The organism is Streptosporangium sp. NPDC023825 (assembly GCF_040639575.1).
Classification (GTDB): domain Bacteria; phylum Actinomycetota; class Actinomycetes; order Streptosporangiales; family Streptosporangiaceae; genus Streptosporangium.
On the sequence record NZ_JBFAAE010000044.1, the window covers coordinates 1 to 55664 of the forward strand.

The window sequence follows — 55664 nt, forward strand, 5'->3', positions numbered from 1 at the left end:
GAACTGCAGCAGCGTGCTGTGATCCCCGGCCACGCCCAGCGCACCATAGGTGGCGTCCACCAGCCGGGTGGCGGTCTCCACGATCCGGCGCAGCATGGTCTCCAGGTCCAGGTCGCTGCCCACCGCGATCACCGCGTCCAGCAGCGCGTGCACCCGGTCACGGGTGGCCAGCACCGCCTCCAGGCGTTCTCGCAGCTCCTCCAGCAGCTCGTCCAGCCTCATGTGCGGGACCAACGGCCCTGACCCACCCTTTGCCATACCTCCGAGTCTGCACCCTCGGACGTACCCCCGCCCGCCGGGGGATCGGCGCGTTACCGCCGATGCCGTGCCCGGATACGCGAGAACCCACCCGGGTCCGGGTGGGTTCTCGCGCGTTCGCCCGTCGCTCACCTCAGGATCGGCGGACGCCGCACCGGCGGGGTGCGGGCCCGCCGGGCGCCGGCGCCGAGGGTGTCACCGGCGCCGGCCGGGGCCGGCCCGGCCAGGACGACGGCGTGGACGAGCCGATCGTCGACGAACGGGCCGGTGTCCATCGGGACGGGCGGAGGACAGGAGGCATCGGGGAGAGGACGTCAGCCGGCCCTCGACTCGTGCGAGACACCGAGGTGCGCCGGAATCGCCGGGACGACGACCTCACGCCACCTCGAGCCGACCCCGACGGTTTCGAGCGCGCTGCGGTAGGCGTTCGTCTGCCTCTCCGGCGCCCCGGCCCGGCCCCAGAGGTCGCCGATCTCGCGCCAGAGCCTGGCCGAGTCCCGGTCGACGAAGGAGGCCACCGAGGCGACCGGGTCGGCGAGCAGTTCCTGTGCCCTCTCCAGCGCCGGGCCGCCGTCTTTGGAGCGTGCCAGAGCGAGTTCGGCCAGAACCACGTACGCCATCGCCGGCACCGTCCCGCGCACGCCGGCGAGCAGGCCGAGGGCCTGTTCGGCCGGCTCCGCCGCGGCCTCCGCGTCGCCGGAACGCAGCCGCACGCGGGAGAGCACGACCAGGGCCCGGGCGTGCTCGATCGTCCCTGGCGACAGGCGAGAGAGGATCTCGACCGCGGAGGCGGCGAACTCCCCCGCCCGGTCGAGGCCGGCGTCCTCGGGACGCACGGTGGCGATCCACGCCCAGCGCATCGCGCTCCGGACGTATCGGACGGCCATCCTCGCGGGCCTGCCGGCGGCGACGGCGTCCGCCGCGAGCCGGGCGGCGAGCGCGGAGTCCTCCTCCGCCGCCGCGGCCTTGCCGGCCCGCCACAGGCCGAGGACCTCCGAGTCGCGGTCAACGGTGTCGGGCAGGTGGGAGGCGGTCAGCACGCGCTCGACGTACGCGAGCGCGATCTCCATCTCGGCGAGCACGGCGGCGAGCTCGAGGGCGAGGTCGCCCTGGTCGAGCCCGAGCCGGTCGGCCTGGGCCAGAGCATCCATCCCGAGATCCCGGGCGCGCAGCGTGTCACCCGCACGGTAGTAGCAGCGGCAGAGCGCCACGGCGAGCGGGAGGTCGGCGAGGCGCTCGGGATGCGCCGCGGCCTCGCGGCGAAGCAGCTCGTAGGCCTCGACCGCCTGCCCCGTCTCCCCCTGGGCCTCCAGCGCGCGAGCCTGGCCGAAGCGCGCCCGCGCGGCGAGGGCGGCGTTGTCGTCACCCGCGGCCCTGGCCGTGTCCGCGAAGAGCCCGGCCGCGACGGCCGGGTCCCCGTGGCACAGTTCGAGTTCGGCCTGCCGCAGGGCGAGCGCGGTGTCGACGCGCTGGTGCGGCTCGATCCCGTGGAGCAGGAACTCCACGCCGCAGCCGAGCCGCTCGGCGAGCAGGCGCATGACGACCGGGGTGGGGGTCCGCTTCCCGGACTCGATGAGCGAAACGTAACTGTCAGACAGGTCTGGCCCGGCCAACTGCGCCTGGGACATGTGCCTGCTCAACCGCAATCCACGGATGCGGTCACCGATGGTCGTCTGGCCTGCCATCACCGGAGCCGTTCCGTCGGCGGCACGATGAGATCCACGTCCCACTCCTTACGCACGGTTTACTGTCAATTACAGTAGATCGTACTGCTCTTCGTGGCCAGCGGGGCGGTGGCGACATACCGTTTCACCCGGGTTTCGTGGTGGATGCCACCGAAGGATGGGCGGTGCACCAGGCGGCCAGGGCCGCGCGTAGGGCGACTTCGAGGGAGACGGGGTTCCTCTCGTCGATGGCGCAGGCGATGTACCCGTCCGGACGGATCAGCAGGACGGGGAGGCCCGCGCTCGCGGGAACGGCATGGACCACCCGCTCCCCGTACGGCGCGCCCGCCGCCTCCGCCGGATCGCCCGTGGGGGCCAGGAGCACGAAGTGCCCGGCCCGCAGCGCCTCGTACAGCCGGACCGGCTCCCCGGTCAGGTGGATGTCCGGCGCCCTCTGGCCGGCCAGCCGGTGCGCTCCCGGGAGGGCGGGGTAGGAGATGCCCAGGCCCGACATGGCCCCGGCCAGCCGGCGGCCGAGGGGACGGATCCGGCCGGCGACGACCGGGAGCATGGAGCGGGCGGCCCGCGACCTCCGGGTCGAGCCCATGGCGACGGCGAGCAGGATGCCGTTGAGCCGCAGGGCCCTCCTGCCGACCGGATAACGCTCGGTGTGGTAGGTGTCGAGCAGGCCGTCCGGGGCCCAGCCCTGGACCCCGGCACCGATTTTCCAGCCGAGGTTGGCCGCGTCCTGCAGGCCGGTGTTCATGCCCTGCCCGCATGCCAGCGAGTGCACGTAGGCGGTCTCGGCGGCCAGGAACACCCGGCCGACGCGGTAGCGGAGCACCTGCCGCTCGTCGCTGTGGGACCTCGACAGATGGCGGGCGTCGTGCATGCCGAAGTCACTGCCCATGACGCGCCGGGTGGCCTCGCTCACCTCGTGGATGCTGAGCCGGGCGCTGTCGGGAAGCTGGCGCCGCCGGTCCCAGGTGATGACCTGGTACCAGCCGTCGCCGTGGGAGGAGACGAAGGAGAAGCCCTCGTCGTTGGCGACGAGGCTCAGTTCCCGCTCCGGCCGCTCCTCCAGGCGGACGTCGGCCTGCATGACCGACTGCACGGTGGAGCGCCCCGGAAACGGAACGCCCAGCGCGTCCCTCACGACGCTGCGCAGGTCGTCGGCGCCCACGACGAACCGCGCGCGCCAGGTGCGCACCGTGCCGTCTACGCACACGTCGACGTCCACCCCGGCCGCGTCCTGGGACAGCCCGACCGTCTCGGCGCCGCGCACGATCTCCGCTCCGAGCCGGGTGGCACGCTCCTCGAGCACGCGCTCGGCGTTGTGCCGCGGGGTGCACAGCAGGAACGGGAACCGCGACGGCAGGTGGGACAGATCGAGGTCCAGGCCCTCGAACAGCCGGATCCTCTCGACGATCGTGCCGGTGTCGATCAGCTCGTCGGCGACGTCCCGGGCGTCGAGCTGCTCCAGCGTGCGAGCGTGCAGGGGGAAGGCCTGGTTGAGCGTCGAACGCCAGGGGTCCCGCTCCACGATCGTGCAGGCGACACCTCTCGCGGCGAGGTCACCCGCGATCAACAGACCCGCCGGACCGGCACCGACAACCAGCACGTCCGTGTCGAACGGCACCATCAGCGTCTCCAATCCCACGCGAGGCGGCTCCCCGACGCGACCACCGGGATGAAAACCAGCGCCGATCCACTCCTGCCTTCCCCGCACGCTGAGATCCGGCCCCCGGGCCTGACGAGTCGCCGCTCCGGCACCGTCCGTCCTTCGCCGCCGCCCCGTCCGGCCGATCTCGTACGACGACCACCGGCGGCCATTTCATGCTACGACCAGGCTTTTCCCGGCGTGTCGGCGCCTGCCCCACCCGCGGCACCACGGCGGGAGGACCGTCGGCCTGGATCATGACGCGTTCCCCGGTTCCCGGCCCGCGCGGGCTTCCCCGCAGGCCTCACGGGTCTCACCGGTCCCACGAGCCGATCCGGAGAAGCCCCTCCGCGCACGTCTCCCGTGCGCGTTCCCCGGCGAGTGCGAGACCGGACGGGGGCGGGCGGCGCCGACCAGTCCGGCAGCGGCTGCCGTTCCAGGGTCGCCCGGTCGAGCGCGCGCCGGGTCAGGACCTCAGGAACGGGTGAGGATCACCACCGGGATGTCGCGCGCGGTCTTTCGCCGGTAGTCGGCGTACTCGCCATGGATCCCCACCATCTGCTCCCACAGGGCGGGCTTCTCCTCCTCCGTCGCGGTCCGCGCGACGGCGGTGAACACCTCGTCCCGCACCTGCGCCTCGACCCGCGGCAGGGCCAGCAGGTTGTGGTACCACAGCGGGTGGTCGTCGGCCCCGCCGTTGGAGGCGACCACCACGTAGGCGTCGCCGTCACGACCGTAGATCAGCGGGGTCCGCCGCTTCAGGCCGGACCTGCGGCCGACGGTGGTCAGCAGCAGGGTGGGCCTGCCGTGGTAGAGGTGGCCCTCCGCGCCGTTCGACTCGACGTACTTGCGAAGGTGCTTGGAGACCCAGGCGGTGGGGGAATCGATGATCTCGTCGCTCATGCGGCTCACGCTATAGGTCTCCGGCGACATTTCTTGATCCGGTTCTTCCGGCCGCGCGGCGATCCGGCCTTCTCGCCTCGTCCGGCCGCGGCCCCGTCCGCGTCGGCATCCGGACGGGCCTATGTCATCCGGTGGTCGCCCCTGGCCTGGTCGTGGCGTGCGCGGGCCTCCATGACCGCGGGCATCTCGCCCTCCAGCCATTCGATGAGGTCGAGCAGGCGCCGGGCGGCCTGATCGCCGAGCGGCGTGAGGCTGTACTCGACCTTCGGGGGGATGGTCGGCTCGGCCTCACGGTGGACCAGGCCGTCGCGCTCCAGAGCCTGCAGGGTCTGGGCGAGCATCTTCTCGCTCACCCCGTCGACCCGGCGGCGCAGGGCGTTGAAGCGGTAGGTCCCCTCGTGGAGCGCGACCATGACCAGGATGCCCCAGCGGCCGGTGATGTGCTCCATCGTCTCGCGCGAGACGCATCCGCGCATGAAGACGTCGAAGGTGAGCTGGCTGAACCCGTCCAGCGGGATCGCGGCCTGGTCGTCCATCCGTCCACTTTACTTTCTCGCTGCACCGCACAGCAGAAAGCACTAACTTTCAGTTGGCACTGTGGATTAGTTAGTACTAACCTGACGGCGACCCTTTGAGCGAGGAGAAGCGAAATGATCGTTGTCACCGGTGCCACCGGCCAGCTCGGCCGCCTGGTGGTGGACGGCCTGCTGGAGAGCGTGCCCGCCGGCCAGGTCGTGGCGGCCGTGCGGGATCCCGGCAAGGCCGCCGACCTGGCCGCGCGCGGCGTCGAGATCAGGGAGGCCGACTACGATCGGCCGGAGACGCTCGAGCGGGCCTTCGGCCCTGGCGACACGGTCCTGCTCATCTCGAGCGACGCCGTCGGGCGGCGTCTCGGCCAGCACCAGGCCGTGGTGGACGCGGCCAGGGCGGCCGGGGTCGCCCGCATCGTCTACACCAGCGTGCTGCACGCCGACACCACGCCCCTGACGCTGGCCATCGACCACCGGGGCACCGAGGAGCACATCCGCGCCTCCGGGGTCCCGTTCACCTTCCTGCGCAACAGCTGGTACACCGAGATCTACGCGACGTCCGTCCTCCAGGGCGTCGAGCACGGCGCGATCCTCGGCGCCGCCGGTGACGGCCGGGTCGCCAGCGCGTCCCGCGCCGACTACGCGGCCGCGGCCGTCGCCGTGCTCACCGGCGAGGAGGGCGGCGACAGGATCTACGAGCTCTCCGGCGACACCGCGTGGAGCCTGCCGGAGCTGGCCGCCGAGACGGCCACGCTCTCCGGCAGGCCGGTCGTCTACCGGGACCTTCCGCACGCCGACTACCTCCGGACCCTGATCGACGCGGGCCTGCCGGAGCCGGTGGCGGCCATGTACGCCGACATCGACCTCGGTATCGCCCAGGGTGTCCTCTCCCACACGCCGGGCGAGCTCAGCGCTCTGATCGGCCGTCCCACCACGCCGCTGCGCGAGTCGGTGACCGCCCTCCTCAAGGAGGCGTGAACTCCGGTGACGAAGCCGCCGCCGGGAAGCGGGCGCGCACCGTCATGACGAAGCCGCCACTCCGAAGCGGGCCTGGACTTTCTTGGCGGAACGGCACCGGCCGGCCGGGTCCCCGCGGCGGCTCAACGGCGGCTCAGCGGCGGCTCAGCCGCCCCGCAGCAGGTCCGCGACGGCGGCGATGCCGTCGGAGACGGTGTCCGGAGTCAGGTTGCCGAATCCGAGAACGAGCCGTGCGGGAGACGCCCGTCGTTCCGGCGGATCGAGGAAATAGCCGCTGATCCCGTACAGCGCGACGGACCGGCGACGGGCGGCCTCGACCACGGCACGCTCGTCCGTGCCCGGCGGTAGCTGGGCGACGGCGTGGAAACCTGCTGCCAGCCCGCGTACCTCGACCTCGGGCGCGTACCGCCCCAGCGCGTCCACGAGGGCCGCCCGCCGGGCGGCGTAGCGCGTCCGCATGTGGCGCAGGTGGCGGTCGTAGTGACCCGACCGCAACAGGTCGGCGAGCGCGAACTGGTCGAGGACCGGCGAGCCTCGGTCGGCGAGCCGCTTCTGGCGCGCGACGTCGGCGGACAGCCGGGGCGGGCAGAGGATCCATCCGAGACGCAGAGCCGGGGCGAGCGACTTGCTGACCGAGCCGAGGAGCACCACCCGGTCCGGAGCGAGACCCTGCAGCGCCCCGACCGGTTCGCGGTCGTAGCGGAACTCGGCGTCGTAGTCGTCCTCGATGATCGTCGCGTCGCGGGCGACGGTCCAGGCGATCAGTGCCTGCCTCCGGCCGGGAGCCAGTACGACCCCGGTGGGCGACTGATGGGCGGGGGTGAGCAGCACGGCACGCGCGCCGGTGGCCGCGAGCGCGGCGGTGTCGACACCGTGCTCGTCGACGGGTACCGCGACGACGTCAAGGCCCGCCGTCGCCGCGGCGGCGCGGTGGTCGGGGTCGCCGGGATCCTCCACGGCCACGACACGCACGCCCTCCCCCGCCAGCGTACGCAGGACGAGCTGCAGCCCTTGCGCGTACCCCGCGCACACGACGGTGTGAGCCGCGTCGGCGGCCGCCCCGCGAACCCGTCGCAGGTAGGCGGCGAGCACGTCGCGCAACATCGGGTCACCGTACGGGTCGCCGTAGCCGAGCAGGTCGCTGGGCACGTCGCGGCAGGCGCGCCGAAGGGCGCGGCTCCATCGCTCGCGGGGGAAACTCGACAGGTCGGGCACACCGGGCCGGAAGTCGATCCCGACGGGCGCGGTGGACCCGACGGGCGCGGTGAGCGGCGACGGCGCGTCCACCGGCGGGCGGGCGGCGGCGGCCACCCGTGTGGCCGAACCGCCGCGCGTGACGAGGTAGCCCTCGGCCTGCAGCTGCGCGTAGCACTCGGTCACCAGGCCGCGCGAGACGCCGAGGTCACGGGCCAGGGCGCGTGAGGACGGGAGCCGCTCACCGGTGGCCAGCCGACCGGCGCGGATGCTCTCGCGCAGCGCGCCCTCCAGCTGCTCACGCAAGGGTTCCGGCCGGTGCCTGTCGACTCGCAACAGGAGCTCCGGCCCCGAACCGGTCCACTCGATCGACATGAAACCGGACCTTATCGCCGAGCCGGTTCCCGCTCTAGGGTCGGCCCATGACTCACCGGAAGAGCGCCGCCGACGAAGCCGGGAAGGACGCCGGGGAGCCCCGGGAGGACCGCGGAGAGCGTCAGGGGGACGCCGCGGAGACCCGAGGAGAGGACGGGGAGGCACAGGGGAACGGCACCCGCGTTCCGGATCTTCGTATTCTGAACCGCCCGGTGGTCCTGCTGCTGGCCGCCTCGCTCGGCGCCCTCGGCGGCTTCTACCTGCTGGCGCCCGTCGTGCCCCTGTACGCGGCCACGTCCGGTTCGGGCGGGGTGGGCGCGGGCCTGGCGACCGGCACCATGATGCTGGGAACCGTGCTGACGGAGTTCGCGGCGCCCGGCCTGCTGCGCTCGTACGGCTACCGGGCGGTCATGGGACTGGGCCTGCTCCTGCTCGGGACACCTGCCCTCCTGCTGCCGGCGTCGGCGTCGATGCCCCCGGTGCTGGGGATCTGCCTGGCGCGGGGTGCCGGGCTCGGACTCGTGGTGGTGGCCGGTGCGGCCCTGATGGCCGAACTGGTGCCGGCCGGCCGTCGCGGCGAGGGGCTGGGACTGTACGGGGTGGCCGTCGGGATTCCCTCCATCGCGTGCCTGCCGCTGGGGCTCTGGCTGAGCGAGCACGTCGGCTACGGGCCCGTCTTCGTCGCCGGGGCGGCGTCGGCGCTGCTCGGGCTGGCCGCCGTACTCGGCCTGCCCTCCCTGCGCGCGCGGACCGAACGGCACGGCGGGCCCCGGGGCGGAACCCGGAGCGGGACCCACGACGGAATCCGGAGCGGGACCCGAGGCGGAATCCGGAGCGGAATCCGGAGCGGGATCCTCGACGTCCTCCGCGACGGCGGCGTCGCCAGGCCCGCGATCGTCTTCGCCATGATGACACCGGCGGCCGGTGTCCTGCTGACCTTCCTCCCGCTGGCCGCGCCGGAGCGGTCACGCGATCTGGTCGCGCTGGCCCTGCTCACGCAGTCCTGTGTCACGCCGCTCGCGCGCTGGGCTGCGGGCCGGTACGGCGACCGTCACGGCCCCGCTCGCCTGCTGGTCCCCGCCGTCCTGGCCGCCGCTCTCGGCACGGCCGGGCTCTTCTGGGTGGACGTCCCCCTCGCGATGATCGCCGGCATGGGGCTGTTCGGGGTGGGCTTCGGCATGGCCCAGAACGCGACCCTGGCGCTGATGTTCGAGCGCGCCCCCGAATCCGCCTTCGGCCAGGTGAGCGCGGCATGGAACCTCGCCTACGACACCGGGCTCGGCGTCGGCGCGGTCGGGTTCGGACTCCTGGCCGGGTCGGTGGGCTACCCGGCGGGATTCGCCGTCACCGCCGCCGTGCTGTTCACCGCACTCGCTCCCGCCCTGTACGACCGGGCGGCGGGCAGCCCGGCGAGCGGGGCAGAGAACGCCGCGACATGACCGGCGACGCGAGGGAGCGGCGAGCCTCCCGCCGAACACGCAAGCCGCACGGAGACGCACGGAGACACACGCCGAGCGGCGGGGTTCCGGCGGCCAGGGTCCTGACGACCAGGATTTCGACCACCACGGTTTTGACAACGAGGGCTTCGGCGACGAGGTCCCTGGCAACGAGGGAAAATCTCATGGGAACGGTTCTTCTGAACATCACGGTGTCGCTTGACGGCTTCGTCGCCGGCCCCGGCGTCGGCATCGAGCGCCCCATGGGCGAGGGCGGTGAGCGGCTCCACGAGTGGCTGTTCAACGACGACGCCGACCGGGACGTGGACGCCGGGGTGCATCGGGAGCTGTCCGCCTCGACGGGGGCGGTGGTGGTGGGCAGGCGGACCTTCGACGTGGGGGTGGGCCTGTGGAAGGACACCCCGTTCCCCGTGCCGTGCTTCGTGCTCACCCATGAGGACCGGGAGGAACTACCCATGAAAAGCGGGACCTTCACCTTCGTCTCCGACAGCCTCGAGAGCGCGATCCGGCAGGCACGGAAGGCGGCGAAGGAGAAGGACGTCCTCGTGATGGGCGGGGCGGACATCGCCGGGCAGCTCGTGAGAGCCGGGCTCGTGGACGAGATACAGCTCCAGCTGGCACCGGTGCTGCTCGGGGCCGGAACCCGGCTCTTCGACCACCCGGGAGGCGACCGCGTCGAACTGGAAAGGACCGGCCTGGCCGGGTCCGCGCGCGTCACGCATTTGCGGTTCCGCGTGGTGAGACAGGGGGTGGGCGCAGCGCCGACCGGCGTCCCGCACGTGTTCGGGTTCTGAAGGCGTTGAGACGTCCGGGCACGGCACTCACATACTGATTCGATGGGACATCGCGCGAATTACGTGATCGTAGAGTCGGGTCGTGCCTCGATTCACCACTCCCAGTTCGGCGCGCTCAACATCGCCGTTGACGCGCTGCTCGGGCCGCAGGAGCTGGCGGACTACGCCGGTGAGCTGGAGACCCGCGACAAGCTCACCGATGACACGTGGTGCGAGGGCGCGCTCCTGGCCGACTATGACGTCAGACTGCTGCTTCTGCACACCGACCACGGCCCCGCTCGTGAGAGCATCGGATTCCGGCGCGCGTACCTGGCCGTGTTGCGGGAACGCTGGCCCGGCTGGCAAGTGCGTTGGGCGACCCGCGACCAGGCGGACATCGTCGATCACCTCGGGATGAATCCGGAGAACGTGATCGAAGACCGGTCCCCACAGTGGCCTGCGATGACCGTCGCCGACGTCGTCGCAGGACTCGGCGTGGCCTACACCGTTTTCAACAAGCCGGTGACCACCGAGGACTACCGGCGCTCGGTGGATCTCACCGAGTCACCGCCCGGCCTCGGCGGGCCCCACGCCGAAACGGTCCTGACCGTACGCTTTGCCGACGGCGCCATCCGCGACTTCAGCTGCGGCTGGGACATTCCCGTCGGCGCTGCACTCGACACGGGTCCCGGCCTCCTTGCGGCACTGGCCGACCAGGCCGGTCACCGGCTCCCCAACGAGCTGTGCGCAGGGGAAGGTGCCTTCGTCGATGCCCGCACCCGGCGGATCTGGGCTTGGCCCACCCCGCGACGCAGGGGCCTGGAACGCTCTGCTCAACGGTGGCCTGGCTGGACCGTAGGGTGGCACGACGAGGGACTACCCGAGCAAGCCGCCCGGTCGGGCCGACCGCCCGCACCATACCGGCTGACCGCCGACCGCCTGCTCCGCCTCGGTGCCCGGTTACTCGGCGCCGGCCAGGAACAGGTCTGGAGCTGCCTGGAGGAACACGCCGCCGCCCTGCGGCAGCAGGGCGGCCAGATCCTCCACCAGAGCCGGCGTCCACCCGCACGAGCGGACCTTCCCGATGAGCGTGCCCAGGCCTTCCTTGCCCGCATCCTCGCTCACGCTTGACGCGCTCCCCGGCCGGCACGGACGCCGTGTTCCCGTGCTTTCCCGCCTTCGTGGACGAGCCCGCCCCAGTGAACGGCGGCCGGTCTCACCCGTTCGGGACCCGCTCCGCGCCGGCGGTGGCATCCTGGTCGTCCGCTGGAGCCTCCGGGAAGTTCAGCCCCCACCAGGCGGTCCAGCGGGATTCGAAGTCGGCGTGCGCGGCGTCGTCGAGGCCGTACGTGGTGAGCACCATCATGGCGGTGCCGCCCGGATTGGCGGGCGAGGGCGGGTTCTGGGCCGTGATCAGCAGGCCGTCGCCCCAGCCGTCGACGGTGAGACCGACCTGGTTGGCCGAACGGAACCAGACCTGGCCGCGCAGCGTCTCCCCGGTGGGCCCCTCCAGCTCGTACGGGCTCGCCGGGGACAGTCCGGCCACCGCCGCGAGGCCGGCGGCCTCCAGCACCGGCGTGACCGCCGCGCCGGAGAGGAAGACCGTGCGCCGGTCGGCTCCCGGGTGCCGTTCCAGGGCGAACGCGAGCTGGTGGACGAAGGTGATCCAGCCCTCGGTGATGTCGTCGTAGTAGGCGTCCCACTCGGGGTCGCCGCCGCGCGGGGCACGGGTCATCCGCAGGCGCGTACGGTCGCCGAGGCCGGTCAGCTCGAACAGGTCGCCGCCCTGGACCTCCAGCCGGTGCTCGGCGGCCGACTCCACGACGTTCTGGTGGTAGATGACCTCGATCTCCTTGTCGAGGCCGTCGAAGTGCCAGCCGTGCCAGCGTCGGATCAGCTCGGGATCGCGCAGCGCGCCCCACACTTCGTCGACGGGTGCGGCGATGGTGACCTCGAAGGAGAACGGCTCGTCTGTCATCGGATGCCTCTCAACGTGGGGCCCCGGACCTTGGTCCCGGGACGGATGTCAACTGCGGGTTTCCGGCGTGCCGGGGGCGGGCTGTCCGCCGGTTTCCGGCGTGCCGGGAACCGGACGTCCGGCGGTTTCCGGTGTGCCCTGGACCGGACGTCCGGCGGTCTCTCGCGGGCCGGGGGCCGGATGTCCACCGGCGACGAGGCGGTAGGGCCGCCCTCCGGGGGTGTCGAAGCGGGCCGCGACCTGCGAGAAGGCTTCGGCGAGCGCGTCGGTGAAGTCGTGCACGTCGCCGGGCTCGGCGAAGCGCACCCGCGCCTCCAGGGTGAACGTCAGCAGCCGGACGCCCCGCCGGTCGGCGGCGGCGGCCATGCGGGTGACGTCGCGCACGGTGCCGGCGGCCACCTCGACGAGATGCTCGGCGGCGTACTGGTCGGCGACACGGCGGAAAACCCCGGCCACCTCGGCGGTCGCGGTGGCCCTGTCACCGTCCCCGTCGCCGTCGCCACCGGCTTCGCCGGTCTCGTCGCCTCCAGCCGCCTCGCCGGCCTCGTTGGCTTCGCCGGCCTCGTTGGCTTCGTCGGGTGAGGTGAGCACGCCGGGATCGACGAGGAAGGCGTTCGCGGTGACGCCCATGACGCGCTCGACGAAACCGCGTCGCGGGCGCTCCTCCACCAGCTCGATCAGCCCCGCCTCCTCCAGCACCCTGAGGTGGTATCCGACCCGCTGGCGCGGCAGGTCGAACTCGGCCGCGAGCTGGACCGCGGAGGCGGGCTCGCGCAGGCGGGCGAGAAGCCGGCGGCGGATCGAGGTGAGCGCCACGCGCAGACGGTCGGGCTCGTCCATGAGCGTCATCTCGGTCGCGGCCATGCCTCATGAAACCATTAGACAAATTAATCTGTCAATTGACGGCGCGACCGGAAGCGACCGTGGGAAAGCGGTGGCCGGGCCGCCGTCATCCGGCGCACGCCGGTGGAGCGCTCCGGTCAGTCGTGGCGCGGGATGCCGGAGACCTCGTGGTCGGCGTGGAACAGAGCCTCGCCGATGAGCGCGCGGACATGGGCGTCGCGGGCCCGGTAGAGCACGCGACGGCCGTCCCTGCGGGTGCGCACCAGCCCGGCAAGGCGGAGTTTCGCCAGGTGCTGGGAGACCGAGGGACGCGCGACCCCGATGGCCTCGGCGAGCGAGCCGACGTCGTACTCCCCCGACGACAGCAGCCACATCAGGCGCAGCCTGGTGGCGTCACTGAGCATCCTGAAGGCCTCGATGGCGGCCTCCACCTGGGCGCCGGTGGGTTGTTCCTGCGACGAGTTGGCACCTGATTCGTTGTCGCGTGCATACATGACTACATATACTCCGGGAAAAGGGCACCGGTAGCAAACGAGGTAGCCATGTCCGACCAGAAGGGCGCGGGTTCTCCATCCCCCGGCGAACCCACCGGCCCCCGTTCTCCCCGCGGTCAGGACCACGAGGCCGCGCACGATCCGCCGCCCGGGCACGGGCCCGCGCATGAACAAGGACACGGGCACGGTCCCGCCCACGGGCACGAGCACGGTCCCGCCTACGGGCACGGGCACGAGAGCGGGCGAGACGACGGCCGCGAGCCTCGGGGGCACGGTCACGGCCGTCATCACGAGCACGGCCACGGGGGGCGGCTGACGGCGGGCCGGCGGTTCGGAGGACTGCTCTCACGAGCCGGCCACACCCTCACCCCGCACAGCCACGACAGCGCGAGCAGGACGGACTCCGCCCTGGAGTCCAGCAGCCGCGGGATGCGCGTACTGGCCGTCTCCTTCGCCGTGCTCATGGTGACCGCCGCGGTCCAGGCGGTGATCGTCGTCTTCTCCGGCTCGGTCGCCCTTCTCGGTGACACGCTGCACAACGTGGCCGACGCGCTGACCGCGCTCCCGCTGGCGATCGCCTTCTCCCTCGGGCGCCGGGCGGCCACCCGCAGGTTCACCTACGGCTACGGCAGGGCCGAGGACCTGGCCGGGATCGCCATCGTCCTGGTCATCGCCGCCTCCGCCGCGCTCGCCGGGTACGAGGCCGCGCGGCGCCTGGCCGACCCCCAGGAGGTGCGGGCGCTCGGCTGGGTCGCCGCGGCGGCCGTGATCGGCTTCGCGGGCAACGAGTGGGTGGCCCGCTACCGGATCCGGGTCGGGCGCCAGATCGGATCGGCCGCGCTGGTCGCCGACGGGTTGCACGCCCGCGCCGACGCCCTCACCTCGCTGGCCGTGCTGCTCGGCGCGGGCGGCGCGGCCCTGGGCCACCCGATCGCCGACCCGATCGTCGGCCTGCTGATCACGGTGGCCATCTGTCTCGTCCTCAGGGACGCGGCTCGCGAGATCTACCACCGGCTGATGGACGCGGTCGATCCGGCACTCGTCGACCGCGCGGAGCGGATCCTGGCCGCCACCGGCGGCGTGCGACGGGTCGGATCGGTGCGGTTGCGCTGGGTGGGCCACACGCTGCGCGCCGAGGTGGACATCGTGGTCGGCGAGGACCTGTCGCTGCTCCAGGCGCACGCCGTGGCGGTGGAGGCCGAGCACCGGCTGATCCACCACCTGCCCCGCCTGAGCGCCGCCACCGTGCACGCCGATCCCGACGGCCTGGAAGGCGCCGACCACCACGCCGTCCTGGCCGGACACCGGTAGGACGGGCCGGACACCGATAGGGCGGGCCGCGCCGGAAGGTCGAAGGTCGCGAGACCGCCTCGCCGGACGCCGTCCGCGGACGCGTACCCGCACGGGCCGGGGCGCGGGAGAGGTAGTCTCGCGTGATCACCGTCGCGGCCCGCGGAACGGATCGTCCGGCCCGGCCCGCAAGCCGTGGCGGATCGCCCCCCGATCCAGGAGAAACGGCTGCGTCGGCCGACCACAGCAGAGGACGCCCCGGCTGGCTGCACCTGATCGGCACGGAGGCGGAGGCCGAGCGGGTGTATCACCAGTCCGGGCAGTACGGCATCGGCTGAGCGTGGGCGTGCCGCGACCCCGGAGCTATGCTGGGCCGACAGCGGTCAGAGACGACGGAAAGGCCACGCCATGAACGTGACCATGCTGCCGGGAGGCACCCTCCGCGTCCCCGCGACGACCACGCTGGACAACGGCACCAAGATCGACGGCACCCGCGACATAGGCCGCGACGACCCCGAATACCCCCAATGGCTCGCCCTGGCACAGGACGAGGACGAGCAGCGCCGCCGCGAGGTCGAGGAGCGCGACTCCGACCGCGAGATCCTGGCCCGCCGGAGCGCGTGACCGCGTCCTCCGGCCGTCCGGAGCGTCCTGTGGCGCCGGCGTGAACGGCCACGTGCCGCGCATCTCGCGCTGGCTGCGCGCCCGCCCCGCCCGGGCGGGCCGTACCCGCGTCCTGGCGGTCGAGGGACGCTCGGGGTCGGGCAAGTCCACCCTCGCCACCGCCCTGGCCGCGGAACTGGCCGCGCCCGTCGTACGGATGGACGATCTCTACCCGGGATGGGACGGCCTGCTGGGAGGGGTCGACGTGCTGGTCGAGTGGGTCCTGCGACCGCTGAGCCTGGACCGGCCCGCGCGGTGGCGACGCTACGACTGGGCGGAGGGCGCCTACGCGGAGTGGCACGAGGTCCCGGGCACCGGGATCCTGGTCCTCGACGGTACCGGCTCCGGCGCCCTCGCCGCCGCGCCGTACCTGAGCGGCCTGCTGTGGCTGGAGGCGGCCGACGGGGTGCGCAAGGCCCGCGCGCTGGAGCGCGATGGTGATCTCTACGCCCCGCACTGGAACCGCTGGGCGGCTCAGGAGGAGCGTTTCCACTCCCGCGACGACGTCCGTGCCCGCGCGGACCTGACGATCGCCACCGGCTGAGGCACGGGCGGGACAGACGAGGCGGCGGAGCGGGCGGAGGAACGGCCCGGGCCGGGTGGGAACGGCCCGGGGCCAGCGGCGCGGCCGGGCCGGGGGTTGGAAGCAGTTGCTGGTTGAGCATGTATCAGGATGCGTGAGTGAACGCGAAAGAGGGGGTTAAGGTGCGGGGTGTCCACCCGATCACCGTTTACCGGTGGTTATCGGGAAGGCGCCTGGCCCGTGCCCGCTCGTAAGGTCGGACGGCTGTTCCGCGGACCCGTTCGGCATCCGGTGCGTGCTGGCCTGGGCGCATCTCCGGGAAACCCTGCCCGGCCGCCTGCGCCCGTGCGCCAACGACGACTGCCGCCTGTTCCTCGTGGACCACACCCGGGCCAACTCCCGCCGCTGGTGTTCGATGGCCGCCTGCGGCAACCGCCTCAAGGCCCGGCGGCACCACCGGCGCGCGACGAACCGGGACGACGACTGAACGGCGACTGACCGGCGACGGGATCGGACAGGCGTACGACACCGGGCAGGCGCACGGCGGAGGGACGCCGGGATCCTGTTCCCGCCGTGACGATCGAGATCTACGCCTTGAAATCGAACATGAAATACGATCGAATGAACACGAAAGGGTTCCGGAACGGCATCGAACAATCGTTGATCATCCCCGTACCGCCGAGCGCGAGACGCGCCGGGGCCGGGCGTGCGAGGCCCCACCCGCCGCATCGGGGGTGACACCGGAACCGCAGGCGCATGACCACTCCGAGGAGAACCCGTGACCACGTGGATGCTGCTGGACTACGGCGAGGTCATCTCCATGCCACAGCCCTCCGACGCGACGGCCTCCATGGCGAAGCTGATCGGCCAGGACCAGGCGACCTTCCACGACCGCTACTGGCGCCACCGCGAGGCCTACGACCGCGGCCAGGCCTCCCACCTGTACTGGGGCGCGGTTCTCGGCAGGACGCTCGCCGGCGACGATCCGCTCGTCGCCAAGCTCGACGCGGCCGACGTCGAGAGCTGGTCCCACCTGAACCCGGAGACCCTGCGCGGCATCGAGGACCTCGCGGGACGCCACAGGCTCGCCCTGCTGTCGAACGCCCCCGAACCGCTGGCGGCGGCCATCGACGACGCCCCCTGGGCAGCGGCGTTCACCCATCGCTTCTACAGCTGCCGCATGGCCCTGACCAAGCCGGACCCCGCCATCTTCGAGGAGGTCCTGCGCCGCCTCGACGCCGCCCCCGGCGACGTCACCTTCCTCGACGACCGGGCCGTCAACGTCCGCGCCGCGGCGGCGCTCGGCATCAACGCCCTCCTCTACCCGGAGTGGCCGCCTTCCCCTCGCTCGGGCTGACGGGTTCGTAAGGCCGCGTACAGGGCGATGTGCCGCTCGGCGGCCGACCGCCAGGTGTGGCGGGCGGCGAGCAGGCGGCCCGCGGCCAGGCGCGCGAGGTCGGTTCCGGCCAGTGCCGCGCCGATCTGGGCGGCGAAGCCCGCCGGGTCGCCGGCGAAGCGCGCGGCGGTCCCGAACACCTCGCGCATGACCGGCAGGTCCCGGGTGACCAGCGGCACGCCCGCCGCCAGCGCCTCCATGGCGGCCAGGCCGAAGCCCTCCTTGAGCGAGGGAAAGGCGAAGACAGCCGCGGAGGCGACCAGCGACGGCAGCTCCTCGTGGCCGACGGGACCCAGGACGACCGGTTCCACGCCGAGGACCGCGGCACGCTCGGCCCACCGGGCCCGGTAGTCGCGATAGTCGAACAGGGTCTCGCCCCCGGCGATCACCAGCTTCAGGCCGGGGTCTCCGGCGGCCAGCGACGCGTACGCCTCCAGCAGGTCCAGCGAGCCCTTGCGGGGCTCGATACCGCCGACCGTGAGGACGTAGCGTCCCAACCGGTCCCTCCAGCGGCCGTCGCCGCGCGCGGCGGCGTCCGCGAACCGGTCCGCCTCGACGCCGTTGGGGATGACCGTCGCGGTGATGCCCCATCCGCCGGCGAGCTCGGCGGCGACGGCACGCGAGACGCAGACGTGCGCGCGGGGTTCGACGATGGCGCGCTCGTGACAGGCGGCCAGCTCGGGGGTGGTGAAGTGGTCCAGGTGGTGGACGGTCCGCACGCACCGCTCGACCGCGTTGGCGCTGATGCAGTCCTGGGCGTGCACGATGTCGTAGCCGCCGGGGGTGAACGCCTCGCGCAGCGCGGAGATCGAGCGCAGCACCCGCTCCCCCACCGTCTCATCCGCCACCTCGCCGAAGGGCACCACCACCTGCCGCACCGCGGGCGCCACGGGCCGGAAGAACCCCGCGTCACCGCCGCGGCCGAGCGTCCAGACCGTCACGTCCTGGCCCGCCTCGGCCAGCGCCTCGGCGAGGTTGAGGGTGTGCACGACCCCGCCGCGCGGCTTGGTGGAGTACGTCAGCAGCGCGATCCTCATCGCCGGGAACGTCTCTGGGGCGTCTCTCGCGCCTACCGTGCCGACCGGGCCCGTAGTGCCCCCGGTGCCCCCGGTGCTCATCGCGCCCGCCGCATGCGCAGGGTGCGCAGTGCGTCCGGTGCTCACCGCGCCCGGCGTGCGCGCGTCGCTCATGAGGCTCCCCGGTAGCTGCCGGGCCTGCGCTCGTCGAGATGGCTCAGCACCCGCCGCGCGGTGGCGATCTCGGCGGCGACGTCCACCTCGGCGACCGCCAGGCCCGCCTTGGACCAGGTACGGGCGAGGATGTCACCCCCGGGACCGACCACCTTGGCCTGGCCCAGGAAGCGCATGCCGCCCATCGCGCCGGTCTGGTTCGACGAGGCCAGGATGACCTGGTTCTCGGCGGCACGGGCGCAGTCGTAGAGGTCGAACAGGCGCGACTGGCGGTCCTGGGCCATCCGGGGCGCCCGGTTGGTGATGCTGGTCGGCCAGGCCGACAGGCAGGCGACGATCTGCGCCCCGTCCAGGGCGAGGCTCCGCGCCGACTCGGGGAAGGTCTTGTCGTAGTCGATGAGCATGCCCACGCGGCCCACCGGGGTGTCGAAGGCGTCGAAACGCTCGCCGGGCGCGTACGCCGCGATCTCCCCGGCCGGCAGGTGCACCTTGCGGTGGCGTCCCAGCACGCCGTCGCCGCTGACACACGCGGCGCTGTTGTATCTGCGGGTGCCGTCGGCCTCGCAGTAGCCGACGCACACCACCATCTCGGCGGCCAGCTCGCCGACCCGCTTGATCAGCGGGTCGTCGGGGCCGAGTGCCGGGGGCAGCGCGTCGGGGTCGGGATGACGCAGGTCGGCGAGGTAGCCGCCCAGCGCGGCGTCGGGCAGCACCAGCAGCCCCGTCCCCGCCCTGCGGGCGTCGTCGATCAGTTTCGCGATGCGCCGCAGGTCGAACTCCAGGTCCCGGCCGAAGTGCGCGGAGGCCGCGGCTATGCGGATCACGGTTCAGGATCCTCCCACGGCGAGCGCGGGACGGTAGGCGTCCGGGCGGCGGTCGCGCAGGTGGCCCATGGAGCGGCGGGCGGCCTCCAGCGCCGCCCGCACGTCCAGTTCGGCGACCGCGACACCGCCCGGCACACCGGTACGGGCCAGGATCTCCCCTCCGGGGCCGACGACCTTGGCGCTGCCGACGAACCTGAGGGAGCCGAAGACCCCCGACTGGTTGGCCGACAGCCATACCACCTGGTTCTCCAGCGCCCTGGCCTGGTCGAAGAGGTCGAACCTGCGGGTCCAGCGGTCGTCGGCGAGGTCGGGCGCGGGATCGGTCCTGCTGGCGGGCCAGGCCGACACGCACACCACGATCTCGGCACCGTCCAGCGCCAGCGCCCGCGCCGACTCGGGGAACGCCTTGTCGTAGCAGATCATCATACCGAGACGGCCGACCGGGGTGTCGAAGGCGGAGAAGGAGTCACCGGCCGCGAACAGCGCGTTCTCGCTGAGCGGCTGGTGGACCTTGCGGTGGTGGCCGAGCACGCCGTCGCCGCTGAGGCAGACCACGCTGTTGTACCTGCGGGGGCCGTCGGCCTCGCAGTAGCCCGCGCAGACGACCATGTCGCCCGCCAGAGCGGCCAGCCTGCGGATCTCGGGCCCGGCGGGGTCCAGGGCGGGCGGGGCGTCCTGCGGGTCGCCGTCCATGCTGAGCAGATAGCCGCCCAGGCATGCCTCCGGCAGGGCGAGCAGCCCGACCCCTTCGGCCCGCGCCGCGGTGATCAGCTGCTCGATGCGGGCGAAGCCGCCCTCCACGTCGCGGTCGAACGGCGCCGCGACGGCACCCATGCGTAATTTCACGTTTCTCCTTCCCCGGGTTCTGCGGGTTCTGCGGCCCTGCCCAGCCCGGTCACCGGGCCGGTGATCACCTCGGTCAGCTCCCCGTCCGGCCAGCGCAGCCGCACTCCCCCGCCGGGAACGAACTCGCCGCACGCGGCACCGGAGGCGGGTCCGGCGGCGAGGCCGGGACTGCCGGGACGCTCGGCGGTGAGCATCGCGAAGCCGGGAAAGCAGGTCAGCCAGTCGCCCATGCTGGCCGCGCCGGGCCTGGGCAGGGACGCGACGTCCAGTACGGCGCCGCAGCCGGAGGCCTCGGCGAGCATGCCGAGGGTACCCGCGACGCCCGCCATGGACACGTCCTTGGCGGCGGCCGGGCGGGCGGCGGCGACGGCTCCCAGCATGGCCCGCAGCTGCGGGGTGCGGCGGTGCGTGGTGGAATCCCACTGGCGGCCCGTGTAGCCGGGCCTCCACCCGCCGCCCAGGTCCGCGGTGAGCCACACCCGGTGCCCGGGACGCGCCCCGCCGCCGGGAACCGGCTTCCGGGCGCGGCCCAGCGCGGTGACCGACAGCGCCGCCGGTACGCCGAGCTGGGTGTGACCGCCGAGCACCGGCACCCCGTACGCGTTGGCGGCGCGGCGCAGGCCCGCCAGGACCCTGGCCACCGCCGAGGCGTCGCGGGCGCCCACCGCGTCCAGCAGCCCGACCGGCTCCGCGCCCATGGCCGCCAGGTCGTTGAGGTTGACCAGTACCGAGCACCAGCCCGCCCACTCCGGGTCGCGCTCCACCATGGACGGCAGGATCGCGTCGCAGGCCGCGACCAGGTCGCTGCCCGGCACCGGGGCGCCGTCGTCGCCGACGAAACCGGGACCGCCGGGCGCGAGCCCGGCCAGCAGCGCCCCGAGATCGCTCTTGGTGGCCGCGACCAGCGCGGCGATCCTGCCGACGGGCCAGCGCATCAGCACATGCGGTACGCCGGCCACGGCCAGGGGGCGTACGGGCCGCCAGCCAAGGCGGGTGAACATGCGCTCGGCACCGGCCCTTACGGTGGCCTCGAAGCGCAGCGCCCCGGCCGCCTCGGCCCGCGCGCACGCGGCGCGCACCAGCGCAGGGCCGATGCCCGCGCCGTTGCGTTCGGCCGGGTCGACGGCGAGCCGCCCGCCGCTCCACCACCCGATGTCGGGGCCCTCACCGGCCGGCCCGAGCCGGACGCCGCCGACCACGGCGCCGCCTCGGTCCCTGGCGACCAGGACGACGGTGCGCGGGTCGTCGTCGCGATCGTCCAGGTCGTGGCCGCTGAACACGCGCTGCTCGGTCACGAACACCCGGTGCCGCAGCGTCCGGTAGGCGGCCAGCCCGGACGGGTCCGCCTCCTCCACGATGAAGGAGGGCGCGCGGGTGCCGAGCAGCACGTCGCAGACCGGCTCGGGGAGCCGCGGCCCGCGGCCGGGAGCGGTGCGGCCGCCCCGCCCCGAGCCGCCGCTCAGGGCGGAGGCGACCGGGAGATCGGAGGTGAGGCTCACGGACGCCTCACCCGCCCGCGGCCTGAAGCGCGCTGCACGCGCCGCACGCGGCGCAGCCCGCGCGCTGGTCGGCGCCCGCCATGCCCGCGTCCCGCAGCAGCGCGGCGACGCTCTCGGTCACCCGGCGGACCACGGCCGGGTCGGGGCCCGGCACGCCGTCGCGGCCCGCGAGGGTGTCGCGCATGGGACGGAACGGCACGACGAACGGGTACACGCCGCGCTCGACGAGCCCCGCGGCCCCGGCCACCAGCTCGTCGGGATCCTCGCCGAGACCGACCAGCAGGTAGGTGGAGACGCGGTTGCGGCCGAAGACGCGCACGGCCTCGTCCCAGGCCGCCTCGTAGGCGGACATCGGCACCTCGGACTTACCCGGCATCCAGCGGCGGCGCACCTCCTCGTCGAGGGACTCCACGTGGATGCCGATCGCGGACGCGCCCGCCCGCCTGAGCTCGCCGATCCAGGCCAGGTCGGCCGGCGGCTCGCACTGCACCTGGATCGGCAGGCCGGGTACGGCCTCCAGCACGGCCCGCACCGAACGGGCCAGGACGCGCGCTCCCCGGTCGGGGCCGCCGGTGGTGCCGGTGGTCATCACCATCTGCCGCACCCCGTCCAGGCGCACCGCCGCCTCGGCGACCTCGGCGAGCTGCGCCGGGGTCTTCGCGGCGACGGTGGCGCCCGAGCTCAGGGACTCCTCGATCGAGCAGAACCGGCACCGCTCCGCCTCGCCGTAGCGGACACAGGTCTGCACCACCGTGGTGGCCAGCACGTCGGCGCCGTGCAGCCGGGCGATCCTCTCGTACGGGACGCCGTCGGCGGTCGCCAGGTCGTAGAAGCGAGGACGGCCGACCGCGTGGACGGAGGCACCCAGATCGGTCTCGCCCAGCCACAGCCTGCCGTCCCTGACGGCGTACGGGCTGGCCGGGTTGAGCGGGATCGCGGCGTTGGCGCCGTCGAGGACCAGGTGCCCGTCGTCGCTGGGTCCCGCACCGCCCGCGCGGCGCACCGGGGCGTCCACGCGGATGCCCAGGATGGCCACGTCGACTCTCGTGCCGACACTCACCGGTGCCCCCTCAGAACATGTAGGTCGAGTTGATGATCGCGCCCTTGCGGCCGTAGTGGATCAGCGCGTCCTGCACGTCCAGCGGGTGCGTGGGAATGACGCCCTCGATGAGGTCCTCCTCGCGGGCGCCGTGCAGCGACAGGCCGAACCGGCAGCAGTAGACCTTGCCGCCCTCCTCGATGAACGTCTTGAGCGAGTTGTTGATGTTGTGCTCGCCGGGGAAGGCGGAGTTGCCGGTGGTCGGGAAGCCCCGGGTGGCCAGGCAGTTCAGCGAGCCGGGACCGTAGAAGTAGATCGCGGACTCGAAGCCCTTGCGCAGCGCCCGGGTCGCCTGCAGGATCGCCACGAAGCTCACCGACGACTCGTGGGCGATGCCGTGTACGAGCGTGAAGTACGACTCGCCGTTCTCCGCCTGGTAGTCGGGGAAGACCTTGGTGCCGCCGTACAGGCTGGAGCCCTCCGGGAGGGAGGGGTGCGGGATCTCGGTGAGGCTCTGCTTCTCGAGGTCGGTCAGGTCGGTCATGGGTCTCTCCTTGTCAGCCGTACAGTTTCTCGAAGGTGTCGCGGAAGGCCAGGCGGGCCAGTTCCCCGTCGCCGGCCGCGGCGGCGAGGCGGGCGCGCTCGCCCGCGTAGTCGCCCCACGGCTCGTCGCTGGCGAACAGCACCCGGTCGTGGCCGATGCCGCGCCGGTCGATCTCCTGGGCCAGCCAGCGCGGCGTGAATCCGATCGCCCAGGACAGGTCGGTGTAGACGCGCTTGCCGGCGGTGATCCAGTCGAAGAACCGCGCCCCGGCGAGCTTGATGTGGCCGCTCATGCCGCCGCCGAAGTGCACCAGGTGGACGGCGACCTCGTCGCCGTACCACTCAACCAGGTGGCCCACCTCGTCGATGTCGGAGGCGGCACCCGGCGAGGTGTGCACGTGCACCACCAGGCCGTGCAGGCGGGCCGCGGTGAAGATGCGGTCGAGCGCGGGCCGGCAGGCCGGGTCGGTGGGGCGCCCGCCCAGCAGGAAGCTGAGCTTCAGCGCGCGCACGCCGCTCTCGGCGGCCAGCGTCAGCGCCTCGGCCGTGCGCCGCTCGTCCTCGGGACGCGGTGAGACCCACAGGCCGCAGCGGATCCGGTCGTCGCGGGCCGCCGCCTCCAGGCAGAGCTCGTTGAAGGCGAACGCGACCCCGGGATCGGGCACTCCGTAGTTGGGCATCACCAGGGCGCGCTCGGTGCCCTCGGCGTCCAGGTCGGCCAGGAGTCGTGCGACGCTCGCGCGAGCGGTCGTGTCGGGGTTGACCGGAGGGCCCCCGTAGAACGGGTAGGCGGGCAGGACCCCGAGGTGGCGGTGGGCGTCGAAGACCATGTCATGTTCCCAGCAGCTCGGGGTGGACGAAGTAGCCGAGCGGCGCCGGTCCCGCGGCGCGCGGGGCGGGTACGGGACCTCCCGCGGCGGCGATGTGCCTGGCCAGGTGCTCGGCGTCGGCCGCCACCCCGGAGAAGCGGCCCGAGCCCCAGGTGTGTTGCCAGGGCAGCCCGAGGAAGTACAGGCCGGGGACCCGGGTGACGCCGCGCTCGTGGGTGGGGTAGCCGGTGCCGTCGAAGACCGGCACCCTGATCCAGCCGTGGTCGCGGCGGAAGCCGGTGCACCAGACGACCGAGGTGATCCGTCCGAGCTCCAGGGTGTCGGGCTCGAAGGCGGGCTGCCAGGGCGGCGTGTAGCGCTTCTCGGCGGGGGCGGAGATGCGGTGGAGGTCGATGAAGGCGTCGATGGAGTCCTTGACGCTCTCGCAGACCGCGTCGGCGTGGTCGAGGTTGCGTCGCAGGTCGGGGGCGAACCGCGCTGTGCCGCTTCCGGCGCCGTTCTCGACCGTGACCAGCCTGCCGTACAGGCTCATCCCCTCCAGGGCGAAGACTCGCAGGTCGATGTCGCGTCCGCCGTCGCGGCCGGTCACGTAGTGGTTGGCGCGGGCGCGGACGGCGTCGTGGTCGTCGAAGGAGTCGATGGGCCGGTCGTAGTGGCCCATCAGGTCCAGCCAGGCCACCACGTCCCTGCCCCGGTAGAAGCGGGCCACCCGGGGCGCGCCGCCGACCGACAGGTGCACGCGCCGCCCGGACAGATGCAGGTCCTCGGCGATCTGGCACCCCGACTGGCCGGTGCCGACGACCAGCACCTCGCCTGGAGGCAACTGCTCGGGATTGCGGTAGTCGCCGGAGTGGATCTGCGTCATGTGCGACGGGAACCGCTCGGCCACCCGCGGGATCACCGGGACCTGGTAGGGGCCGGTGGCGACCACGACCTGGCCCGCGGTGACCGTGCCCCGGTCGGTCTCCACGCGAAACCCCCGCCCGTCGGGGAGGAGGCGGGTGACGTTCACCCCCTCCAGCACCGGCGGGGAGAAGGAGGCGGCGTAGTCTTCCAGGTAGGCGACGATCTGGTCTCGGAGCATGAAACCGTCGTGGTCGTCGCCCGCGTAGGGGAACCCCGGCAGGCGGCACTGCCAGTTGGGCGTGACGAGGCAGAAGGAGTCCCAGCGCCGCGCGCGCCACTCGTTGCCCACGCGATGACGCTCGAGCACCAGGTGGTCGACGCCGTCCCGGCGCAGGCAGTGGCTCATCGACAGGCCGGCCTGGCCCGCGCCCACGACGACCACCTCGTGGTGACGGCCGTTCACCGCTCGAACCTCTCGACCGTCACCATGCCGGCACCGGCGAAACCGGCCGCCTTCCTTTCGATCTCGGCGAGCTGGCCGGCCGCGGCCGTGCACCCGAACCCGTACTTCTCGCGTACGCGCCCGCCGGCCGCCTCCAGAGCCTTGCCGCTCAGTGAGACGAATTCGGCGATTGGGTACGATTGTTCGGGATGAAGGAAGTCCTCGATGACGAGCGAGGGAGAATAACAGCGCTGTCGCGAGCCATCGGGCCATCTGACCTGGAAGTACATCTCAGGCATGCGAATCTCCACAGGGAAAAGCGGCCTTATCCGAATCGGCGGGCCTTTACCGCTGACGCCAGTTCAACCGGCGGACGTTGCCGACCTGTTTCATCCGGAACAAAACGCGATTGCTGTGGTCACACCAACTTCTCCACCGGTTGACAGTGAGGCGGGACGCGGTCCCGCCTGTTTCGATGACGGCCGGAACCCGTACCCGGGCCGGCCGGTACGCCGGCGTCGGGCCCGCCGCGCCGGCCCCCGAGCCGCACGGTCACGCCGAGAAGCGGGCGACCCACTCGCGGGCTCCGGGGAGGATCTCCTCCACCGGTGCCACGTGCGGGTACCAGGTGCGCTCCCACTCCAGGGAGACCCAGCCCCCGAAACCGCGCAGCAGCTCGCCGCACTCGTCGAGGGGGACCCCGCCCGCCCACATCGGCACCGGGGTCGTGTCGGCGGCCGACACCGCGTCCTTGATCTGCACGTACGCCAGATGCCCGGCCAGCGCCGCCAGGGTCTCCGCGGGCTCCTCGCCGTGCCGCCACGGGTGCAGCACGTCCCACAGCGCGCCCGCGGCACCGGGAACGTCCGCCGCGTCCAGCAGCCGCCCGACCGCGGCACCGGTCGGCATCGCGTCATGGGTCTCCACCAGCACCCGTACCCCTGACTCCACGCACAGGTCCGCGACCGCGCGCAGCCGCCGTGCCCCCGTCTCGACGTCGTCTCCTCCGGGGAACACCCGCACGGCGGGCGCGCCCAGGTCGGCGGCGAGAGCAAGATCGTCCCGCAGTGCCCGCACGACGGGTTCGTCCGGGCCCGCCGCGGCGATTTTGACGTATCCGGCGAGGGCGGAGACCTCCGGCCGGGCGGTCCCGGACGAGCCGCCGGCGGCGGGGCGCGCGGCGCCCGGCGCGCCGTCCCCGCCGTCACCCGGCGCCCCGGCCTCCTCCGGGCGGCCGCCCGGCGACCCGGTGTCCCGCCGGTGGGCACCCGGCGCCCCCGCGAGTGCCGGGTGCCCCTCCGACGGCCCGGCGAGGAGCGCGCGGACCTTCGCACGCCCTGCCGGGGAGAGCCCGGCGTGGACCCCGGTGTCGGGGTGGAGGCGGAGTTCGAGGCCGGCGCACCCGTACTCCACGGCCGTCGCGACGGCCTCGCGCAGGCCCTGCCCCGGCATGCCGAGCGTGCTGAACGCCAACTTCATCGAGGCTCCCTCGCCGCCGTTGCCCGGAAAGCGCTTCCCGAGCGAGTCCATCGTAGACGCCGCGTCATCCCGCCGCGCCGGGACTGCGGGGCTCCGCAGGGACTGCGGTGCTCCGGCGGGACTGCGGGACTCCGGCGGGCGAAGCCGCGGGGCGGGTCGCCCGCCGCACCGGATTAGGGTCGCGCGACTGGGGGGAGGCCTCAGGTGATGCCGATCGGGGGGCGCGGAGCCGGAGGAGCCCCGGACTCGCAGCGACATCGATCTTCTCAGCTGGAGAATCCCATGACTGGACGCGTATCGGCCCCGGGCGACCTCGGCCGCCGGATCGCCAGGCGACGCGAGGACCTCGGCCTCACCCGGGACGAGCTGGCGAGGCGCGCCGGGATCGATCCGGGCTATCTCGCCTACCTGGAGGACGCCGTGGCCTCGCCGAACACCGGCACCGTGAACCGCGTGGCCACCGCCCTGGACACCAGGCCCGAGGACCTGCTCGGCGGGAACGTCGATCTGCCGCCCGGCCGGGGCCGGCCGGGCTCCCGGCCTGAGCTGGAGAAGCTGGACCGGGACGAGTGCCTGCGGCTCATCACCCCCGGCGGGGTGGGGCGGATCGCCTTCGAGGAGATCGGCGGGCCGGTGATCCTGCCGGTCAACTACGCCCTGCACGGCAACTCAGTGATCTTCCGCACCGCTTTCGGCGGCCCGCTCGACGACGCTCTGCGCACCGGGGTCCAGGGGGTCGAGTCCAAGGTGGCCTTCGAGGTCGACCGGATCGACGACGCCGGCCGTGAGGGCTGGAGCGTGCTGGTGCGCGGCGGGGTCCACCACGTCTCCTCGGAAGAGGACCGTGCCGCCCTGGCGGCGCTGGGCGTCCGGCCGTGGGCGGGTGGCGAGCGAGAGCTGTACGTGAGGATCGCCGCCACCGAGGTCACCGGCCGGCGCATCCGGCGCGACCTGTGACTCCCGCGGAGACGGACGCTCAGTGCGTCGCCGCCCCGGGCCGATCTCCTCGCGCCCCCCGCGGCCGGTCCGCGTCCCGGTTTCCTTCCCGGGCCGAGAGGCCCGGGTTCCCTCGAAGGGCTCCGAAGGGCTCGGCCGACCTCAGATCTCCTTGATGACGCGGTGCAGGAGGGCCGTCGTCGCGGCCGGTTGCTCGGCTTCGATCCCCAGCCGGTTCATGACGTGCCAGTAGCGCTCGACGTCGGCGAGCTTGTCCAGGTAGAGGGCTCCGGTGAGCTGTTCGAGGTAGACCAGGTCGGGCAGCTCCCCCTCGGGGAAGCGCAGGATGGTGGCGGGGCCCGTCGCCGCGGCGGCCGCGCCGGCGCTGAACGGCATGACCTGGAGGGTGACGTGGCCGAGCTCGACGATCTCCGTGAGGTGCCGGAGCTGGTCGCGCAGCACCTTGGGGCCTCCGACGGGACGGTGCAGCACCGCCTCGTCGACGACGGTCCAGAGCGTGGCGGGCTCGGGCCGGGTGAGGAGCCGCCGGCGCGCCATCCGCAGGGCGACGCGGCGCTCGACCTCCGACTCGGGGGCGCCGGCGCAGGCGGGCCGGATGAGGGCGCGGGCGTACTCCTCGGTCTGCAGCAGCTCGGGGACGAACTGGACCTCGTAGCCGCGGATGAGGGAGGCGGCCTGCTCCAGCCCGAGGAAGGCGTCGAACCAGGGGGGAACCACATCGCCGTAGGCGTGCCACCAGCCGGGCCTGTTGGCTTCCGCCGCGAGGGCGAGCAGCGGGGCGCGCTCGTCGTCGGCGACGACCCCGTAGAGGGTGAGGAGATCGGCCACGTCACGCTGTTTGAAGCCGGTCCGCCCCAGCTCCAGACGGCTGATCTTGGAGTGCGACGCGCGGATCGCCTCCCCTGCCTCCTCGCGCGTGATGCGGGCGTTCTCGCGCAGCCGCCGGAGCTGCGCGCCCACCAGCATGCGGACCACGGTGGGCCCGGCCTGCCGGTGATCCGGGTTCTGGCCATCGGCTTGTTCGCTCATCGCCCGAACAACGCGCAAGTTCGCCCCCTTCGACCGCGACCGGTCGCCCAGTGAATGGTCGAGCTTTTCACGTCGGGGCCGTTCCCCGCAGTGAGACGAGAACACCGCGGCCCGAATTTAGGCCATTCCCATACGGAACAGCAGGTTCACCGGAACCCGGGCCACACCTCGGGCGGACGACATTCACCCGGCCGTACCGGTGAGCGTGGCGCCCGGAGAAGTCCGCGTCTCTTCTCCTGAGTTCTCCACTTTATGATTCCGAATCCTCATAATTGGTGATCTCGAATGGACTCCTCGGAGAGGAAGCCAGACCATGCCCGATATCGACCCCGTACGGGCGGGGGATCCCGAACGCGTGGGCGAGTACCAGGTCGTCGGACGGCTCGGGGATGACGTCTACCTCGCCACGGCCCCCTCGGGAGACCGGGTGGTCGTGCGCCTGCTCCCCGCGGACGTGAGCCCGGAGCGGTTCCGGGAGGCGATGGAGCCGCTGCGGGAGATACCCGCCTTCTGCACGGCGCAGGTCCTGGACAGCGGGCCGGACGGCGGGGTGGACGGCGACAGGCCGTACATCGTGAGCGAGTACGTCGACGGTCCCACGCTGCAGGAGGCGGTGACCTCCGAGGGCGTCCTGGGCGCGGCCGCGCTGCACCGGCTGGCCGTCGGGACGATGACCGCCCTGGTCGCCCTGCACCAGGCGGGTACGGTGCACGGCGACCTGCGTCCCGGTGCCGTGGTGTTCGGCCCCGACGGGCCACGGGTGATCGACCTCGGCATGGCGCGGGCGCTGGAGGCGACCGCGTCCAGCAAGACCCGGAAGGTCGACGTCCCCGCCTACAGCGCGCCGGAGAGGCTCATGGGCACCTCCCCCGGGCCTGAGGGGGACCTGTTCTCGTGGGGGGCGACCGTGGTCTTCGCCGCCTCGGGCCGCTCCCCCTTCGACGCCGGGACGATGTCGGGCACGGTCAACCGCATCGTCAACGACGAGCCCGACCTCGGCGCGCTCCCCGACGACCTGCGCGGGCTGGTCACGGCCTGCCTCGCCAAGGACCCGGCGCGGCGGCCGGCCGCGAGCGACGCCCTGCTCCGCCTGGTCGGCGGGTTCCTCACCTCCGACCAGGCGCCCCTCGATCCCTCGGCGTCCTCAGGGTCCTCCGCGACCGGCGCTCCCTCCACCCGGCCGCTGCGCCGCGCCCGGCCCGCGCTGCTGGCCGCGGGCGCGCTGGCCGTCGCCCTCGTCTCCGGTGGCGCGGTCTACCTGGCGGTGTCGGGAGACCCGGCGCCCGCGGCCGCCCCGCGCCCGGCCCGGAGCACCGCGCAGGGCGCGCTCGCCCCCGCCTTCACCCCCCAGCCCCAGCTCAGCCCGAACGTCACCACGGCGCCCTGGGAGTCGGTGGAGAAGACCACCGAGGACGTCGAGCTGCCGGGGACGGGCATCACCCTGCACGAGAGCCCGAAGGACCCGGTCAAGCTGGGCGGCTACGTGAACATCAAGGTGCCCTTCGCCTCGTTCGCCAGGGAGAAGGGGAAGGTGACGTTCAAACAGGTGGCCAGCGCCATGCAGCCGGTGTTGTCGCCGCAGGGCGACCTGGTGGCGCTGAACCCGATCGGGAAGTTCGCCGACTCGTCCTTCGACTACCTGAGGATCCGCGACCTGGGGAACGGCGCCCAGTTCGACGTCCCGACCGTCGAGCGGCCCAGGGAGGGGCACAACCCCGTGTGGTCGAAGGACGGCTCCAAGGTCCTGCTGTCGGTACGGGACACGGACGAGGAGAAGTCCGACGGGTTCGTGGTGGTGGACGTGGCGGCGCGCAGGGCCACCCACGTGCGCACCGAGTCCGTCGGAGCCGACACGTTTCCCGTCACGTTCGCCCCGGACGGCTCGGTCGCGCGGGGATACTACGACGGCAAGGGCCACGGGGTCGACTTCTACGGCCCGAACGGGCAGGCCACCCGGACGATGCACTGGGTCGGCCAGCCGCGCAACACCACCTGGTTCTCCCCCTCGGGCGCGCTCTTCGCCACGATATGCCCCAAAGGGAAGACCATATGCGTGTGGGACACGGTGAGCGGCCACCGGCGCTACACGATGGACATCAAGGAGAACACCCGCTTCGTGGGCTGGTTCAACAACAACCACCTGCTCCTCCAGAACCCCGCCAAGAAGGGTTCCAAGATCGAGGTGGTCGACCTGTACGGCAAGTCCGTCCGGGTCCTCGCCGACCTCGAGAAGGGCGACACCGCCCTCCTGAGCTTCACCGCGGCGGCCGGATGACCCGGGTCCTGCCGCCGGCTCCCGGCGATCCCGGCCACATCGGGCCGCACCGGATCACCGGCAGGCTCGGCCGCGGCGGGCAGGGGACGGTGTACCTGGCGGAGTCCCCCACCGGGGCGCGGGTCGCGGTGAAGGTGCTCGGCAGGGGCGGCGGCGAGCAGACCCTGGCGCGCTTCCACCGCGAGATCGAGCTGGCCCGCCGGGTGGAGGCCTTCTGCACCGCGCAGGTGCTGGAACACGGCGAGGCCGGCGGCATGCCGTACATCGTCAGCGAGTACGTCGACGGTCCCAGCCTCGCCCAGGTGATCGACGAGCGGGGACCGCTGCGCGGGGCCGAGCTGCGCAGGCTCGCGGTCGGGACCGTCACCGCGCTGGCCGCCATCCACCGGGCGGGCGTCGTGCACCGCGACTTCAAGCCCGCGAACGTGCTGCTCGCCCGCGACGGCCCCCGGGTGATCGACTTCGGCATCTCCCGCGCGCTGGACGCCACGGTGACGGCCTCCGACCACCTGGTCGGCACCCCTCCGTACATGGCGCCCGAGCAGTTCGACGGGCGCGAGGCGGGATCGGCGGCCGACCTGTTCGCGTGGGCGTCGACGGTGGTGTGCGCGGCGACGGGGGAACCGCCCTTCGGGACCGGCCCGGTGCCCGTGGTGATCCACCGGATCCTGAACGCGGAGCCCGTACTCGGTTCCCTGGACGACGAGCTGCGCGAGCTGGTGGGCGAGTGCCTGGCCAAGGATCCTCGGGCGCGCCCGGCGGCCATGCCGGCGCTGCTGCGGCTGCTGGGCCATCCGGCCGGGCGGACGTCGTACGGGACGGGTCAGGAGGCGCTCGGCGAGGGCCGCAAGCAGGCCGCTCCCCCGCCGGCACGGCGGCGCTCCTCGCGTCCGGTGGTCGCCGCCCTCGCCGCGCTGGCGCTCGCGGCGGCCTCCGGCGTCGCGGTCCTCGCGGTCCGGGCGGCGGGGACGGAGGAGCCCGCGAAGGTGGTCGCGAGCGGCCCGGAGGGCGCCCCCTCCCCGCCCGCGAGACCGCCGATCGGGACGATGCCCACCACCTCCACCACCGACCTGCGGATCCCCGGAACGAAGATCACCCTGAGGGAGAATCCCGCGGACACGGAGCGGGTCACCACCTACCGGGACTCGCGCAAGAGGGCCGGCGGCTCCCCCGTCTTCCTTCGGCGGGACGACACCGCGGAGTTCACGTTCCTGGGGACGTTCATGACCGCCGTGTCCGCGCCGGGAGGAGCGCGCGTCGCCGTCAACCCGGACAACAAGTTCACGCTGGAGGGGTTCGACCTGATCCGGCTGGTGGGTCCGGAGGGAGAACCGGAGACCCAGATCAGGACCGTCGACTCCCCGCTGACGACCTTCAACCCGCACTGGGACCGGAACGGGACGAGGATCCTGCTGACGATCTACGAGGGAATCGAGGAGGAGCAGCGCTCCCGGGGCTTCGTGATCGTGGACGTGGCCTCGCGCACGGCCCGCGTCTTCCGGGTGCGGGACGACGACCACCGCTCCGACTACGTCTGGGGCGCCGACGCGGCCTCGGTCCTGCACACCGGACCGGACGGGTCGGTCCGCTCCTACCGCCTGGACGGCACGCCGCTGCGGACGGTCCCGAAGGTGGGCCGTCTGGTCACGGACGACGTCCGGGCCACCTCACTCGGGACGGTCTTCACGACCCGCTGCCACGACAGGCCCCAGGACGTCTGCGTGTGGGACGCCGCCACGGCGGAGCGCAAGGCCGTCGTCCCGATCAGGAAAGGGATGGCCTTCAGCGGCTGGCTGGGCGACCGCCACTTCCTCGGCACCGTGACCGAGGGGAAGACCATGAAGGTCGTCCTGCTGGATCTGCGCGGGAAGGTCGTGCGGGTCCTCGCGGACGGCCCCGCCACGGAACTGAGCAAGATCGGCCTCTACTACACGCTCAAATGACGGGCTCCGCCGCGGTCCGGCCGCTCCTCGCCTCGTGGACCTCGCGCAGCAGCGCGGCCGCCGCCGCGCTCGTCGGGTCGCCCGTCACGGTGACGGTCTCCCAGGCCGGCACGGCCCCGGCGAGCCCGACGAAGCGCACCCGGTCGGTCTTGACCGCGAAGGACTGCGGCACGAGCGCGACGCCGAGCCCGAAGGTCACCAGGTCGAGCAGCGAGTGCACGTCGTTCACCTCCAGCGAGACGCGGCGTTCGACGCCCGCGGCGGCGAACACGTCGTCGACCAGGTCCCGGGTGCCCCAGTCCGGCTGGAAGTCCACGAACCGCTCCGCCGCCAGCTCCGGCAGCTCGACCTTCTCCCTGGCCGCGAACGGGTGGCCGGGCGCGCAGGCGAGCACGAGCGGCTCGTCCGCGAGCGGCCCGACCACGACGTCGTCGGGACAGCGGGCCGGGCGGGAGACGAACGCCAGGTCCAGCCGTCCGGCGCGCACCTGCTCGATCAGCTCGCCGGATCCCCCCTGGCGCAGCCGGATCTCCAGGCCGGGGTAGGCGGCGAGGAAGCGGGCGAGCACCGCCGGCAGGTGCACCGCGTGCAGGCACTGCAGCGAGCCGATGGCCAGGCTTCCGCGGAGCAGGCCCCGCACCGCCGCGACGGCGTCCCTGGCCGCGTCGGTCGCCGACAGCGCCCGCCGGGCCTCGACCAGCAGCGCCCTTCCGGCGGGCGTGAGCTCGACCTGCCGGGTGCTGCGCAGGAACAGCGAGGCGCCCAGCTCTCGCTCCAGCGAGCGGATCGAGGCCGACAGGCCGGACTGGGCGACGCGCAGCCGGTTGGCCGCCCGGGTGAAGTGGCACTCCTCGGCGACGGCGACGAAGTACTCCAGCTGCCGTAGTTCCATGATTCATCACCAGGATCGCTGAAAGGCATCAGTTTCTTCTATTGGACAGCTTAATCAGGGCAGGAGAGGGTGGATGCCGTACCAACCGATCTCCGAGGAGGAACTTCCATGCAGACACGCCGCATCGGCGACGTCCAGGTCAGCGCGATCGGTCTCGGCGGCATGCCGATGTCGATCGAGGGGCGCCCCGACGAGCAGCGTTCGGTCGCGGCGATCCACGCCGCGCTGGAGGCGGGCGTGACGCTGATCGACACCGCGGACGCCTATCACGTGGGCGCGGACGAGGTCGGTCACAACGAGTCCCTGATCGCCCGCGCGGTGGCCGGCTACGGCGGCGACACGTCCGACGTGCTGATCGCCACGAAGGGCGGCCACGTGCGCCCCGGCGACGGCTCGTGGACCTTGGACGGTTCGCCGGACCACCTGAAGAAGGCCTGTGACGCGTCGCTCGCCCGCCTCGGCGTCGAGGCCATCGGGCTCTACCAGTTCCACCGCCCCGACCCGAAGGTCCCGTACGCGGAGTCGGTCGGGGCGATCCGCGACCTGCTGGACGCGGGCAAGATCCGTTTCGCGGGCGTCTCGAACGCCGACCCCGACCAGATCCGGCAGGCCAACGAGATCCTCGGCGGACGGCTGGTGAGCGTGCAGAACCAGTTCTCGCCGTCGTTCCGCTCCAGCGAGCCCGAGCTGGAGCTGTGCGCGGAGCTGGGGATCGCGTTCCTGCCGTGGAGCCCGCTGGGCGGGATTTCGCGGGCCGGCGAGCTGGGGTCGCGGTTCGCCGTGTTCGAGGACGTCGCGCGGGCCCACGGGGTGAGCCCGCAGCGGGTGTGCCTGGCGTGGATGCTCGCCAAGGCGCCGGTGGTGATCCCGATCCCGGGCTCCTCGCGTCCGGAGACCATCCGTGACTCGGCCGGCGCGGTCGACGTGAAGCTGTCGGCCGAGGAGCTGTCCCGCCTCGACGCGGCCTGACCTTGAGCGGTCCGGCCTCGGCGCCTTGAAGCGATCCGGCCTTGACGCCTTGAAGCGGCCCGGCCTCGGCGCGGCCTGAAGAAGCGCGCTCCGGCCGGGCCGGCACCGCTCCGGTGCCGGCCCGGCCGTCCGCGTACGAGAGGCGTCTAGGAGGAGTAGACCTCGAACGAGGAGAGCTGCCCGGCGGGCCAGCCGGTGTTGCCGGTGATGTTCAGCCGCACGTACCTCTTCGTCGTCGCCGGGAAGGTGATGGTCACCGTGTTGCCGGTGGCCGGGTTGAAGGTGAGGCCCCGCGACGACACGAGGGTGTCGAAGGCGGTGCCGTCGGACGAACCGAGCACCGACAGCGTCTGGGTGCGCGTGCCCCAGGCGCTGGACGGCGGCAGCTTCAGCACCAGGCGCCCGACGGTGGCCTGCGCGCAGAGGTCGACGGTGATCGACTGGGGGAAGGTGTGGTTGGCGCTCTCCCAGTAGGTGTTCGCGTTGCCGTCGACGGCGTTGGCCGCCACGTAGTCCTGCGTGGTGCTGCTCGCGGTGATCGACTTGCCGCGGGCCAGGTCGCCGGTGCCCGGGGAGCACCCGGGCGGGGGCCCGGTCGTCGCGGTCACCGTGCCGGAGGGCGGCGAGGTGTTCTGCGCGGCGTCCCTGGCGACCACGTAGAAGCCGTAGGAGGTCGACGGCGTGAGGCCGGTGACGGTGAACGACGTTCCCGCGGTGCTGCCCACCTTGACGTCGGTGGCGCCCGCCTCGCGGTAGACGTCGTAGCCGGTCACCCCGACGTTGTCGGTGGCCGCGTTCCAGCCCACCGTGATGCTCGTGCTCGACGCCGGGACGGCACGCGCGGCGCCCGGCGCGGTCGGGGGCTGGGTGTCGCGCGTGCCGCCGGCCCTGCGGGTCTCGAACTCCGTCGCCCAGTACTTCGTCCGGTCCAGGTACGCGGTCTCCGCCGCGGCCCCCGTCCTGCCGTACGCGCCCTCGAACGTCTGGTAGCCGAAGCCGGCGGGCGGGGTGGAGTCGGCGGGCTCGATGGAGCTGCCCTCGTGCCATTCGTTGAACGAGGTGATGGAGACCCAGGTCGGCAGGCCGCCCTTGGCCGGGTCGAGGGCGTTGGACCACTCCAGGTCGTAGGTGGCGCCGTCGGCGCGGCCGAGGGTCGGGGTGGTGTTTCCGGGCACCGCGCGGTCGTCGATGTAGCCGGGGGCCACCGAGGGCGCCCAGATCAGGTTGTGCTGCTTGGCGTAGGCGCTCGCGTTGGCCCAGCCGGGCGCGGTGGCGCCGGCGATCCCGTCGTAGGTGTACATGCCGGAGAAGTGCGCGATCTTCGACGTGTCGGTGGTCTGGGCGAGCACGATGTTGCCCGCGGTGACCTGGTCGAGCGCGGCCCAGTCGGTGATCCTCAGGCTCTCGAACACGTAGAACGCCGCCCGGTTTCCGTGTTCGGCGTCACGGTAGAAGGCTGGGTGGGAGCCGTAGCGGGTGTTGATGTAACGGATGTCCTCGACGGTGGAGGCCGCCGTGCGCCCGCCGTACGGCTCCAGGTGCCAGGCGACCTTGACGCCGTACCGCGCGGCGGCGTCCATCACGCCCTGGGTGAGCCTGTCCTCGAAGCTGTCGCGGCCCCACCAGCTGTAGACGATGACGCCGACCCCGGCCTGCTTGATCCACTGCATGTGCCTGGTGACGGCGCCCGCGTAGTCGCCCGAGTCGTAGGCGCCCAGGCTGGGGTAAAGGTCGGCGCCCACGTCGCCGGGCGGGGTGTGGCCGCCCTGCTGCCAGTGCCGCCACTCACCGCTCGTCTGGAGATTGCCGTACCAGGAGTAGTAGAACAGGTGGACGTTGGAAGACTGCTCGGGGACGGCCGCGCCGCGCGCCGGGAGCGGTGCCTGGACCCCGGCCCAGCACAGGGCGGCCAGCAGGAGCGCGAGGACGATCTGGGCGCGTCGCCCGGTATGGCGTAAGCGGATGGCAGATCGGTCGGATGTCTTCATCGGCTGACCCTTCGTCACGCGGGGCCGGATCGCCGCGGCCGGCGGAGCGTACGGTCACCGCGATCCAGCCGGGTGGGGGGCGGAGAGGATACCGCCGTCGCCGGGAGGATCGGCGAACGGCGCTGTGCACACCATAAGATGGCGGACAGATGTCCGCAATGTTTCTACTTCTTTTCGCAAAAATATGCCTACAGCATGGCTTTGGGCGATATATCGACCGACAGAGACCGACAGGTGAGTCGGCCGGGACCGCGAGCGGGCACACCCTCCTGGAACAGTCCGATGTTTCTTTTCCAGCGTCGAAGGGTTTCCCACCGCCGCGAGGTCTCCCGGCGTCGCGGGTCTCCCGCGGTCCGGAGGTGCGGGGCGGCGGGGCGGCGGGGCATCCCAGACCCCGGGGAACCTGTGGTTTTTCGCAGGGGAACGCGGAGGGATCTCACAATGGTCCGGGCGGGACGATGTTCGTAACGTCGACTGGTGCCCGAATTCAAGATCATAAACGGCCCGCTCCCCCGGCGTCTCGCCGGCCGCCGCCCGGTGGCCCGCGCCGTCATGCTCGCGACGGCCCTCCTGACGGCGGCCTCGTTCGCGCCGGTCCCGTTCGCGACGGCGCCCTCGGCGCCTGCCCCGTTCGCGACGGCGCCCTCGGCGTCCTCGGCGTCCTCGGCGTCCTCGGTGTTCTCGACGTCCTCGGCATCATCGGTGTCATCGACGTCCTCGGCGGGGACGAACACCGCCCCCCGGGAGATCGGCCCCGCCTCCGTCGACCGCTTCGTGAACGCCTACCGGGAGGCGACCGGACTGCCCGGGGTCGCCGTCGCCGTCACCAAGAGGGACGAGGTCGTCCACGTCGCCGGCTACGGCCATACCTCCTCCGGCGAGCCCGTCACGGCGGACACCCCCATGGCGATCGCGTCGCTCAGCAAGTCCTTCACCTCCCTGGCCGTCATGCAACTGGTGGAGAAGGGAGCGGTCGGGCTCGACGAACCGGTGCGCGTCCGGCTCCCCGAGTTCGTGATGGCCGATCCGCGGGCGGCCCGCATCACCGTCCGCCAGTTGCTGGACCAGACCTCGGGCATGGCCGACGAGGCCTTTCCCGAGAGGAGCCTGCCCCAGCCCCGATCACTCCGCGAGGCCGTGGCGCGGCTGAGGGGGGCGAGGCTGGCCGCCGACCCCGGCACGCGGTGGAGCTACCACAACACCAACTTCCAGGTCGCCGCGCGACTGGTCGAGGTGGCGAGCGGCGTGCCCTTCGCCGGTTACCTCGAAAAACACGTGTTCGGCCCGCTCGGCATGCGGAACAGCACCACGATCGACACCGAGCGCGACCTCCCCGCGAGCGCTCGGGGCCACCTCCACCTGCTCGGCGCCACGCTCGCCCTTCCCGAGCCCCCGGGGTTCGGCAACGGCTCCGGCGGGGTGATCAGCAACGCGCGGGACATGGCCCAGTGGATGATCATGCAGAGCGGCGAGGGGGCCGGACCGGGCGGTGTCCGCGTCGTCTCCGCCGCGAGCGTCGCGGAGATGCGCGCTCCGTCCAAGATCAAGGACTCCTACGCCCTGGGCTGGGCGATCGGCACGACGAGAAACGGCTCGCCGGTCGTCGAGCACGGCGGCGACCTGCTCACCGCGACGGCCCAGCAGACGCTCCTGCCCCGGTCGGGGTACGGCATCGTGGTGATGGCCAACACCGGCACCGCGTACGCCGACAGCGACGCCGTCGCGGACGCGCTGGTCGCCATGGCCGAGGGACAGGAGCCCGAGGCGCCCCCCTCGATCCCCCCGTACCTGATCGTCGATCTCGCCATCGCGGCGGCCGCCGCCGTGACGCTCCTGCTGGCGGGCCGCGGGCTGGCCCGTTCCCGCCGGTGGGCGGCGCGGCGGGCCGGGCACCCGGCGTGGCGCGCGGCGGCGCGGCTGCTGCCGTACGCGCTGCCGGGGGTGCTGTGCCTGACGATCACCGACGTCTTCGGGATGCTGGCCAGGGGAAAGGACACCACCTGGACGCATGTGGCCTACATCTACCCGTCCTTCATGATCTGGCTCGTCCTCACCACCGGGGCCTGCGTGGTCCTGGTCGTCGCACGGATCGGCCACCTGGCCCGGGCGCGCCGGACGCCCGCGCCCGGCGCCGGGTGAGCGCACCGGGCACACCGGGCGCGCCGGGCACGCCCGGTGTGCCCGATGCGCCTAATGCGCCCGGTGCGCCCGGCGATCCCGACAGGCCCGCGAGAAGACCGGACCGGGTTCCGGCGGCGGTCCGGCGGGGATGACCGCTGCTCGGGCGGGATCAGCCGGCGGGCTTGCCGAACCAGCGGGAGAGGTGGTCGTCCAGGTCCTGCTGATCGTCGCCGATCCAGGCGACGTGGCCGTCGGGGCGTAGCAGGACGCACGGAACATCCAGTACCGCGGTGGGATCCGCGAGGTGGTCGACCCGGTCCGACCATCCGCCGGCGGTCAGGCGTTCGGTGCGGTCCAGCAGCAGGCCGCGGCCGCGACGCATCAGACCGTAGAGGCGGCCCTGTTTCACGTCGATGTCGCGCAGGCGGCGGCCGAGCAGGTGGGGGCCTTCGCCGAAGTCGTAGCGGATGCCGATCGCGGTGATCTTCTCGATCAGATGGCGGTTCACCTCGTCGAAGTCCATCAGTTCGGTGAGCAGCCTGCGCACGGCCCGCGGACCCGGTTCGGCGGACAGCAGTGCCGTCTGGGCGCGGGTGTTGTCCAGCACGTCCTCGGCGACCGGATGACGTTCGGCCTGGTAGGTGTCCAGCAGTGTTTCCGGCGCCCAGCCGCGGATCTGCGCGGCCAGTTTCCAGCCGAGGTTGAATGCGTCCTGAACGCCCAGGTTGAGACCCTGACCGCCGATGGGTGGATGGATGTGCGCCGCGTCGCCGGCCAGCAGCACCCGCCCGACCCGATAACGTTCGGCCAGCCGGGTGGCATCCCCGAAGCGGGACAACCAGCGCGGGGAGTGCACGCCGAAATCGGTTCCGGCGACGGTGCGCAACCGTTGCCGGAAATCTTCGAGGGTGGGCGGTTCCGTGCGGTCGCTGACTCCCGCGGCGGGGACGACGACGCTGTAGACCCCTTCGCCGAAGGGCCTGAGCCAGAACGGCCGGTGGGTCTCGCCGATCTCGGCCACCCTGGCGGCGACCTCCTCCTGCGGCACGCCCACCTTCATCTCGCCCATCAGCGTGTCGTTCCGCGAGGGCTCGCCGGGGAAACCGACGCCGAGCAGCTTGCGCACCGTACTGCGCGCGCCGTCACAGCCGACGAGGTAGCGCGAACGCAGCCGTTCCCCGCCGGCCAGCTCGACGGTCACGCCCTCGTCGTCCTGCTCGAAACCGGCCACCGCGCAACCGCGCCGCACCTGCGCGCCCAGTTCCTTCGCATGTTCTTCGAGCAGACGTTCGATGACCGGCTGCGGGATGCCCAGCAGATAGGCGTACGCGGAATCCAGGCCCTCGGGCGCGGGTTTGGGGATGGCGGCGAAGAAACCGGCGGCCGGACGCCGTCTTCCATGCGGAAGAACGCGATCCAGCAGCCCGCGCATCGCCATCAGCTCGAGACTGCGGATGTGCAGGCCGACTATGCGGACGAACGACGCGGGCTCGGTTTCCTTCTCCAGGACGAGTACCCGCACGTCGTGCAGCCGCAGTTCGGCGGCCAGCACCGCGCCGGTCGGCCCGCACCCGGCGATGATCACATCGAAGGTGAGGGGCGCGCGGCCGGCGCCGGAGGCCGGCGGCCGGAGAACTCCGGGGAGGTCGCCCACCGTGGAGTCGCGCCCGGCCCCGTCGTTCGACGGCGGCTCGGCGGTGACCTGCGAAGAGTGCATAGGTGTTGCCTTTCGGGAGTGCCTTGTTGTCGAGGCGCTCCCGGCGACACCTACGTCGATCGCCCGACCGTGACGGCAAGGGGGAGCACCCACATCGATACAGCGTTCATGGGTCTCACCTCCTCGGGCGATGTCGCGGCCAACCGCAAGCTACAAGCCCGACCATCCCCCCGTCCAACCCTTTTCCAGCCACGTGATCACGACTCCGGACGGGCCCGGGCGGCGGCGGGGCGAATCCGGCGCGGCGGCCCGGACCTCGGTGGGCGCCGCCCTGACGAGGGTCGCTCGTGGCCACCGCGCGAACCGGTCGCAGGCGATGACGACCGGCGCGCCGGATGACCGAGGCCGGACACCGCACGCCCGACGCCGTTCCGGTGGCGCGGAACCGCCCACCGAGCCGCGAAACCCGCGTCCCCTCCGCTCAGCCGTCCAGATAGCGCAGGATGGCCAGGACGCGCCGGCTGTAGCCGGGGGTGCGCGACAGCCCGAACTTGTCGAAGATCGCGTTGATGTGCTTCTCCACCGTGCTCTGCGACACGTGCAGACGCTCGGCGATCGCGGCGTTGACGAGACCCTGGGCCAGTTGCTCCAGTACCTGGGACTCCCGCCGGGTGAGCCTGCTCAGCGGGTCGGTGCGGGTGGTGCGGGCGAGCAGCCGCCGGACCACCTCCGGGTCGAAGACCGTCCCGCCCGCCCGGACCCGCTCCAGCGACTCCAGGAACTCGCCCACCTCGGTCACCCGGTCCTTGAGCAGGTACCCCAGCCCCTCGGGGGTTCCGGCGAGCAGCCGCGCGGCGTAGGCCGTCTCGACGTACTGCGACAGCACGAGCACGCCCACGTCCGGCCATCGCTCCCGGATCGTCAGCGAGGCCCGCAGCCCCTCTCCGGCCTGGCCCGGCGGCATGCGCACGTCCACGATCGCCACGTCGGGCCGGTGCCCGTCCACGGCCTCGAGCAGCCCCGCCGCGTCACCCACCGCCGCCACCACCTCGTGACCCGCCTCCTCCAGGAGACGGACCAGGCCCTCGCGGAACAGTACGGAGTCATCGGCGAGGATCAGCCGCATGACGGCTCCGGGCGTTCGGACCCGCCGCGGGGCAGCGTCGCCGTGACCCTGGTCGGGCCGCCGGGGGGACTGTCCACCTCGAAGGCGCCGTCCAGCGCCAGAACCCGCCGCTCCAGCCCGGACAGCCCGCCACCGGCGGGATCCGCCCCGCCCCGGCCGTCGTCGGAGATCTCCACGGTCATCGCGTGCTCGTCCTCGCTCAGGACCACCAGGACGCCACCGGCACCCGCGTGTTTCGCGGCGTTGGCGATGGCCTCGCGGGCCACGAAGTAGACGGCCGTCTCGATCTCCGACACCGGGCGTTCCGCGAGACCGTAGCGGACGGTCACCGGCACGCCCGCCCGTTCCGCCACCCCGGCCAGGGCCGCGCGCAGGCCCAGCTCGTCCAGCGCGGCCGGGTAGATCCGCCAGGCCACGCTGCGCAGCTCGTCGAGGAGGCGGCGCGACTCCGCGTACGCCTGGTCCACGAGGGCGGCGACCGCGGCCGGGTCGGCGCCGTGCCGAGCCCGGCCCAGCAGCATTCCCAGGGCCACGCCCCTCTGCTGGACGCCGTCGTGCAGGTCACGCTCGATGCGCCGCCGCTCGTCGTCGACGGCCCGCACGATGCCGCTGCGGGTGGCGGTCAGCTCCGCGATGCGGCGGCGCATCGCCTCCCGCTCCCCGGGACCGGCGAAGTACGCCGCCAGCCGCCGCTCCGCGGCCACCGTCGCCGCGCCGCACAGCGCGGCCAGACCCAGCAGGACCAGCCCGTAGGCGGTGCCCAGCGGCCCGCTGTCGACCGTCAGGCGCACGCCGGGATACCGCAGCGGGACCGGGGACGAGGAGCCGGAGAGCAGTTCCCCGGCGCCGCCGGCCAGGAACAGCAGGCCGACGAAGAGGGCGGTGAAGGTCAGAAGGCTCGCGAACGTGCCGAACGTCGCCCGCAGGGTGAGGTAGCCGTACGCGCTCCTCGCCGGTTCCCCGCCTGCGCCGTGGCCGGACCGCGTTCCGGTGCCGTGGTCGAAGCACGCCGCCAGCCGGGCGCGTTCCAGCGCGACCAGCCGTGCCGTTCCCGCCGCCGCGAAGCGCCGTGCGACGCGCCGGCCCGCGGGCCACGCCGCCAGGACCGCGAGCAGCCCGCCCGCGACGCACAGGAAGCCGAGCTCGGCGACACCCGTCACGCCCCCCGCGACCAGACCCGCGACGCGCCGGGCGGCCCGCGCGACCGGCGCCCCGGCCCGCGCGGATGGCACCGGCCACGGCATGACCTTCGTCCTCGGGGTCCTCGGGGTCATCGACATCAGACGAATTGTATTGACCTTCCTTGGCCTCTCGAAGACCACCGGCCTCGCCCCTCGAAGATCACCGGGAGGCGACATCGACCGCCGAAACCGGGCGATGCCGCGGCTCGGAACCGGCGGGGCCCGGACCGGAGGACCTCGGAACCCGATATACCGCCCGAGCGCTCACCGGAGGAGCCAAATACGTATACAAAGCACTCAAAGAGTCACCTGCAGTCGCGAATCGCTTTGACCGGCAACCAGGAATTGGTCATATTTGCGAAATGATTCATTTACGCCATCTCGCGGGAGCCGTCCTCGCGTCCGTTCTGCTGGCCGGTTCCGTCGCCGCCCCCGCGGCCGCCTCGACCCGGGAAACCGTCGCCGTCTCCTCGACCGAGGCCGCCGCGCGACCAGCCAACGGAAAGATCCTCTATGACCGCATCAGCGGCGGGCGGGGCACGCTGAAAATCAAGAACGGCGCCGGCAGGGACGCCGTCGTCACGCTGGTCCGCGGCAGGTCCAAGGCGATCAGCTTCTACGTCCGCGCCCGGTCGACGGCCTCCGTCCGCGACGTCAGGGACGGCACCTACACGATCTTCTTCACCTCCGGTCACCGGTTCAGCACCTCCCGGGGCAGGTTCACCGCTTCCCCCTCCTACCAGCGCTTCACCGGCAAGCTGAAATTCACCACGACCTCGTCCAGCTCGACCCTCTGGACCCTGACCCTCAACCCGGTCAGGGGCGGAAACGCCCGGACGACCGGCGTCAACCCGAACGACTTCCCCGCCTGATCCGGCCGTATCACCTGGCATGATCCGGCCTTGTCCGGCCTGATTCCTCCTGACCCGGCGAGGCCCGGCGGGATCCGGCCTCCCTCCCCCGTACGCCCATCGTCACGGCAACGCCCGCAGCGTCGCCGGAAGATCCGCCGGGCCGCCTTCCCCGGCGGGAAGGCGGCCCGGCGGCCGCTCGGCGTCGAACGGGACGGCCGCGCCCTTCGCGAGAGCTCCCGGCGCCGGAGCTCTCCGCTCCCAGCGAAGGACACGACGGCGAGCCAGGCGCCGCAGCACACCGTCGCGGGACGTACCTTGAACTGCACGGGTTGTTGTATCTGACCAGACCTGGGGAAGGTGTGAACGCCATGGAAGCCGCCACCGTGGAAGGCACCGTTGAGGTTGTCGAGGTTGAGGAAGAGGACCTGGTCCTGACCGACGACGACGAGGCGCCCGCAGCCCTGGAGGCGACCGTCGGGGCGAGCACCGACCCGGTCAAGGACTACCTCAAGCAGATCGGCAGGATCCCCCTCCTCAACGCCGAGCAGGAGGTCGAGCTCGCCAGGCGCATCGAGGCCGGGCTGTTCGCCACCGAACGGCTCAACGACGGCGACCGGCTCCAGCCCGACGTGCGCGCGGAGCTCGAGTGGCTCGCCGAGGACGGCCACCGGGCCAAGAACCATCTGCTGGAGGCCAACCTGCGCCTGGTGGTGTCGCTGGCCAAGCGCCACACCGGCCGGGGCATGCTGTTCCTGGACCTGATCCAGGAGGGCAACCTGGGGCTGATCCGCGCCGTGGAGAAGTTCGACTACACCAAGGGATTCAAGTTCTCCACGTACGCCACCTGGTGGATCAAGCAGGCGATCACCCGGGCGCTCGCCGACCAGGCCCGCACCATCCGCATCCCCGTGCACATGGTCGAAGTGATCAACAAGCTGGCGCGCGTGCACCGGCAGATGACGACCGACCTGGGCCGCGAGCCCACCCCCGAGGAGCTGGCCGTGGAGCTGGAGATGACCCCGGAGCGGGTCGTCGAGGTCCAGGGGTACGGGCGAGAGCCGATCTCCCTGCACAGCCCGCTGGGCACCGAGGGCGACAGCGAGTTCGGCGACCTCATCGAGGACTCCGAGGCGATCACCCCCGAGGACGCGGTGGCCTCCGCGCTGCTGCAGGAGCAGCTGCACACGATCCTGGAGGCGCTGTCCGAGCGTGAGGCCGGGGTGGTGGCGATGCGGTTCGGGCTCGGCGACGGCCGGCCCAAGACGCTGGAGGAGATCGGGCGCGCCTACGGGGTGACCCGCGAGCGCATCCGGCAGATCGAGTCCAAGACCATGACGAAACTGCGCCACCCCTCGCGCTCGCGGGCCCTGCGCGACTATCTGACCTGATCGGCCTCCCGGTCCCGCCGGGCGCCCGGGCCGATCACCGTCCGGGCCGCTCGGCGGGTGCCGTCACGACCCGTGCCGCGACCTGCGCGCGACGACTATCTCGGTGACGACCTCCTCCTGCCACTCCCCCGACGGGTTCGCCGCGGCCAGCGCCTCGCGCACCGCCTCGGTGAACGCGGGCAGGCGCTCGCCGAGGCGCGCGGGCGAGGAGTAGGAGAACGACAGCTGCAACCCCACGATGTCGTCGGCGGACTGCCGGGCCGTGCGGGTGAAACACCGGGACTCCAGCCGGTGGAACGCCGACTCGCGCAGCATCTCCTGGTGGTGCCGCCCGCTCTGGGCGTACTCCTCGCTGTTCGCCCGCCACTCCAGGCCGAACGTCTGCCGTACGGCCTGCACCACCGGCTCCCAGGGCGGCTCGACCGGGTCGGTGGTGGGTCCGGCGATGACGACCGCGCCGTGCGCGGGGAGCAGCCCGTCGAAGTACCGGAGCACCCGCTCGCGCTCCATCCAGTGGAAGGACCGGCCCATGACGACGTGGTCGACCGGGCCGAGCGGCAGCTCCCCGAGCGTCGAGGAGTCGCCCCGCAGCCAGCGGATGCCGGGCGTGCCCCGCCGGGCCCCCTCGGCGAGCATCTCCTCGCTGGGGTCCACGGCCAGGATCTCCCCGGCACGGGACGCGAGGGGGATCGCCAGCGTGCCCGGACCGCACCCGAGGTCCAGCACCCGTACCCGGTCGTCGAGGTCCAGCATGTCCGCGATGTAGTCGATGATCTCTGCTTCGTAGCCGTGCCGGTAACGCGCGTAGTAGGTGGCGGCACCCGCGAACAGTTCGCTCCGAGAGATCATGAGAACCAGTCTAAACACGCCCTCCCGGGAACCGGAGAGCCTCGACCGGGCCGTTAGGGGACCCCTGAACAGCGGAGGACGCCGTTCGCCACGCTGCCGGAGACACGCGTCCCGTTCGGCGCGCCGGGAGGGTCACGCCCGGTCCGGGACACCGGGAGGGCCGCGTCCCGTTCAGGGCGTCCGGGAGCCGGGGGGAACGACCCTGCCGAGTCCCCAGGCGACGAGGCCGGTGATCGCTCCGACGATCACACCGGTGAAGACACTGCTGATCGCGGCGAAGAGACGCAGGATCGCGGACTGCGTGGCCGCATCAAGGTCGCTCAGGTTCCCGCCGAGCGCGGGCGGGTCGCCGCCGAACGCGGAGTTCCAGAGCAGCTGATGTCCCGCGGCCAGGATGACGCCGTGGAACAGGCCCACGACGAGGAGGGTGAGGAAGGGGTTGGGCACCCGTTTCCAGAGGGCGACGGCGATCCAGACGACCGGAGGTACGAAGACGAACAGGGCGTTCACGAAGGTACCCTCGTGGATGACGTCCAGGTCGTGAAGCACGACCCGGGGCGCCGCGAGAAGAGCGAGTCCGATCACGGCGAGCACGGGAAGTCCGAGAACCGGGCGTCCCGGGGCGAGCGGTTGACGCGGCCGGGTGTTTCGAGAGGTCATGGCCTCACGCTAGGAAGCGTCCGGGACGCGGCACATCCGTCTCCGGTCTCGATGCCGGTACGTCGAGAGGCGACCGTCGGCGTAGCCTCACACGGGACGCGGAGCGACGAGACGGCGCCGTAGGGTGAATTCATGATCGAAGAGCGGTACGGGCAGGCGCGGAGGAGGCTTCCGCCCTGGGCGGTCGACGCCCTGATCGGCGCGGGCGTCACCCTCATCGTGTCGGTCGTCATCTCCGCAGGCCAGGGAGGACGGCAGGGCCCCGACGCGATCGCCCACCTGTGGGCCGTGGGGCTGGGGGCGCTGATGCTCGTCCGGCGACGCCACCCGGTGGCCGTGCTCGCCGTGACCGCCCTGGGACTGTTCGCCTACTACGCCGCCGGCCATCCGGCCGTCGGGCTCGCGGTCCCCGTCGCCGCGGCGCTGTTCTCGGCGGCCGAGTTCGGCCGTCTCGTCCACGCCGTCGTCACCGCCACCGTCGTGATCGCGGTCTCTCTGTTCTTCCGCCTGGCCGAGGGAGATGATTTCTCGTTCGTCGTCGGGTACGAACTGGCCGGGCACATCCTGCTCATGGCCGCGGCGATCGCCCTGGGAGACAGCCTGAGATCGCGGCGGAACGCGCAGGCGGGAGCGAGACGGATCGCCGAGCTCACCGCCCAGCGGTACCGGCAGGAAGCGGGCGCCCGCCTGCACGCCGAACGCCTGGCCATCGCGCGTGATCTGCACGACTCGATCGGCCACACGACCTCCGTGATCTCCCTGCACGCCGATGTCGCCCGCGAGTCGCTCGGCCGCGACGAGTCGCAGACCCGGGCGGCCCTCGACCTGATCAAGTCCACCACCATCCGCACGATGGGCGAGCTGCGCAGAACCGTCGCCCTGCTGCGCACCCCGGACGAGGACGCGAGGTCGGTCGTCTCGTTGTCGAGCGTCGGCACGCTCCGCGAGAACGCCGCGGCCGCGGGAATCGAGATCGACATCGAGATGCGCGTCACCTCCGAGCTTCCCGCGACGGTGGACGCCTCGGCGTTCAGAATCGTCCAGGAGGCGGTCACCAACATCGTCAAGCACTCCCGCGGCACCCGTGCCCGCATCACCGCGCTCGACGACGGCGCGGTCCTGCGTCTGTCCGTCGTCGACGACGGTCCCGGTCAGGTCCGCGACAGCGGCCCGGATCACGGCAGCGGCTCAGGCGACGGGCACGGCGACGGCGACGGTGTCGGTCTCGGCGACGGGCACGGCGTCGGCCCGGGACACGGCATCGCCGGGATGCGTGAGCGGGCCGAGACCCTCGGCGGCACCCTGACGGCCGGACGCGAGTCCGCGGGATTCGCGGTCCGGGCCGTCCTCCCTCTGGAGCGGACGTCATGATAGGCGTGGTCATCGTCGACGATCAGGAGCTCGTGCGCGCGGGACTGCGGACACTCCTCGAGAACGATCCGGGCATCACCGTCGTCGGCGAGGCCTCGGAGGGACGTGCCGCGCTCTCCCGCGTACGGGAGTTCCATCCTGACGTCGTGCTCATGGACATCCGCATGCCCGGCATGGACGGGCTCGAGGCGACCGCGGCCATCAGCGCCGACGAGTCCCTGAGGGGCTCGCGGGTGCTGATCCTGACCACGTTCGACGACGAGGAGGACATCGTCGAGGCCGTCACCGTGGGAGCCGCCGGTTACCTTCTCAAGGACACACCGTCGGAGGACCTCCGCAAGGCGGTGCGCACGGCCGCGGGAGGCGGCAACGTGCTCTCCCCCGCGATCGCCCGGCGCGTCATGGAACGTCTCGCCCGGGCCCCGCGACCGCCCGAGCCGGACCCGCGGCTGGCCACTCTGACCGCACGGGAACTCGCCGTCCTGGCCCGCATCGGCCATGCCGAGACCAACGACGGGATCGCCGCCGCGCTCTTCATCAGCCCGGCCACCGTACGCACCTACGTCAGCCGGATCCTGACCAAGCTCGACGCGCGGGACCGCACGGCGCTGGCCGTCATCGCTCACCGTTCCGGGCTCGGTACCGGCGAGGACCTCCGCCGGTGGTGACCGCAGGCCGATTCGGGAGATGTGGATCGTGCGAGTCCTACGGGGTGCCGCCCCGGGCGGCGCGGCGGCGCTCGGTGAGCCGCCGGGCCTTGGCCGTGTTGCCGCAGTCGGCCATGCGGCACCAGCGGCGGGAGCCGTTGCGGCTCTGGTCGAGGAACAGCCATCCGCAGCCGCCGTCGCGTATTGGGCAGCGGCGTAGCCGGGGCAGGTCGGCCGTCCGCAGGACGTCGAGTGCGGCCTCGGCGACCCGGTCGGGTATCAGCATGGCGGGTATCGTGCCGTAGGTGAGCCGCACCTGCGGCGGGTCGCCTCTGTCGAGCACAAGCGCGGCTCTGGCAGCCGCCCCGGCCCATCGCTCGTGCAGCACGACCAGCGCGGCCCCGGCCGCGATCGGATCCCCCTCGCCCGCGTCGTCCTCCGGCCCGCCGTCGGCGGGCCGGATCGTCGCGAGCACCACGAGGTGCAGCCCTTCCCGGATGTCCCGTACGGTGGCCAGCCCCGCCTGCGCCGACGCGGGATCGTCGTGCCACGCCTGGCCGGCCCGATCGCGCTCCGCGTCGCTGATCAGGCCTGCCCTGGCCGCCCAGCGCAGCAACGCGGGGGCGTCGGACAGATAGTCGTGGGGCGGCCCGCCGTCGAGCGGTGCCCCTCGTTCGAGCGTGTTGACCAGATCGAGCGCGGGGTGCCCGCCGACCAGGGGAAGGTGTCCCACGTCGAGTGACATGCCCTTGATGCTACCCCTCAAGGCAGGAAAGGAGGTTGCACGGTTCGGTGCGTCGAGCATCGGATCACGTGACTCGGGCGCCCTCGGGCAGGGGGTCGGCGGCCGTGACCGGTGCGCCCTTCCGCCGGCTGGACAGGATCGGCTCGGCCAGCACGATGGCGAACGCCGCCAGGCTGAGCAGCGCCCCGGCCAGTGCCGTGCTGCGCACGCCCGGACCGGGCAGGAGCACGCTGCCGAGGAACGCGCCCGCGGTGATGCCCACATTGAACGCCATGGAGGTAGCGGCGCTCGCCATGACCGACTCGCCCGGCGCGTACACGAGCACCCGCGATCCCAGTACGGCGGTCAGGCCTGCGAGTGTGAAGCCGGACAGGGAGATCGCGATGACGGTCCCGGCCGGGGAGGCGCCGAACGCGTACTGCCCGGCGAGCGCCAACGCCTGCAGGCCTATGAGCCCCGTCATGGTGCTCCAGCCGTGGCGGTCGACGAGGTAGCCCGCCACGAACACGCCGGCCAGGCCAGCGATCCCGCGTACCAGCAGAAGCGGGCCGATCGATGACTCGGTGAAGCCGCTGACGTCGCTCAGGAACGGGCTGATGTAGGTGAACGCCGTGAACGCGCCGGTGACCGCGACCGCCGTGGTGGCCACGATCGACAGGTACCGGCCGCGGTCGGGCGCGCTGCCCCGGTCCGCCCCGCCCTGCCCGGCGGGCGTGTCGGGCAGGACGGCCGCGATCGTGGCGAGGACGAGCAGGGCCAGGCCGCTGAGCGCGAGGAACGCCACCCGCCAGTTGGTCTGCTGGCCGAGCCACGTGCCGGCCGGGATGCCGGTCAGCGCGGCGCTGGAGGCGCCGGCGTACAGGATGGACAGGGCCCGGCCGCGCACCTCGGCCCGGAAGAGGCCGGCGGCGGCCGGCGTCACGACGGCCCAGAACAGCGCCTGGCTCAGCGCGGTCACCATCCGGGCGCCCATGAGCAGCCAGTAGTTCCCCGCCATGGCTGACAGGCAGGTCGCCACGACGAAGATGCCCAACAGGACGCACAGCAGCCGCCGCCGGGGCATCCGGCGGGTCAGTCGCGTGAGCGGCAGGGACACCAGCACGATGATCAGGCCGTATCCGGTGACCAGGAGCCCGACCGCTGACGGGCTGGTGCCGAGATCCTGGGCGATCAGGGGGAGCAGGCCGATGGGCAGCGACTCGGTGGTCACGTAGACGAACACGGCCAGGGTCAGGGCGGTCAGTGCGACGATCGCCGACTTGCTTCCGAAGCGTTCTTGCACGCGGCCTCCTCGGCTGGTTCACCATCGTTAGGAATGATGAAGGTAGCTTTTTTGTGTCGCTTCGCGGGAATCTCCTGTTTGACATGAATGTAGACGTGTGTGTGCTACCGGTCAATGCAGTTTAGACGGTACGATGACGGCTGTGCGGGAGCCCGAGCGCGGGGCGGCTTCCGGCCATGTCATGCGCCTGGAAGTTCAACAGGGTCGCAGGGGCGTGCCGGCCGGGCCGATCGAGCAGCGCACCCGGGACCCGGGGAGGAGATGCGGAGTTCTCAGCGAGGGACGTGCAGGCCACGCTCGAAGAAGCTCTCCAGCACCATGACGGTCTGCGTGCCGGTCACCCCCTCGATCTCGAAGATCCTGCGCAGCACCTCCTGCAGTTCCCGGGTGCTCGCCGTGCGCACCTTGACCAGCAGTGACGCCGGGCCCGCGATGACGTGCGCCTCCTCGATCTCGGGAATCGCCAGCAGTGCCTCGCCCGACGCGCCCATCCACGCCCCTCCCTCCACGAGCACGAACGACAACACGCCCCTGCCCGCGGCGACGGGATCGACCTCGATGGTCGTCCGCCGGATCAGCCCCCGTTCGCGCAGTTTGCGCACCCGCTCGTGCGCGGCGCCGCTCGACAGCCCCACCGCCGCGCCGAGCGCGGCGTAGGACTGACCGGCATCGACCTGAAGGAGGCTGACCAAAGTCTTGTCAATCTTGTCCATAGCCGTATCATATTCTGTGATCAAGGAGGATTGCATGATGGAATCCATTGCGGCGGAGTTCGAGACGCTCGACGAACGGTTCGTCGGCGTCGGGGGCGACGAGCGGATCGAGCGGATCCACCACGGTTGCCGATGGGCCGAAGGTCCCACCTACGTCGCGGCGGGTCGCTATCTGCTGTGGAGCGACATCCCCAACGACAGGATGCTCCGATGGGATGAGATGACCGGGAACGTCGGCCCCTTCCGCGCCCCGGCCGGCTACAGCAACGGTCACACCGTCGACAGGCAGGGCCGGCTGATCTCCTGCGAGCAGGGCAACCGGCGGGTGACCCGTACCGAGCACGACGGCTCCATCACCGTCATCGCCGACAGTTGGCAGGGCAAACGTCTCAACAGCCCCAACGACGTGGTGGTCAGGTCGGACGACTCCGTCTGGTTCACCGACCCCAGTTACGGCATCACCAGCGACTACGAGGGCCACCGCGCGGAAAGCGAGATCGGCAACGACCAGGTCTACCGTCTCGACCCCGCCACCGGAGAGGTCACGGCGGTGGCCGACGACTTCGCCCGCCCCAACGGCCTGGCCTTCTCGCCGGACGAGTCCCTGCTCTACGTCGCCGACACCCGCCACGGGCATCTGCGGGTCTTCGACGTGCGCGGCGCCGCGCTGGAGAACGGCAGGGTGCTCGCGGAATGCTCGGCGGGCGGCCTCGACGGGATCAGGCTCGACACCGCCGGCCGGATCTGGGCGGCGACGCACGAGGGGCTGCACTGCTTCGCCCCGGACGGCACCCTGATCGGCAAGCTCAGGCTTCCCGAGAAGACCTCCAACCTGGTCTTCGGCGGCCTCAAGCGCAACTGGCTGTTCATGACGGCCTCCAGCTCGGTCTACGCGATCATGACCAACGTCCGCGGAGCATGATCTTCCGAGACGGGACGGGACGGAGGCCGGCTCGGGAACGCGGCCGGTACGCCGGAGAACCCGGCCGGAGCGGTGTCGGGTGCCCGCCGAGGCCGGACCGGCCCGGCGTGCGGCCGCGTCCACCGGAGGTGGATCAGCCGCCTCGCCGGTCGACCTGACCGGCCAGCCGTTCCAGGCTGTCGCCGAGCGCCCGGTCGACCGCGTCGCCCGGAGGGGCGTGCGCCTCGTCGAAGAAGGACAGGTGGATCGTCACCTCGCTCTCGGCGTCGCCGATGCCGGCCACCTGGAGCCACCCGGCGTAGCTGCCGTCGTCGCGGGTGCCCCACTCCATCCGGAGCTGGTCTCGCTCGGTGCGCAGCAGCGCGCGGAAGTCCTGCCCGGTGGAGTCCTGCCCGCCGGTGTCGTCGTGCACCGTCACCGCGGGCAGATCTCCCGGGCGTACGTGCAGGTCGTGCGGGAGCCACTCGTCGAGGTTGTCCAAATCGCCCGCCCGGTCGAACACCACCTCCGGCGGTGCGGCGATCGTACGGGAACGCTCGTATTCACTCATCTCGATCCCTCCGGTGTGGAGACCCCGGCCTCGGCCCCGAGGAGGTTGCCGACCGGTCGTGGACGTTGATCGACGACCTACCCCACCCGGCGAGATCCATCCACGAAACACCAGCTCAAACCGGATTCCGAGAGCTCAGGGCCGGGCCCTCCACCGGGACGGCCCGCCGAGGCCCCGTGGCGTCCCCGGAGGGAACGGCGCGGAACCGAACGGCGTCGGATGTCGTTGTGCCGGAAGGGGACCGGGATCCCGGGTGGAGCGTCGAGCTCGATGGGGCGCGTCCCGCCCTCCGACCTCATGAACCCTCATGAACCCTCACGAACTCCGTGAATCCATCGGAACGGAACGAAGCCATGCACGTCCCCCAGGACCCTCGGCCCGCGGCGGAGCCCCTCCGGCCCTCCGCCCAGCCCTCCGGCCCGCCCCACCGGTTCGGTGTTCCCGGTGCTCCCGACGCGTCCGGCGTACCCATGGAGCACTTCCCACCCCCGTCCCGGCACGACCCCTGGCTGGTGCCGGCACCACCCGGCAGCCGCTACGACCGGCTGGCGCGCACCCGCCTGCACGCCTGGTGGCGGCCGGTTCTGGGCACGGCCGTGGGCCTCGCGGGCCTCATGCTGGCCGGGCTCGCCGTCATCCTCGGCGGTGCGACGGCCGGGGTGTTCGCGGGCGTCGAGACAGGCGGATCCGGCGGGCAGCTCTTCGCCGATCCGGTGTTCGACCTGGGGATCAACCTGCTCGCGATCGCGGCCGTCCTGCCGATCGTGTACGGCGTGGTGGCGTGGATCCAGCGGCGCCCGCCCGGCACCCTCTCCTCGGTCGTGGGCCGCCTGCGGTGGCGGTGGCTGGCGCGGTGCACGGCGGTGGCGATCGGCGCCGTGGTGCTGGGCCAGGCCGCGGTCGCCGTCGCCTACGTCGCCACCGGGAAAGACCTCGGTGAGATGTTCGGCTGGGTGGGCTGGGAGCGCTTCCTGCCCGCCCTGGCCGTCACCGTGCTCCTGGTGCCCTTCCAGGCCGCCGCCGAGGAGTACGTCTTCCGGGGGTGGCTGGTCCAGGCGTTCGGCGCCTTCCTCTCCAACCCGTGGCCCGGCATCCTGCTGAGCGCCGCCGGCTTCACCGCGGTGCACGCCTACGTCGACTGGGGCATCGTCGACGTTTTCGCCTTCGGGGCGCTGATGGGCTGGCTGGCGGTGCGGACCGGCGGCCTGGAGGCCGCCATCGCCCTGCACGTGGTCAACAACGTGCTGGCGTTCGGGGTCAGCGGAGCCGACGGGAGCCTGTCGGAGGCGCTGAAGCAGGGGTCGGTGCCCTGGCAGACCCTGGCGGGAACGGTCGTGCAGCTCGGCCTCTACGCGATCGTGGTGGTGGTCATGGCCGGGAGGCGAAGGATCGAGACCGTCTCCCGCTGAGACCTGGGACCTGAGACCTGGGATCTGGGGCCTGGGACTTGAGGCCGCACCGCACCGGGACGGCCCGCTCCCGGTCACCCGCCCCCGGGCGCCGGCGCCCTGTCGTCCGCGGGGAAACCGGTCGGACCGCGCGCTCCCGTCCCGCACGCCGGACGCGACATCTGGACGGCCTTCCATGCTCCTTGACAGCTTATATGCCAATTCAGCTATATTGCCGAAGTGGCAACCACATTCGAAGTACTGGCCGAGCCGCGGCGCCGGGAGATCCTCGACCTGCTCCGCACCGGCGAGCGTCCCGTGGGCGACCTGGTGGAGCGGCTCGCGCTGACCCAGCCGACGGTGTCGAAGCACCTGAGGATCCTGCGCGAGGCGGGCCTGGTCGAGGTCAGGCACGACGCGCAGCGCCGGTGGTACCGGCTGCGACCGGAACCGCTCGCCGAGATGGCCGCCTGGCTCGAGCCCTACCGGAGCATGTGGGAGACCAGCCTGGACGCGCTCGAACGCCACCTCGACACCATGCCGGAAGAGGCCTGACGAGATATCAGGAAATCCGACAAAAGCCTAGAAAGGACGAAATTATGGAAGAGGAACGGGCGACCCTGCGGACCGTCGACGACCGGCCGGTGCTGCGCTTCGAACGGCGGCTGGCCCACTCCCCGGAGAAGGTCTGGAAGGCCGTCACCGACCCGGCCGAGACGGTCCACTGGTTCCCGGCGACGGTGGAGACCGAGCAGGTCGTCGGCGCCGCGATGCGCTTCACCTTCGAGGGCGGGGACGACCTCACCCACGGCCGGGTCCTCGAGTTCGACCCCCCGAAGGTGTACGCCTTCCGCTGGAACCAGGACGTGCTGCGCTTCGAGGTTCTCCCCGACGGGCCGGGGTGCCGTCTCGTCTTCACCCACACGCTGGGAGGCGGGTGGGCCGGCCGGCTGACCGCGGGCCGCACCGCGGCGGGCTGGGACACCTGCCTGACCGCACTGCTGGCCAGGCTGGACGGCGAGCCCTCCGAGCAGCCCTCCGGCTGGGCCGACCGCATCGGGGCCTATGTCGAGGTCTTCGGGCTGGCCGAGGGCGAGACGCGGGAGAGCGGCGACGGCCACCTCGTGCGGTTCGCGCGCGACCTGATGTGGAAGCCCGTCGAGGAGGTGTGGAACATCCTCGTCGAGCGGGACGATCCCCGGCCGGGCGCGGAGCCGCCGGCGTGGTTCACGACCCCGTACGTGCCCGCGGGCCCGGTGACGGAGGCCGGGGCGCCGCGCGTCCTGGAGTACGAGTGGCGCCATGACGGCGAGCCCGCGGGGCGGGTGCGCTGGGAGTTCGCGCACGATCCCGCGCAGGGCACCCGGGTGGTGCTGACGCAGACGCTTCCCGCGCGGCTGGCCGGGCTCCGCGCGACGGCGCTCGCCGCCTGGCAGGCGCACCTGGAGGCGCTCTTCGCGGCCGTCCAGGGCGAGCCCCGACGCCTGCCCGAGGGCCGCGTCGAGGAACTGCGGAAACTGTACGAGCACCGCCTGGGCTGATCGCGCGCCCGGAGCACCCCGCGGCGCGATCGGCGGGCAGCGGGCGGGTCACGCGGATTTCCCGTCCTCACCCTGTCGCCATATTGCATAGCAATGCTA

At 72.4% G+C, this 55664-nt stretch carries 53 protein-coding genes and 2 pseudogenes; 23 read left to right on the forward strand and 32 right to left on the reverse strand.

Annotated elements, in window-relative coordinates; genetic code table 11:
* The 6 genes and pseudogenes from AB0G15_RS29945 to AB0G15_RS29970 form a co-directional block, all read right to left on the reverse strand.
* Positions 1-222: pseudogene (locus tag AB0G15_RS29945) on the reverse strand (histidine kinase); the annotation flags it as partial.
* A 164-nt stretch (positions 223-386) separates the two neighbouring features.
* Entirely contained in the window at positions 387-533 is a 147-nt protein-coding gene (locus tag AB0G15_RS29950; protein ID WP_362846167.1) for a hypothetical protein, read from the reverse strand.
* 39 nt (positions 534-572) lie between these two features.
* Positions 573-1943 carry a helix-turn-helix transcriptional regulator gene (locus AB0G15_RS29955; RefSeq protein WP_362846169.1) on the reverse strand — a complete coding sequence of 457 codons (1371 nt, stop codon included), beginning with the start codon at positions 1941-1943 and terminating at the stop codon, positions 573-575.
* A 124-nt stretch (positions 1944-2067) separates the two neighbouring features.
* Positions 2068-3582 (reverse strand): FAD-dependent monooxygenase, encoded by a 1515-nt coding sequence (locus AB0G15_RS29960; protein ID WP_362846171.1) that lies wholly within the window; start codon positions 3580-3582, stop codon positions 2068-2070.
* Between the two features lie 474 nt (positions 3583-4056).
* A complete protein-coding gene (locus tag AB0G15_RS29965; RefSeq protein ID WP_362846173.1) occupies positions 4057-4485 on the reverse strand; it encodes a nitroreductase family deazaflavin-dependent oxidoreductase in 429 nt (142 codons plus the stop codon).
* Positions 4486-4604: 119 nt separating this feature from the next.
* Entirely contained in the window at positions 4605-5021 is a 417-nt protein-coding gene (locus AB0G15_RS29970; protein ID WP_362846175.1) for a helix-turn-helix domain-containing protein, read from the reverse strand.
* Between the two features lie 114 nt (positions 5022-5135).
* Between AB0G15_RS29970 and AB0G15_RS29975 the strand changes: the two genes are divergently transcribed.
* Positions 5136-5993, forward strand: a complete 858-nt coding sequence (locus AB0G15_RS29975; protein WP_362846177.1) for an SDR family oxidoreductase — start codon at positions 5136-5138, stop codon at positions 5991-5993.
* A 144-nt stretch (positions 5994-6137) separates the two neighbouring features.
* Here AB0G15_RS29975 and AB0G15_RS29980 read toward each other — a convergent pair whose 3' ends face one another.
* A complete protein-coding gene (locus AB0G15_RS29980; protein WP_362846179.1) occupies positions 6138-7562 on the reverse strand; it encodes a PLP-dependent aminotransferase family protein in 1425 nt (474 codons plus the stop codon).
* Between the two features lie 47 nt (positions 7563-7609).
* Between AB0G15_RS29980 and AB0G15_RS29985 the strand changes: the two genes are divergently transcribed.
* The 3 genes from AB0G15_RS29985 to AB0G15_RS29995 all read left to right on the forward strand — a co-directional run bounded on the left by AB0G15_RS29985 (position 7610) and on the right by AB0G15_RS29995 (position 10923).
* Complete coding sequence (locus AB0G15_RS29985) at positions 7610-9001, forward strand: MFS transporter (protein WP_362846181.1); 1392 nt, start codon at positions 7610-7612, stop codon at positions 8999-9001.
* Between the two features lie 182 nt (positions 9002-9183).
* Positions 9184-9813 (forward strand): dihydrofolate reductase family protein, encoded by a 630-nt coding sequence (locus AB0G15_RS29990; RefSeq protein ID WP_362846183.1) that lies wholly within the window; start codon positions 9184-9186, stop codon positions 9811-9813.
* Between the two features lie 42 nt (positions 9814-9855).
* Positions 9856-10923 (forward strand): hypothetical protein, encoded by a 1068-nt coding sequence (locus tag AB0G15_RS29995; RefSeq protein ID WP_362846185.1) that lies wholly within the window; start codon positions 9856-9858, stop codon positions 10921-10923.
* Positions 10924-11008: 85 nt separating this feature from the next.
* Here AB0G15_RS29995 and AB0G15_RS30000 read toward each other — a convergent pair whose 3' ends face one another.
* The 3 genes from AB0G15_RS30000 to AB0G15_RS30010 all read right to left on the reverse strand — a co-directional run bounded on the left by AB0G15_RS30000 (position 11009) and on the right by AB0G15_RS30010 (position 13107).
* Positions 11009-11770 carry an SRPBCC domain-containing protein gene (locus AB0G15_RS30000; RefSeq protein WP_362846187.1) on the reverse strand — a complete coding sequence of 254 codons (762 nt, stop codon included), beginning with the start codon at positions 11768-11770 and terminating at the stop codon, positions 11009-11011.
* Positions 11771-11818: 48 nt separating this feature from the next.
* Positions 11819-12634, reverse strand: a complete 816-nt coding sequence (locus tag AB0G15_RS30005; protein ID WP_362846189.1) for a helix-turn-helix domain-containing protein — start codon at positions 12632-12634, stop codon at positions 11819-11821.
* A gap of 116 nt (positions 12635-12750) precedes the next feature.
* Complete coding sequence (locus AB0G15_RS30010; protein ID WP_362691390.1) at positions 12751-13107, reverse strand: metalloregulator ArsR/SmtB family transcription factor; 357 nt, start codon at positions 13105-13107, stop codon at positions 12751-12753.
* Positions 13108-13155: 48 nt separating this feature from the next.
* On the opposite strand from AB0G15_RS30010, the gene AB0G15_RS30015 reads away from it, so the two are divergent.
* The 6 genes from AB0G15_RS30015 to AB0G15_RS30040 all read left to right on the forward strand — a co-directional run bounded on the left by AB0G15_RS30015 (position 13156) and on the right by AB0G15_RS30040 (position 16940).
* Complete coding sequence (locus tag AB0G15_RS30015; RefSeq protein WP_362846191.1) at positions 13156-14418, forward strand: cation diffusion facilitator family transporter; 1263 nt, start codon at positions 13156-13158, stop codon at positions 14416-14418.
* Between the two features lie 122 nt (positions 14419-14540).
* The gene (locus tag AB0G15_RS30020; RefSeq protein WP_362846193.1) at positions 14541-14735 is read left to right on the forward strand and encodes a hypothetical protein; all 195 of its coding nucleotides are present in this window, start codon (positions 14541-14543) and stop codon (positions 14733-14735) included.
* Between the two features lie 70 nt (positions 14736-14805).
* The gene (locus AB0G15_RS30025; RefSeq protein ID WP_362846195.1) at positions 14806-15021 is read left to right on the forward strand and encodes a hypothetical protein; all 216 of its coding nucleotides are present in this window, start codon (positions 14806-14808) and stop codon (positions 15019-15021) included.
* Between the two features lie 40 nt (positions 15022-15061).
* Entirely contained in the window at positions 15062-15604 is a 543-nt protein-coding gene (locus AB0G15_RS30030; protein ID WP_362846197.1) for a phosphoribulokinase, read from the forward strand.
* Positions 15605-15878: 274 nt separating this feature from the next.
* A complete protein-coding gene (locus AB0G15_RS30035) occupies positions 15879-16070 on the forward strand; it encodes a CGNR zinc finger domain-containing protein (protein ID WP_362846199.1) in 192 nt (63 codons plus the stop codon).
* Between the two features lie 291 nt (positions 16071-16361).
* A complete protein-coding gene (locus AB0G15_RS30040; protein WP_362846201.1) occupies positions 16362-16940 on the forward strand; it encodes an HAD-IA family hydrolase in 579 nt (192 codons plus the stop codon).
* On the opposite strand, the gene AB0G15_RS30045 is transcribed toward AB0G15_RS30040, so the two are convergent.
* From AB0G15_RS30045 to AB0G15_RS30090, 10 genes are all read right to left on the reverse strand, one after another.
* Positions 16904-18016 carry an MSMEG_0565 family glycosyltransferase gene (locus AB0G15_RS30045; RefSeq protein ID WP_362846203.1) on the reverse strand — a complete coding sequence of 371 codons (1113 nt, stop codon included), beginning with the start codon at positions 18014-18016 and terminating at the stop codon, positions 16904-16906. The two genes, AB0G15_RS30040 and AB0G15_RS30045, sit on opposite strands and share 37 nt — an antisense overlap.
* A 149-nt stretch (positions 18017-18165) precedes the next feature.
* A complete protein-coding gene (locus AB0G15_RS30050; protein ID WP_362846205.1) occupies positions 18166-18993 on the reverse strand; it encodes a carbon-nitrogen hydrolase family protein in 828 nt (275 codons plus the stop codon).
* Between the two features lie 3 nt (positions 18994-18996).
* Positions 18997-19839, reverse strand: coding sequence for a carbon-nitrogen hydrolase family protein (locus tag AB0G15_RS30055; RefSeq protein ID WP_362846207.1), 843 nt, complete (start codon positions 19837-19839; stop codon positions 18997-18999).
* Complete coding sequence (locus AB0G15_RS30060) at positions 19836-21338, reverse strand: MSMEG_0567/sll0787 family protein (protein WP_362846209.1); 1503 nt, start codon at positions 21336-21338, stop codon at positions 19836-19838. The genes AB0G15_RS30055 and AB0G15_RS30060 overlap by 4 nt, the downstream gene beginning before the upstream one ends.
* 7 nt (positions 21339-21345) lie before the next feature.
* A complete protein-coding gene (locus tag AB0G15_RS30065) occupies positions 21346-22398 on the reverse strand; it encodes an MSMEG_0568 family radical SAM protein (RefSeq protein WP_362846211.1) in 1053 nt (350 codons plus the stop codon).
* Between the two features lie 10 nt (positions 22399-22408).
* Entirely contained in the window at positions 22409-22921 is a 513-nt protein-coding gene (locus tag AB0G15_RS30070; RefSeq protein ID WP_362691351.1) for an MSMEG_0572/Sll0783 family nitrogen starvation response protein, read from the reverse strand.
* Between the two features lie 13 nt (positions 22922-22934).
* Positions 22935-23750, reverse strand: coding sequence for an amidohydrolase family protein (locus tag AB0G15_RS30075; RefSeq protein ID WP_362846213.1), 816 nt, complete (start codon positions 23748-23750; stop codon positions 22935-22937).
* A gap of 1 nt (position 23751) precedes the next feature.
* The gene (locus AB0G15_RS30080) at positions 23752-25059 is read right to left on the reverse strand and encodes an MSMEG_0569 family flavin-dependent oxidoreductase (protein WP_362846215.1); all 1308 of its coding nucleotides are present in this window, start codon (positions 25057-25059) and stop codon (positions 23752-23754) included.
* Positions 25056-25337 carry an MSMEG_0570 family nitrogen starvation response protein gene (locus AB0G15_RS30085; RefSeq protein WP_362846217.1) on the reverse strand — a complete coding sequence of 94 codons (282 nt, stop codon included), beginning with the start codon at positions 25335-25337 and terminating at the stop codon, positions 25056-25058. The genes AB0G15_RS30080 and AB0G15_RS30085 overlap by 4 nt, the downstream gene beginning before the upstream one ends.
* 253 nt (positions 25338-25590) lie before the next feature.
* Positions 25591-26517, reverse strand: coding sequence for a TIM barrel protein (locus AB0G15_RS30090; RefSeq protein ID WP_362846219.1), 927 nt, complete (start codon positions 26515-26517; stop codon positions 25591-25593).
* Between the two features lie 282 nt (positions 26518-26799).
* Between AB0G15_RS30090 and AB0G15_RS30095 the strand changes: the two genes are divergently transcribed.
* A complete protein-coding gene (locus AB0G15_RS30095) occupies positions 26800-27474 on the forward strand; it encodes a pyridoxamine 5'-phosphate oxidase family protein (RefSeq protein ID WP_362846221.1) in 675 nt (224 codons plus the stop codon).
* A gap of 141 nt (positions 27475-27615) precedes the next feature.
* On the opposite strand, the gene AB0G15_RS30100 is transcribed toward AB0G15_RS30095, so the two are convergent.
* Positions 27616-28503 (reverse strand): helix-turn-helix transcriptional regulator, encoded by an 888-nt coding sequence (locus AB0G15_RS30100; RefSeq protein ID WP_362846223.1) that lies wholly within the window; start codon positions 28501-28503, stop codon positions 27616-27618.
* Between the two features lie 313 nt (positions 28504-28816).
* Between AB0G15_RS30100 and AB0G15_RS30105 the strand changes: the two genes are divergently transcribed.
* Both AB0G15_RS30105 and AB0G15_RS30110 read left to right on the forward strand, forming a co-directional pair.
* Positions 28817-30778 (forward strand): WD40 repeat domain-containing serine/threonine protein kinase, encoded by a 1962-nt coding sequence (locus AB0G15_RS30105; RefSeq protein WP_362846225.1) that lies wholly within the window; start codon positions 28817-28819, stop codon positions 30776-30778.
* Positions 30775-32721, forward strand: a complete 1947-nt coding sequence (locus tag AB0G15_RS30110; RefSeq protein WP_362846227.1) for a serine/threonine-protein kinase — start codon at positions 30775-30777, stop codon at positions 32719-32721. The genes AB0G15_RS30105 and AB0G15_RS30110 overlap by 4 nt, the downstream gene beginning before the upstream one ends.
* Here AB0G15_RS30110 and AB0G15_RS30115 read toward each other — a convergent pair.
* A complete protein-coding gene (locus tag AB0G15_RS30115) occupies positions 32714-33613 on the reverse strand; it encodes a LysR family transcriptional regulator (RefSeq protein WP_362846229.1) in 900 nt (299 codons plus the stop codon). The two genes, AB0G15_RS30110 and AB0G15_RS30115, sit on opposite strands and share 8 nt — an antisense overlap.
* A 108-nt stretch (positions 33614-33721) precedes the next feature.
* Between AB0G15_RS30115 and AB0G15_RS30120 the strand changes: the two genes are divergently transcribed.
* On the forward strand, positions 33722-34582 hold the full coding sequence (locus tag AB0G15_RS30120) for an aldo/keto reductase (protein WP_362846231.1): 861 nt from the start codon (positions 33722-33724) through the stop codon (positions 34580-34582).
* A 146-nt stretch (positions 34583-34728) separates the two neighbouring features.
* On the opposite strand, the gene AB0G15_RS30125 is transcribed toward AB0G15_RS30120, so the two are convergent.
* Positions 34729-36570, reverse strand: coding sequence for a discoidin domain-containing protein (locus tag AB0G15_RS30125; protein ID WP_362846233.1), 1842 nt, complete (start codon positions 36568-36570; stop codon positions 34729-34731).
* Between the two features lie 477 nt (positions 36571-37047).
* Between AB0G15_RS30125 and AB0G15_RS30130 the strand changes: the two genes are divergently transcribed.
* Positions 37048-38709, forward strand: coding sequence for a serine hydrolase domain-containing protein (locus tag AB0G15_RS30130; protein ID WP_362846235.1), 1662 nt, complete (start codon positions 37048-37050; stop codon positions 38707-38709).
* Positions 38710-38860: 151 nt separating this feature from the next.
* Here AB0G15_RS30130 and rox read toward each other — a convergent pair whose 3' ends face one another.
* The 3 genes from rox to AB0G15_RS30145 all read right to left on the reverse strand — a co-directional run bounded on the left by rox (position 38861) and on the right by AB0G15_RS30145 (position 42754).
* The gene (gene rox, locus AB0G15_RS30135) at positions 38861-40408 is read right to left on the reverse strand and encodes a rifampin monooxygenase (RefSeq protein ID WP_362846237.1); all 1548 of its coding nucleotides are present in this window, start codon (positions 40406-40408) and stop codon (positions 38861-38863) included.
* A gap of 421 nt (positions 40409-40829) precedes the next feature.
* Positions 40830-41474, reverse strand: a complete 645-nt coding sequence (locus AB0G15_RS30140; protein WP_362846239.1) for a response regulator transcription factor — start codon at positions 41472-41474, stop codon at positions 40830-40832.
* Positions 41465-42754, reverse strand: coding sequence for a histidine kinase (locus tag AB0G15_RS30145; RefSeq protein ID WP_362846242.1), 1290 nt, complete (start codon positions 42752-42754; stop codon positions 41465-41467). Before AB0G15_RS30145 ends, AB0G15_RS30140 begins: the two co-directional genes overlap by 10 nt.
* Before the next feature lie 263 nt (positions 42755-43017).
* Here AB0G15_RS30145 and AB0G15_RS30150 point away from each other — a divergent pair, with 263 nt between their 5' ends.
* Positions 43018-43527 (forward strand): hypothetical protein, encoded by a 510-nt coding sequence (locus tag AB0G15_RS30150; RefSeq protein WP_362846244.1) that lies wholly within the window; start codon positions 43018-43020, stop codon positions 43525-43527.
* A gap of 389 nt (positions 43528-43916) precedes the next feature.
* A pseudogene (locus tag AB0G15_RS30155) lies at positions 43917-44897 on the forward strand (RNA polymerase sigma factor); the annotation flags it as partial.
* A 63-nt stretch (positions 44898-44960) separates the two neighbouring features.
* Here the strand turns inward: AB0G15_RS30155 and AB0G15_RS30160 are convergent.
* Positions 44961-45746, reverse strand: a complete 786-nt coding sequence (locus AB0G15_RS30160) for a class I SAM-dependent methyltransferase (protein ID WP_362846246.1) — start codon at positions 45744-45746, stop codon at positions 44961-44963.
* 171 nt (positions 45747-45917) lie between these two features.
* A complete protein-coding gene (locus AB0G15_RS30165; RefSeq protein ID WP_362846248.1) occupies positions 45918-46406 on the reverse strand; it encodes a hypothetical protein in 489 nt (162 codons plus the stop codon).
* Between the two features lie 132 nt (positions 46407-46538).
* Here AB0G15_RS30165 and AB0G15_RS30170 point away from each other — a divergent pair, with 132 nt between their 5' ends.
* Together AB0G15_RS30170 and AB0G15_RS30175 are read left to right on the forward strand one after the other, a co-directional pair.
* Complete coding sequence (locus AB0G15_RS30170) at positions 46539-47777, forward strand: histidine kinase (protein WP_362846250.1); 1239 nt, start codon at positions 46539-46541, stop codon at positions 47775-47777.
* Entirely contained in the window at positions 47774-48445 is a 672-nt protein-coding gene (locus tag AB0G15_RS30175) for a response regulator transcription factor (protein ID WP_362846252.1), read from the forward strand. The genes AB0G15_RS30170 and AB0G15_RS30175 overlap by 4 nt, the downstream gene beginning before the upstream one ends.
* A 37-nt stretch (positions 48446-48482) precedes the next feature.
* Here the strand turns inward: AB0G15_RS30175 and AB0G15_RS30180 are convergent, their stop codons facing one another.
* From AB0G15_RS30180 to AB0G15_RS30190, 3 genes are all read right to left on the reverse strand, one after another.
* Entirely contained in the window at positions 48483-49169 is a 687-nt protein-coding gene (locus AB0G15_RS30180; protein WP_362846254.1) for a CGNR zinc finger domain-containing protein, read from the reverse strand.
* Positions 49170-49233: 64 nt separating this feature from the next.
* Positions 49234-50451, reverse strand: a complete 1218-nt coding sequence (locus AB0G15_RS30185; protein ID WP_362846256.1) for an MFS transporter — start codon at positions 50449-50451, stop codon at positions 49234-49236.
* Positions 50452-50723: 272 nt separating this feature from the next.
* A complete protein-coding gene (locus tag AB0G15_RS30190) occupies positions 50724-51164 on the reverse strand; it encodes an Lrp/AsnC family transcriptional regulator (RefSeq protein ID WP_362846258.1) in 441 nt (146 codons plus the stop codon).
* 34 nt (positions 51165-51198) lie between these two features.
* On the opposite strand from AB0G15_RS30190, the gene AB0G15_RS30195 reads away from it, so the two are divergent.
* Positions 51199-52086 carry an SMP-30/gluconolactonase/LRE family protein gene (locus AB0G15_RS30195; RefSeq protein ID WP_362846260.1) on the forward strand — a complete coding sequence of 296 codons (888 nt, stop codon included), beginning with the start codon at positions 51199-51201 and terminating at the stop codon, positions 52084-52086.
* A 133-nt stretch (positions 52087-52219) separates the two neighbouring features.
* Here AB0G15_RS30195 and AB0G15_RS30200 read toward each other — a convergent pair whose 3' ends face one another.
* On the reverse strand, positions 52220-52636 hold the full coding sequence (locus AB0G15_RS30200; RefSeq protein WP_362846262.1) for an SRPBCC family protein: 417 nt from the start codon (positions 52634-52636) through the stop codon (positions 52220-52222).
* A 470-nt stretch (positions 52637-53106) separates the two neighbouring features.
* Here AB0G15_RS30200 and AB0G15_RS30205 point away from each other — a divergent pair, with 470 nt between their 5' ends.
* The 3 genes from AB0G15_RS30205 to AB0G15_RS30215 all read left to right on the forward strand — a co-directional run bounded on the left by AB0G15_RS30205 (position 53107) and on the right by AB0G15_RS30215 (position 55565).
* On the forward strand, positions 53107-54045 hold the full coding sequence (locus tag AB0G15_RS30205) for a CPBP family intramembrane glutamic endopeptidase (protein WP_362846264.1): 939 nt from the start codon (positions 53107-53109) through the stop codon (positions 54043-54045).
* A gap of 219 nt (positions 54046-54264) precedes the next feature.
* Positions 54265-54579 (forward strand): metalloregulator ArsR/SmtB family transcription factor, encoded by a 315-nt coding sequence (locus AB0G15_RS30210; RefSeq protein WP_362691272.1) that lies wholly within the window; start codon positions 54265-54267, stop codon positions 54577-54579.
* Positions 54580-54623: 44 nt separating this feature from the next.
* The gene (locus tag AB0G15_RS30215) at positions 54624-55565 is read left to right on the forward strand and encodes an SRPBCC family protein (protein WP_362846266.1); all 942 of its coding nucleotides are present in this window, start codon (positions 54624-54626) and stop codon (positions 55563-55565) included.
* Positions 55566-55664 lie beyond the last annotated feature (99 nt).

Coding starts and splice junctions, on each gene's coding strand:
- AB0G15_RS30180 (WP_362846254.1), bottom strand. CDS start 49,169: ATGTCACTCGACGTGGGACACCTTCCCCTGGTCGGCGGGCACCCCGCG.
- AB0G15_RS30070 (WP_362691351.1), bottom strand. CDS start 22,921: ATGACCGACCTGACCGACCTCGAGAAGCAGAGCCTCACCGAGATCCCG.
- AB0G15_RS29990 (WP_362846183.1), top strand. CDS start 9,184: ATGGGAACGGTTCTTCTGAACATCACGGTGTCGCTTGACGGCTTCGTC.
- AB0G15_RS30125 (WP_362846233.1), bottom strand. CDS start 36,570: ATGAAGACATCCGACCGATCTGCCATCCGCTTACGCCATACCGGGCGA.
- AB0G15_RS29985 (WP_362846181.1), top strand. CDS start 7,610: ATGACTCACCGGAAGAGCGCCGCCGACGAAGCCGGGAAGGACGCCGGG.
- AB0G15_RS30010 (WP_362691390.1), bottom strand. CDS start 13,107: ATGTATGCACGCGACAACGAATCAGGTGCCAACTCGTCGCAGGAACAA.
- AB0G15_RS30150 (WP_362846244.1), top strand. CDS start 43,018: ATGATTCATTTACGCCATCTCGCGGGAGCCGTCCTCGCGTCCGTTCTG.
- AB0G15_RS30175 (WP_362846252.1), top strand. CDS start 47,774: ATGATAGGCGTGGTCATCGTCGACGATCAGGAGCTCGTGCGCGCGGGA.
- AB0G15_RS30195 (WP_362846260.1), top strand. CDS start 51,199: ATGATGGAATCCATTGCGGCGGAGTTCGAGACGCTCGACGAACGGTTC.
- AB0G15_RS30105 (WP_362846225.1), top strand. CDS start 28,817: ATGCCCGATATCGACCCCGTACGGGCGGGGGATCCCGAACGCGTGGGC.
- AB0G15_RS30160 (WP_362846246.1), bottom strand. CDS start 45,746: ATGATCTCTCGGAGCGAACTGTTCGCGGGTGCCGCCACCTACTACGCG.
- AB0G15_RS30000 (WP_362846187.1), bottom strand. CDS start 11,770: ATGACAGACGAGCCGTTCTCCTTCGAGGTCACCATCGCCGCACCCGTC.
- AB0G15_RS30100 (WP_362846223.1), bottom strand. CDS start 28,503: ATGAGCGAACAAGCCGATGGCCAGAACCCGGATCACCGGCAGGCCGGG.
- AB0G15_RS30120 (WP_362846231.1), top strand. CDS start 33,722: ATGCAGACACGCCGCATCGGCGACGTCCAGGTCAGCGCGATCGGTCTC.
- AB0G15_RS30205 (WP_362846264.1), top strand. CDS start 53,107: ATGGAGCACTTCCCACCCCCGTCCCGGCACGACCCCTGGCTGGTGCCG.
- AB0G15_RS29965 (WP_362846173.1), bottom strand. CDS start 4,485: ATGAGCGACGAGATCATCGATTCCCCCACCGCCTGGGTCTCCAAGCAC.
- AB0G15_RS30170 (WP_362846250.1), top strand. CDS start 46,539: ATGATCGAAGAGCGGTACGGGCAGGCGCGGAGGAGGCTTCCGCCCTGG.
- AB0G15_RS29980 (WP_362846179.1), bottom strand. CDS start 7,562: ATGTCGATCGAGTGGACCGGTTCGGGGCCGGAGCTCCTGTTGCGAGTC.
- AB0G15_RS30200 (WP_362846262.1), bottom strand. CDS start 52,636: ATGAGTGAATACGAGCGTTCCCGTACGATCGCCGCACCGCCGGAGGTG.
- AB0G15_RS30165 (WP_362846248.1), bottom strand. CDS start 46,406: ATGACCTCTCGAAACACCCGGCCGCGTCAACCGCTCGCCCCGGGACGC.
- AB0G15_RS30190 (WP_362846258.1), bottom strand. CDS start 51,164: ATGGACAAGATTGACAAGACTTTGGTCAGCCTCCTTCAGGTCGATGCC.
- AB0G15_RS30090 (WP_362846219.1), bottom strand. CDS start 26,517: ATGAAGTTGGCGTTCAGCACGCTCGGCATGCCGGGGCAGGGCCTGCGC.
- AB0G15_RS30215 (WP_362846266.1), top strand. CDS start 54,624: ATGGAAGAGGAACGGGCGACCCTGCGGACCGTCGACGACCGGCCGGTG.
- AB0G15_RS30075 (WP_362846213.1), bottom strand. CDS start 23,750: ATGGTCTTCGACGCCCACCGCCACCTCGGGGTCCTGCCCGCCTACCCG.
- AB0G15_RS30005 (WP_362846189.1), bottom strand. CDS start 12,634: ATGGCCGCGACCGAGATGACGCTCATGGACGAGCCCGACCGTCTGCGC.
- AB0G15_RS30115 (WP_362846229.1), bottom strand. CDS start 33,613: ATGGAACTACGGCAGCTGGAGTACTTCGTCGCCGTCGCCGAGGAGTGC.
- AB0G15_RS29975 (WP_362846177.1), top strand. CDS start 5,136: ATGATCGTTGTCACCGGTGCCACCGGCCAGCTCGGCCGCCTGGTGGTG.
- AB0G15_RS30015 (WP_362846191.1), top strand. CDS start 13,156: ATGTCCGACCAGAAGGGCGCGGGTTCTCCATCCCCCGGCGAACCCACC.
- AB0G15_RS29955 (WP_362846169.1), bottom strand. CDS start 1,943: ATGGCAGGCCAGACGACCATCGGTGACCGCATCCGTGGATTGCGGTTG.
- AB0G15_RS29950 (WP_362846167.1), bottom strand. CDS start 533: ATGGACACCGGCCCGTTCGTCGACGATCGGCTCGTCCACGCCGTCGTC.
- AB0G15_RS30140 (WP_362846239.1), bottom strand. CDS start 41,474: ATGCGGCTGATCCTCGCCGATGACTCCGTACTGTTCCGCGAGGGCCTG.
- AB0G15_RS29970 (WP_362846175.1), bottom strand. CDS start 5,021: ATGGACGACCAGGCCGCGATCCCGCTGGACGGGTTCAGCCAGCTCACC.
- AB0G15_RS30085 (WP_362846217.1), bottom strand. CDS start 25,337: ATGCCTGAGATGTACTTCCAGGTCAGATGGCCCGATGGCTCGCGACAG.
- rox (WP_362846237.1), bottom strand. CDS start 40,408: ATGCACTCTTCGCAGGTCACCGCCGAGCCGCCGTCGAACGACGGGGCC.
- AB0G15_RS30110 (WP_362846227.1), top strand. CDS start 30,775: ATGACCCGGGTCCTGCCGCCGGCTCCCGGCGATCCCGGCCACATCGGG.
- AB0G15_RS29995 (WP_362846185.1), top strand. CDS start 9,856: ATGGGACATCGCGCGAATTACGTGATCGTAGAGTCGGGTCGTGCCTCG.
- AB0G15_RS30025 (WP_362846195.1), top strand. CDS start 14,806: ATGAACGTGACCATGCTGCCGGGAGGCACCCTCCGCGTCCCCGCGACG.
- AB0G15_RS30045 (WP_362846203.1), bottom strand. CDS start 18,016: ATGAGGATCGCGCTGCTGACGTACTCCACCAAGCCGCGCGGCGGGGTC.
- AB0G15_RS30095 (WP_362846221.1), top strand. CDS start 26,800: ATGACTGGACGCGTATCGGCCCCGGGCGACCTCGGCCGCCGGATCGCC.
- AB0G15_RS30145 (WP_362846242.1), bottom strand. CDS start 42,754: ATGTCGATGACCCCGAGGACCCCGAGGACGAAGGTCATGCCGTGGCCG.